Raw genomic sequence first — 56,495 nt, 5'->3', positions numbered from 1 at the left:
TCGGGCCGCGCACCCCTGACGCCGCCCGCGACCTGATGGCCGCCCTCTATCCGGAGGCCAAGATCGCCCAGCTCCCCGCGACGAAATGACCCTCGCCATGAAGCCAGTCACGGCGCCCGGCGCAGCTGCGCTGGCGCGGCTGACCGCCAGCCGCCGGCAGCGCAATCTCGTCGCCGGCGGCGCCCTGCTCGGCCTGTGCCTGCTGCTCATGCTGCTTTCGCTCGGCGCCGGCGCCTTCGCCATAGCGCCCGGACGCGTCGCCGAGATCCTGCTGGCGCGCCTCGGAAGCGGCCCGGCCGAACTGCTCGACAGCCGCGAAGCCCTGGTCGTGCTCAATATCCGCATGCCGCGCCTGCTGCTCGGCGCGCTGGTGGGGGCCGCCCTCGCCATCTCCGGCGCCCTGATGCAGGGCCTGTTCCGCAACCCGCTCGCCGATCCCGGCCTGGTCGGCGTCTCGGCCGGCGCCGGTCTCGCCGCCGCGGCGACGATCGTGCTCGGCGACCGGCTGTTGGCCGGTTTCGGGATGAAGCTGCCCTTCGCCGCATTGCCCTTCGGCGCCTTTTTCGGCGGCCTCGTCTCGACGCTGGCGCTCTATCTGATCGCGACGCGCGAGGGGCGGACCTCCGTCGCGACCATGCTGCTGGCCGGCGTCGCGCTCGGCGCCCTCGCCGGTTCCCTGACCGGCTTGCTCGCCTATGTCTCGGACGACCGGCAATTGCGCGACCTCACCTTCTGGTCGATGGGCAGCCTCGGCGGAGCGAGCTGGAGCAAGCTCTCCGTGGTCGCGCCGATCGTGCTGCCGCTGCTCATCGCCGTGCCCTTCCTGGCGCGCGGGCTCAATGCACTGATGCTCGGCGAGGCCGAGGCCTATCATCTCGGCATCCCCGTGCAGCGCATCAAGGCGCTGGCCGTGCTTCTGGTCGCGCTCGCGGTCGGCGCCAGCGTCGCGGCCGCCGGGGTGATCGGCTTCGTCGGCATCGTCGTGCCGCACCTGATCCGCCTCTTGATCGGCCCCGATCACCGCCTGCTGCTGCCGCTTGCGGCGATCGGCGGCGCCGCGCTCCTCGTCGGGGCCGACATCGTCGCCCGCCTGATCGTCATACCCGCCGAGCTGCCGATCGGCATCGTCACCGCCTTCATCGGCGCGCCCTTCTTCCTCTGGCTGCTGCTCCGCCGCGGCCGGATCGCCGAAAGCTGAACGGCCGGAGCTCGATCATGGCGGCTATCCTCGAAGCCCGGGACCTGCATTTCAGCGTTCGCGGCACCGACTTGGTGCGCAATGCCTCGCTGCAGCTCGATGCCGGCACGACCTCGATCATCGTCGGCCCCAACGGGGCCGGAAAATCGACCCTGCTGAAGCTGCTGACCGGCGAGCTGACCCCGGCCCAGGGCGAAATCCGGCTCGACGGCACGCCGCTCGCCGGCGCGCCGGCCTGGAAGCTCGCCTGCCAGCGCGCCGTGATGGCGCAGAACCAGCGCCTCGCCTTCCCCTTCAGCGTCTACGAGGTCGCGAGACTCGGCCTCGAGGGCGTCGGCCGGGCACAACCCCGCGGCCGCAGCGAGCAGATCGTCGCCGAGGCGCTCGAAACGGCCGGCGTGCTCGGCCTCGCCGGCCGCCAATACCAGACGCTCTCCGGCGGCGAGCAGCAGCGCGTGCAGTTCGCCAGGGCGCTCTGCCAGCTCGAGGCCGGGCGTTCGGTCGCCGAGCGACAGATCCTCTTCCTCGACGAGCCGATCGCCAGCCTCGACCTCTGTCACCAGCTCGCTCTGCTCGATGCCGCCCGCGCCATAGCGACGCAAGGAGCAGCCGTGCTGATCGTGCTGCACGACCTCAACCTCGCCGTGACCTATGCCGACAAGCTGCTGGTGATGCATGAGGGCAGGATCGTCGCGCAAGGCGCTCCGGCCGTCATTCTCGACGATGCCCTGCTGCGCGGCGTCTTCCGGGTCGACCTCGCCTTCAGCCGTCTGCCGCCGACCGGACTGCCCTTCCTGCTGCCGCAACAGCATCTACGCACCGGTGGCGGGTCTGCACTGCACGCGGCGGGCTCCTGACATCCGCAAGAAAGCGTTGGTCAGGCGTCGCCGCGGGTCTATAGCCAAGCGCCCCCCTCGCTTTGCGACCATGCCATGACCGAACAGATCGACCGCCTGTCCTTCCCGAAGGATCGCATCCGCGTCCTGCTGCTGGAAGGCATCAACGACTCCGCCGTCGCGATTCTGCAGAATGCCGGCTACACCAATCTGACTAGGCTGCCCAAGGCGCTCGACGAGGCCCAGCTCGTCGAGGCGATCGCCAAGACGCATATCCTCGGTATCCGCTCGCGCACCCAGCTCACCGGCACGGCGCTGGCGGCTGCGCAGCGGCTCTTCGCCGTCGGCTGCTTCTCGGTCGGCACCAACCAGGTCGATCTCGACGCCGCCCGGCTGCGCGGCATCCCGGTCTTCAACGCGCCCTTCTCGAACACCCGCAGCGTCGCCGAGCTGACCATCGGCGAGATCGTCATGCTGCTGCGCCGGATCCCCGACCGCTCGCGTTCCGCCCATCAGGGCGGCTGGGACAAATCGGCCAACGGCGCCTTCGAGGTCCGCGGCAAGACGCTCGGCATCGTCGGCTACGGCAATATCGGCAGCCAGCTCTCGAACATCGCCGAGGCGATGGGGATGCGGGTGATCTATTACGATCACACCGACCGTTTGCGCCACGGCAACACCGAGCCGGTCGAGAGCCTCGCCGCCCTGCTGTCGGGCAGCGACATCGTCTCCCTGCACGTACCGGAGACGCCGGCGACCCATGGCATGATCGGCGCCGCCGAGATCGCCCTGATGAGGAAGGGCGCCTATCTCATCAACAATTCGCGCGGCACGGTGGTCGATCTCGAGGCGCTCGCCGAGGCCCTGAGCAGCGGGCATCTCGCCGGCGCCGCGGTCGACGTCTTCCCGAAGGAGCCGGCCTCGAACAATGACCGCTTCGTCACGCCGCTCCAGGGCCTGCCCAATGTCATCCTGACCCCGCATATCGGCGGCTCGACAGAGGAGGCGCAGGAGCGCATCGGCGCCGAGGTGGCACGCAAGCTCGTCGATTATTCCGATGTCGGCTCGACCGTCGGCGCCGTCAATTTCCCGCAGGTCCAGCTGCCGACACGTCCGGCCGGCACCCGCTTCATCCAGGTCCAGCGCAATGCGCCGGGCATGCTCCGGCGCCTCAACGACGTCTTCGCCAGCCGCGACATCAACATCGCCGCCCAGAATTTCCAGACCGATGGCGAGATCGGCTATGTCGTGATGGAGGCCGATCCGGTCGGCGAGGTCGCCCGCGAGATCATCGAGGAGATCCGCAGCCTCGACGGCACGATCCGCGCCCGCCTGCTCTACGAGCGCGGCTGAAGACGGAGACGACGCGGCGGCCCGCTGCGATCGCGGGCCGCCGCCTCGCCGTCGTCGAACCCGCTCAGACGACGCCGAGATTCAGCAGGTCGTGCACATGCACGAGGCCGACCGGGCGCTCTTGCGCATCCGCGACGATCAGCGCCGTCACCCGCATCCGGTTGACCATTTCCAGCGCCTCGACGGCCAGGGCATCCGGCGCGATCCGGCGCGGATTCGCCGTCATCACGTCGCGCGCCAACCGCCCGCCCCAGCCGCCGCCGAGCTTGCGGCGCAGGTCGCCATCGGTGACGACCCCGGCGAGCTTGCCGTCGGGGTCGATGACGATGGCGCAACCGAAACTCTTGGCCGAGATCATCTCGACCACATCGGCCATCGCCGCGCTCGCACCGACGATCGGCAGGCGCTCGCCCTGATGCATGATGCTGGCGACGGTCTTGAGCTGCGCCCCGAGCTTGCCGCCGGGGTGATAGACGTAGAAATCCTGGCGCGAGAAGCCGCGCGCCTCGAGCAGGGCGACAGCGAGCGCGTCGCCGAGCGCCATCTGCATGGTCGTCGAGGTCGTCGGCGCGAGCCCGTTCGGGCAGGCTTCCTGCGCCTTGGGCAGGACGAGCGCGATATCGGCCTCGCGCCCGAGCGCGCTCTCGGCATTGGCGGTGATCGCGATCAGCCCGACGCGGAAACGGCGCGTATAGGCGACGATCGCCGAGAGCTCGGCCGCCTCGCCGGACCAGGACAGCGCCACGACCACGTCATCGGGCTGAACCATGCCGAGATCGCCATGGCTCGCCTCGGCCGGATGGACGAAATGCGCGGGCGTGCCGGTGGAGGCCATGGTCGCCGCGATCTTGCGGCCGACATGGCCGGACTTGCCCATGCCGGTGACGACGACGCGGCCGGAAGCGGTGCGGATCATCTCGACGGCTGCGGCGAAGGGCGCGGAAAGCCCGTTGCCGATGGCGGCGTGGAGCGCGTCGAGCCCGGCGCGTTCGGTGGCGATGGTGCGGAGCGCGGAAGCGCCGATGGTCGCGGTCATGCCGCGGCATCTAGCACGGCGACGTGCCGGGTGACCACTGCCCGCTCGCGTTGACGCGGCATTAACCCTCTTCGTTCTAACTCCGTTAACCATGCGCGCCATCCCGGTGCGCCTTGTCCCGTTAACGCCGGAGCCTCGGCCTGCCCGTGACCCGTTTCGCCAAGATCTGCTGGCTGGCCGGCGTCGCGAGCTGTTGCGGCGTGGCCGGACTGCTGGCCTGGCCCCGAACCGGCCTGGCGCAGACGCAGGACGAGCCGGCGCCTCGGGCGCGCGCCTCGGGTCTGCGCACCGGCACGCCACAATATGTCGCACAGCAGCGTGCCCCGGAGAATGCCGAAACCGGTACCGGCCCCACCTCCGCCACCCCCGAGGCGATCAGCGACCCCGCCGCGCTGGTGCAGCGCCAGCAAGGCGCGATCTCGCAGCGCCAGCCGCCGCGCGCCGCGCGGCCGGTCCAGGCGCCATCGCTGCGCGGCGTCACCCAGCGCCAGATCCGCGCACCGCAACCGGTCGTCACCGGGCTGCCGCCCGCGCCGGCCGCGCCCCCCCCTCCGCCGCGCCGCCGCGCCCCGGATGAGGATCCCTATGCCCCGCTCGGCCTGCGTTTCGGCGCCATCACCTTGCGCCCGGCCCTCACCGGCTCGATCGGCTATGACAGCAATCCCTCGCGCATCGCCGGCCCGAGCAAGGGCTCGGCCTTCAGCCGCACCGAGGGCGAGCTCGGCATCCAGTCCGATTGGAACGTGCATGAGCTGACCGGTACGCTACGCGGCGGCTACAGCCATTATTTCCGCGACGACAACGCCTCCCGTCCCGATGCCCAGGGCAACATGTCACTGCGCCTCGACGCGACGCGCGACACCCGCATCCTGCTCGAATCCCGCCTGATGCTCGACACGCAGCGCCCGGGCTCGCCCGATCTCACCGCCTCCGTGCAGGGCCGGCCGATCACCTGGGCCTATGGCGCCTCGGCCGGCGTCACCCACGACATCAACCGCCTGCAGCTCACCCTGCGCGGCTCGATCGACCGCCAGGACTACGAGAACGCCGAATTGACCAACGGCCAGGTGCTGAGCCAGGCCGACCGCAACCAGACGCAATACGGCCTGCGGCTGCGCGCCGCCTATGAGGTGACCCCGGGCTTCAGGCCCTTCGTGCAGGGGGAGGTCGACACCAGGCAGTTCGACCAGAAGGTCGATTCGAGCGGATATATGCGCTCCTCAGACGGCTACACCGCCCGCCTCGGCACGACCTTCGAGATCAGCCGCATGCTCACAGGCGAAGTCTCGGCCGGCTATCAGGACCGCCAATACCAGGATCCACGCCTGAAGCAGCTGCGCGGCATGGTCGGCGACGCCGCGATTCTGTGGACCCCGACGCCGCTGACCACCGTGACGCTGCGCGGCACGGCGGAACTCGGCGACACCACCATCGCCGGCTCGAGCGGCACCACGGCGCGGCGCGTCAGCCTTGAGGTGGCGCATGCGCTCAGGCGGAATCTGACCGTCACCGGCTTCACCACCTTCCAGCGCACCGATTATGAAGGCCAAGGCCTGCGCGAGGATCTCTCCACCATCGGCGCGCGGCTCGACTACAAGCTGACCCGGACCTTCTCGGTCCGCGCCAGCTTCACCCATGAGCGCCTGAACTCGACCCAGCAGGGCTCGGACTACACCGCCAATGTCTCGCTGGTCGGGCTCAGAATGCAGTTCTGACGGCGCGTCATTTCCGGGTGAAGCGCGGCGCAAACCCGGGAAGCTCAGGCCGATAGAGATATTCTAGAACGAGACCATCCTGCCAGAGATGCTCGGGCCAAGCCCGAGCATGACGGCCGGACTTGGCTTTACCGCTTCAGCAGACGCCCGATCTCCTCGCGCAATTGCGGGCCGAGATCCTCGCGGTCCAGCGCATAGGCGAGATTGGCGGCGAGGAAGCCGAGTTTCGAGCCGGTATCGTAGATGTCGCCATCGAAGCGCACCGCGAAGAATTTCTCGCGCTTCGCCAGGGCAATCATCGAATCGGTGAGCTGGATCTCGCCGCCGGCACCCTTCTCCTGCTTGGCCAGCAGGTCGAAGATCGTCGGCTGCAGGATATAGCGCCCGGTGATGTGCAGATTCGACGGCGCCGTGCCCTTGGGCGGCTTCTCGACCATGCCGGTGATCTGCGAGACCTTGGCCTTGGCGTCGTGCACGCCGACGATCCCGTATTGATGGGTCTGGTCGTCGGGCACCGGGGCGACCGCGATATGGTTACCGCCATGCTCGGCATGGGCCTCGATCATCTCGGCGAGGCAGCCCTTGCCGCCGGTATGGTGCAGCATGTCGGGCAGGAGCAGCGCGAAGGGCTCGTCGCCGATGATGTCGCGGGCGCACCAGACGGCATGGCCGAGGCCGAGCGGGCCCTGCTGACGGGTGAAGCTCGCCGCGCCGGCCGCCGGCAGGTCCTGCTTCAGCGCCTCGAGCTCCTTGACCTTGCCGCGCTTGGCGAGCGTGTCGTCGAGCTCATAGGCCATGTCGAAATGGTCCTCGATCACGCCCTTGTTGCGGCCGGTGACGAAGACGAAATGCTCGATGCCCGCCGCGCGCGCCTCGTCGACCACGTGCTGGACCACCGGCCGGTCGACGATGGTCAGCATCTCCTTCGGGATCGCCTTGGTGGCGGGAAGGAAACGCGTGCCCAGCCCTGCGACCGGAAACACCGCCTTGCGGATCTTCTTGCTCATGCGCATCCATCTCGCGCGCCAGGCAGCGCGCGCCTGCTAGATCGGAGGGCTTCTGGGAAACCGGCTTCGCCCCGTTCAATGCCGGCTTCTGGAGGCTGTCGTCCAATTCTGGCGAAAGACGGGCCGCCTCCCGACACCGGAATAGCAGTCAGGCCTTGCCGGAACGTCAATGCCTTCACATGAAATTCTCCGGCAGGCCGCACCGTTCTTGCAGGTACCGCTTCCCGCGCCTTGCCCGGGAGCGCCGGCTGGATGGACTGGCCCAGCCGCGCACAATCGCGTTTGATACGGCTAAGGGCGACAGGGAGACGACGATGGCGATTCTGGTTTCGGGCGGTGCTGGCTATATCGGCAGCCACATGGTGCTGGAGCTGCTCGACCGCGGCGAGAAGGTCGTGGTGCTCGACGATCTCTCGACCGGCTTCTGGTGGGCCGTGCCGCCGGAGGCGACCTTCGTCCAGGGCGACATGGGCGACCAGGCGCTGGTCGAGCGGGTGGTCGCCGAGCACGGCATCACCGAGATCGCCCATTTCGCCGCCAGGATCGTGGTGCCGGATTCGGTCGCCGATCCGCTCGGCTACTATCTCAACAACACCGTCAAGACGCGCGCCCTGCTGGAAAGCGCGGTGCGCGCCGGCGTCAGGCACGTGATCTTCTCCTCGACCGCCGCCGTCTATGGCGAGCCGCCGGTCTCGCCGGTGCCCGAGGAGATCGCGCTCAACCCGATCAACCCCTATGGCCGCTCCAAGCTGATGAGCGAGTGGATGCTCGCCGACACGGCGAAGGCCCATGGCCTGTCCTATATCGCCCTGCGCTATTTCAACGTCGCCGGCGCCGATCCCAGGGGCCGCTCCGGCCAGTCATCGGCCGGTGCCACCCATCTGATCAAGGTCGCGAGCCAGGCCGCGCTCGGCCAGCGTACCGGGCTCGAGGTCTTCGGCACCGATTATCCGACCCCCGACGGCACCTGCGTGCGCGACTACATCCACGTCACCGACCTCGCCCGCGCCCATCTTGCGGCCCTCGATCATCTGCGCGCCGGCGGTGACAGCCTGACGCTGAACTGCGGCTATGGCCGCGGCTATTCGGTGAAGGACGTGGTCGGAGTGGTGAAGAAGGTCTCGGGCGTCGACTTTCCGGTCAAGCTCTCGCCACGTCGCGCCGGCGATCCGGCCTCGCTGATCGCCAAGGCGGACCGGATCCGCAACGAGCTCGGCTGGCGGCCGCAGCATGACGATCTCACCGAGATCGTCACCCAGGCGCTCGCCTGGGAGGAGAGCCTGCGCAAGCGCAATGCGAGCTGAGGCCCGGTCCCCTCAACCCTCATCCCGAGGAGCCGCGAAGCGACGTCATCAGGATGAGGGCTCCGCTGCAGACGGGCCTTGCAGCAAGGCATTTGGCGCCGCATTAACCCATGGTTAACCTCGTTCAGGCGCTGTGTCGGGAAAGCCCGTCCAGCGACCGTGCCAGGGAACCGACATGCGCCGCCTTTCCGCCTTCGTCCTCGCCGCCATGCTCGGCTTCGGCCCCGCCCTCGCGCAGACCACGGGCTCGATCAACCAGGCCCGCGCCCAGGCTCCGAAGCCTGCGCCGCGGCCGACGACGAGCGCCGGCTTCGACGGCTTCCTGAAGACCCTCTGGCCGCTGGCCCAGGCTCGCGGCATCTCGCGCAAGACCTTCGACCTCGCCTTCCAGGGCGTCGTGCCCGATCCCTCGATCGTCGCGCTGACCCGCAAGCAGTCGGAATTCGTCGCGCCGATCTGGAGCTATCTCAACAGCGCCGTCGGCGGCGCCCGCATCTCGCGCGGCCGCGACATGCTCGCCGCCCATGCCGGGGTGCTGGCCCAGGCAGAATCCCGCTATGGCGTGCCCAAGGAGATCATCCTCGGCATCTGGGGCATGGAGACCAATTACGGCTCGTTCAAGGGCGACAAGGACGTCATCCGCTCGCTCGCGACTCTCGCCAATATCCGCTATCGCGGCGACTTCTTCCGCGACGAGCTGCTGACCGCGCTCGAGCTGATCGAGAAGGGCTATGCCGAGCGCGGCGAATTGCGCGGCTCCTGGGCCGGTGCCATGGGCCACACCCAGTTCATGCCGTCGAGCTACATGAAATACGCCGTCGACCAGACCGGCGACGGCCATGCCGACATCTGGACCTCGACCGGCGACGCCATCGCCTCGACCGCCAACTATCTGAAGAGCTTCGGTTGGGTGCCCGGCCTGCCCTGGGGCATCGAGGTCGTGGTGCCCGAGGGCTTCGACCACAATCTCTACCGCGCCGGCTTCGCGAGCTTCCGCTCGGCCGGCTTGCGCCGCGCCGATGGCGGTTCGCTCCCCTCCTCCGGCGAGGCGCGGCTGTTCTATCCGGCCGGGCATACCGGCCCGGCTTTGCTGCTGACCGCGAATTTCGACGTCATCAAGAAGTACAATTCCTCCGACGCCTATGCGCTCGCGGTCGGCCATCTCGGCGACCGGATCGTCGGCCGCCCGGCCCTGCAGGGCGAATGGCCGGTCAAGGCGCCGCGCCTCGACATGAAAGGCGTCACCGATCTCCAGCACCGGCTGAAGCGCCTCGGCCTCTATTCGCATGACGCCGATGGCCGCATCGGCACCGGCACCCGCGACGCCGTGCGCCAGTACCAGCAGCGCGCCGGCCTGCTCGCCGATGGTTGGCCGACGCCGGCACTGCTGGCGCGGATGAAGGCCGCGCGCTGACTTTCGGCCCGGTTTCAGCTATAGAGAAGAGGTGGTCGGACTGACCGACGCCGGGTAGCCGAGCGATGCGCTTACGCTCCTTCGCCATGGCCCTCGCGGCCTCCGCGCTCCTGCTGCTCACCGGCGGCCCCTCGACCTTCGCCCAGGGCGAGCCGCAGCGCCGCAGTCTTTTCAACCTGTTCTGGCAGGTCCCCGAGCGACCAGCAGTCCAGCCGCGGCAGCGTAGCCGGCCGGCGCCGCAGCAGACCCGGCGCCGGCCGCCCCAGATGGTCCGCGACGATCCGGTCATCCCCAAGGTCGACGTCAACCACCATGTCCTCGTCGTCGGCGACACGCTCGCCGACCAGATCGCCATCGGCCTCGCCGACAGCCTGAACGACCGGGCCGATGTCGCGGTTCAGCGCAAGGCCAAGGCCGATAGCGGCCTGGTCCGCACCGATTTCTACGATTGGCCGAAGGCGGTGGTGGAGCTGCTCGCCGCCGATCCCAAGATCATGGTCGGCGTGATCTCGCTGGGACCGAACGATCGCCAGGCGATCCGCGAGGGCGAGGTCACGCTTGAACCGCTGAGCGAGCGCTGGCTGCAGATCTACCGCTCCCGTATCGAGGCGGTGACGGCAGCCTTCGCGGCGCGGCGCATACCGCTGATCTGGGCCGGCGCCCCGCCGATGCAGAACACCAGGCTTTCGACCGACCTCACCGTGCTGAACGACCTCTTCCGCAAGGGCGTCGAGGCGTCCGGCGGGCAGTTCGTCGATCTCTGGACCCCCTATCTCGACGCCGAGAACCGCTACAGCGCGACGGGCCCGGACGTGGACGGCCAGACCACGAGATTGCGCCTCGGCGACGGCGTGCACTTCACCAAGGCGGGCGCCCGCAAGGCCGCCCATTTCGTCGATGTCCTGATCCGCCGCATCCTCGACCGCACGCCGAGCGAGAACGTCATCGCCCTGCCCGCCGAAGCGAGCGCCGGCGCAGCGGCGGCCGCCGAGCAGCAGACCGACGCGATCGAACGGCTGATCGACCGGATGGTCAGCGGCCGGACGGAGGATATTTCCCTCGTCCCTGTCCTTCCGGTCAGGCCGCTCGCCGGTCCGATCCTGCCCTTGACCGGCGCAGCGCCGGCAGCCGGAGAATCCGCGCTCCTGGCCTCGATCCAGGATGCGCGCGGCCGCGGCGATACCGCAACCCAGCTCGACCGCGTCTTCGGAGACGGCGTCGCGCCCGAGCCGAAGCCGGGCCGCGCCGACGATTTCCGCTGGCCGAGGCCGAACTGAGCCCGGCCACCGACGGGTCTAGCCGAGCTGGAAACGCTCGAAACGCTCCATCTCGGCGTCGACCCGCCGGCGCAGCTCCGCCGAGGGCGCCGGTTCCAGCCAGGTCCATTGCTGGATCAGCAGCTTGCGTCCGGCCCGGTCGGTCTTGAGGTCGGCGACGGCGACGATCCGGTCTCCCGCCAGAACCGGCAGGCCGAAATAGCCGAAGACGCGCTTCTCCTTCGGCAGATAGGCCTCGAACAGATGCTCATAGCCGAAGAACAGCTTCAGCCGCTTGCGCTGGATAATCAGCGGGTCGAAGGGCGACAGGATGTGGACGAGTTCTTCACCTCCAGGCGCGGCCGGCTCCAGCATCTCCGGCGCCGCCCAATGCGGCGAGGTCGAGGCGCCCTCGATCGTGACCTCGACCAATTGCCTGCGCTTCACCCTGGCGGCGATCAGCTCGGCCACGGCCTTCTTGCTCGGCGCATCGAGATGGCAGATTGAATCGAGGCTGACGACACCCTGCGCGCGCAAGGCGCGGTCGAGTTTGTAGGCGACGACCTGTCGCTCGGAGGCAGGCGCCGGCCGCTTCTCCCAGCCGAAATGCCGGTCCATCAGCTCATAGGTCTTGAGCATGCCGGAGCGGACCGAGATGACGAGCTCGCCATCGTAGAAGGCCCGTTCGAGCAGCCCTTTCGAGGGCTTCTTGCTCGCCCAGAGATGGGTCTTCTCGACGAGCACGTCGGTGTCGATGTCGCGGATGGTGAGCGCGCCCTCCTTGCGGATGCGGGCGAGCAGCTTGCGGGCCTCCTCCCCGCCCCCGACCGAGGACCAGCGCTTCGGCTCGGCCCGATGTGCCTTCATCGCCGGCAGGAAATAGCGGATATCCGCCGACGGCACATAGGACAGCGCATGCGTCCAGTATTCGAACACCGCCTTGTCGGCCGACTGGGCCTGCACGAGATCGGCCCGCCGATAGGAGGGGATGCGGCTGTACAGGATGTGGTGATGGCAGCGCTCGATCACGTTGATCGTGTCGATCTGGACATAGCCGAGATGGGCGACCGCCGCCGAGGTGGCGGCGGGGCCGGCGCCGAAGGGCTCACGGATGTCGAGCTTCTGGGCCGTTAGCCAGATGCTGCGGGCCTGAGCCTTGCCGAGTTCGGGAATCTTGCGGGGTCGCGTCGCCATTTGCCGCAAACTAGCGAGGCGGCGTGCGAAGGTTAAGGCGCTGCGCCAGGCACTCCTGACAAGCCATGGCGGCGGTGAATTGGGTCAGACGGCCAAAGCCGCCGCCAAGGCCTCCGGCGTCAGCTCGGCCAGGGCGCTCTGCACCTTGTAGGCTCTGGTCTTCTCGCCGGGTTTCATCACCAGGATCACCGTCTCAGTGCCCGGGCAGGCCGGATCGGCGCAGAGGATCTCGTTGACGGCGATCACTGCATTCTCCGGCAGGGCGAGCAGCGCCCGCACCTGCCGCTTCACCGAGGCCGCGGCATCGGCCTCGCCCGCCTCGCGCTTGCCCCTGCCGAACAGGCCGAAGCGCATCGCGCTCAGCCCGGCAGGGTCAGGACGCCGGCCGCCCCGTCCTCGGCGCCGAAGGCGAGCTTCTTGCCGAGCTTGTCCCAGGCGAAGGCGGTGATGCCGCTGCCGCGCTGCGCCGCGCGGACCAGCAGCTCCGAGCCGTCGACCAGGCGGATCATCAGGATGCAGCCATCATCATAGCCGACCGCGAGCACCAGCGCCTTGGGATGGAAGGCGACACGGGTCACCTTGGCATGGCGGGCGCCGCATTCGCGCGGCGCCTTGCCGGTCGGCCCCTCGCCCTGGAAGGGCCAGACGATCGCCGCATCCGCCCCGCTCGAGGCGAGCCAGAGCCCGTCATGCGACCAGGACAGCGACCGCGGCTTCGCCGGGTAGCCGGTCATCCGCATATGCGTCGGCTTCTCGCCGAGCCGCCAGCCATGCAGGGCGTTCTCCTGCATCGAGGTGACGACGAAGCGCCCGTCCGGCGACCAGGTGATGTCGAGATGCGAGCCCTTCCATTCCAGGAATTCCGGCTTCGCCTCGGTGTTCGGATACCAGAGCGATACCCCGTTCATCTGGGCGATGGCGAGCCGGTAGCCCTTCGGCGCGAAGACCACGCCTTGCGGCGTCGAGGCGACGTCGAGCGACTTGACCTTGCCCTTGTCGTCGCGGGCATGGACCGAGCGCCCGAGATTCCAGGCGATGCTACCAGAGCTCGACAGCGTCACCGCATCGACCCAACGCCGCTTCGGATCGGCCGCGATCTCCGTCGGCTCGCCTTCGGCGGCCGTCGCCACGATGCGGCCGTCGTCGCCGCCGCTGATCAGGCGCTCGCCATCCGAGCAGGCGCTGAGGATGCCACCGCGATGCGCGGCGAGGCTCTCGACCGTGCCGTCGCGCCAGCGCAGCAGGCGCCCGTCGGCGAGCGCCAGCGCCAGGGTCTGCTTAAGCCAGGCGACGGCGACGACATGCTCGCCGGCTTCGACGGGAACGACATGCTCGCGCAGCGAGACGGGTTTGCTGATGGTGTCCATGGAGTGGCTTTAGCAAAGAAGACTGAGGCGCGCGACGCCGTCATTCCGGGGCGCGGCGAAGCGGCGAGCCCGGAACCCAGAACCGATCGCGGTGTTCGCAAAGGTTCGGTGTCTGCGAGCATCGCCGGATATGGCATCGGCTCTGGGTTCCGGGCTCAGGCCTGCGGCCTGCCCCGGAATGACGGAGGTGTTCAGGCTGCGCAGGCCAAAAATCCCTCGCGCAAGGCCTTCTCGTCGAGATCGCGGCCGATGAAGACCAGCCGCGACTGGCGCGCTTCGCCTTGCTTCCAGTCGCGCTGCAGATCGCCGTCGAGGATCATGTGCACGCCCTGGAAGACGAAGCGCCGCGGCTCGCCCTTGAAGGCGAGAATGCCCTTGGAGCGCAGGATGTTCGGCCCCTGCGCCTGGCTGAGATCGTTGATCCACGGCATGAACTTGTCGGGGTCGACATCGCCGGGAATGGTGAAGGACATCGAGCGGACATCGTCCGCGTGGTGGTGGTGATGCCCGGCCTCGAGGAAATCCGGCTCGATGTCGAGGATGCGGTCGAGATCGAAGGCGTTGCGGTCGAGCAGATTCTCGATCGGCAGTTCGCAGCGCGTCGTCTTGTGCAGCTTGGCATAGGGGTTGATCGCGCGGATCGCGCTTTCGACCTCGGCCAGCTCCGCCTCGGTGACGAGATCGGTCTTGTTGAGGATGATGACGTCGGCGAAGGCGATCTGGTTCTTCGCCTCCGGCGCGTCCTTGAGGCGGTCCTTCAGCCATTTCGCGTCGGTTACGGTCACGACCGCATCGAGCTTGGTGGCGTCTCCGACATCCTGGTCGACGAAGAAGGTCTGGGCGACCGGCGCGGGATCGGCGAGCCCGGTGGTCTCGACGATGATCGCGTCGAACTTCCCCTTGCGCTTCATCAGCCCGTCGAGAATGCGGATCAGATCGCCGCGCACCGTGCAGCAGATACAACCATTGTTCATCTCGAACACTTCCTCGTCGGCCCCGACGACGAGGTCACCATCGATGCCGGCCTCGCCGAACTCGTTGACGATCACGGCGAACTTCTTGCCGTGGTCCTCGGTGAGGATGCGGTTGAGGAGCGTGGTCTTGCCGGCGCCGAGATAGCCGGTGAGCACCGTGACGGGAATTTTTTCGGACATGGGTCGATCCTGATTCACTTCGCGATTCGGTCGGGCGGCGGCCGGAGTCATGTCAACCACACGTCATCCCGGACGGAGCGAAGCGGAGATCCGGGATCCATCGTAGGGTGCGGAACTCTACGATGGATCCCGGAGCTGCGCTGCCTTGCAGCTTGTCCGGGATGACGCGTGGCTACTGTGAACTTGCCTCTCAGGCCGGGCCGGCGGCGAGCGCCTTTTCGATCTGGCTTATATTGTGTTTCATCATCGCGATGTAAGTCCCGGCCGGCCCATCGCTGCCCGAGAGCGCGTCCGAATAGAGCCGCCCGCCAATCCTGGCGCCGCTTTCGCGGGCGATCTGCTCGGCGAGGCGCGGATTGCTGATGTTTTCGAGGAACACCGCCGGCACCTTCTGCGCCTTCACCTGGCGGATGATCCGCCCGACATCGCGGGCGGAGGCCTCCGCTTCGGTCGAGACGCCCTGCGGCGCGACGAAGGCGATGCCATAGGCTTTGGCGAAATAGGCGAAGGCGTCATGCGAGGTGATCGCCTTGCGCCGGTCGGCCGGGATGCGGGCCACCGCTGCCTTGATTTCGGTTTCGAGCGCGTCGAGCTTCGCCAGATAGGCGGCGGCATTGGCCTCGTAGATCGCCTTGCCGGCCGGATCGGCGGCACTCAGCGCCTTCAGGATGTTGGCGACATAGACCTTGGCGTTCGAGACGCTCTGCCAGGCATGCGGATCCTCGCTGCCATGGCCATGACCGTGGCCGTCGTCCTGCATCTTCAGCGGCGTGATGCCTTCCGTCGCCGTCGCCAGCTTCGCCTTGGTGCCGGAGGATTTGAGCAGCCGGGTCAGCCAGCCCTCGAATTTCAGCCCGTTGACGACAACGAGGCTGGCCGCAGCCATCGCCTTCGCATCAGCCGGGCTCGGCGAATAGACATGGGCGTCGCCATCCGGCCCGACCAGCGTGGTCAGCGCGACGCGCTCGCCGCCGACCTCGCGAACGAAATCGGCCAGGATCGAGAAGCTGGCGACGACCGAAAGCTTGCCTTCCACGGGCTTGTCCTGAGCCGATTTTTCCTGAGCGAGAGCCGGCAGCGACAGCCCGGCCCCGGCGACGAGGCTCGAAAGGAGAAGAAGGCGGCGGTTCAGCATGACGGCTCTCGCGCTATATGAAACACTATAACATTACTAGCGCTGGAGATGGGCCCGAGGCAAGAGCCGCCGCACGAGCCCGCTCTGCGAGCCGAACAGCAGCGAGCCGAGATAAAGCACTCCCGCGGCAAGGATCACCGCTGGCCCCGCCGGAAGATTACTGCCGGCGGCATAGGACGCCACCAGGCCGGCATAGCCGGAGAGCATGCCGAAGCCGCAGGCGGTGAGGATCAGCCGGGTGATGTCGGCGGTCCAGAAACGCGCCGCGGCGGCCGGCAGCATCATCAGGCCGACCGCGAGCAGGGTGCCCAGCGCGTGGAAGCCGGCGACGAGATTGAGCACGACGAGGCCAAGGAAGGTCAGGTGGACGAAACCGCCCGAGCGGCTGACCGAACGCAGGAAGCCGGAATCGACGCATTCCATCACCAGCGGCCGGTAGACCAGCGCCAAAGTCGCGAGCGTGATGCTGGCGACGGAGGCGAGCAGCAGCAGCACCTCGTCGTCGAGCGCCAGAACATTGCCGAACAGCACATGGAAGAGATCGACCGCCGAACCGCGCAGCGAGACCAGGGTGACGCCCAGCGCCAGCGAGATCAGGTAGAAGGCCGCGAGGGAAGCGTCCTCCTTCAGCACCGTCAGGCGCGCCACAGCCCCGGCGGCGAGCGCCACCGCGAATCCGGCCGCGAGCCCGCCCAGCGTCATCGCCGGCAGCGAGAAGCCGGCGACGAGATAGCCCAGCGCCGCGCCCGGCAGGATCGCATGGGCCATGGCATCGCCGGTCAGGCTCATCCGCCGCAGCATCAGGAAGACGCCGACCGGCGCCCCCGCGAGCGAGAGCGCGACGATGCCGACCAGGGCCCGGCGCATGAAGTCGAATTCGGCGAAGGGGCCGATCAGGAGGTCGTAGAGCACGAGCGTGGCTTCTCTCAGCCTATGGCAAATACAGCCCTCATCCCGAGGAGCGATCGCAGATCACGTCTCGAAGGACGGTCCAGTGCGCGCTGGAGCATCCTTCGAGACGCCGCTATCGCGGCTCCTCAGGATGAGGGATTGAGGTTGTCTATTCCGGCATAAGCGGCGTCACGCCGCGCAGGCCGGCGCATGGCTGTCGAAGGCCTCGACCATGTGGCGGGCCTTGAGCAGATTGCCGGCGGTCAGCACCGCGCCGGTCTCGCCCCAGGCGACGGTCTCGCGCGCCAGCAGGAGCGTCTGCGGGAAGGCGCGCTTCACGGTCTCGATATCATGGAGGACGGCGACGACCGTGCGCTTCTCGCCATGCCAGCGCTGGACCAGCTCCAGCAGATCGGCGGTGGTGCGGGCATCGATCGCGGTGAAGGGCTCGTCGAGCAGGATCAGATCGGCATCCTGCAGCAGGAGGCGCGCGAACAGGGCGCGCTGCATCTGCCCGCCCGACAAGGTGCCGATGCTGCGACGCTCGAAGCCGGTCAGGCCGACGGCCGCGATCGCCGCCTCGATCCGGCCGCGCTGGCCGAGGCCGATCCGGCCGAACATGCCGGCGCTGTTCCAGAGCCCCATGGCGACAAGATCATAGACATGGATCGGGAAGGAACGGTCGAGCTCGGCCGATTGCGGCAGATAGGCGAGGCGCTGGCCCTTCTGCAGCGCGATCGCGCCGCCGAGCGGTGAGAGTGCCCCGGCGATACCCTTGAGCAGGGTCGACTTGCCGGCGCCATTGGGGCCGACGATCGCGGTCAGGCTGCCCTGCGCGATCTCGCCGGAGACATGATGCACGGCCGGATGCCGGTCATAGCCGAGCGTCAGATCGGTGAGGCGGATGGCGGGCATGGCGGCGTTACTCTTCACGCGATGACGGCGAGCGTCGCCGCCCAGAGCACCATGATCGCAGCCAGTGCCAGGCCGAGCCGGCCCGCCGCCGACAGCCGCAGCAGCGACCAGCCGGGACTTTCCGAGACGGGGTGGCGATGGGAATGCGCGTGGGCCATAAGGAATGATATAATGTTACGACAGATCGATGGCAAGCGCGCCGAGGGCCGGCCCGCAGCTCATCGACAGGATCTCACGCGAGCGCCTCGGCGGGCTCGCGCTCCGGAGCCATAGCCACCGACGGCGCCAGCCACGCCGCGACCGCGTTGCGCCCTGTCGGCGTCAACGCATAAAGGCCGCGCTCGGCGCGCTCGAACCAGCCATAAACGTTCCGGTGCAGGATCTTCTGTGCATCGGGGCAGGACGGCTTGAGGTCGCGCGGCCGGCGCGGCGCCTCCGTCATCGCCGCGGCGCAGGCCAGCGCCTGCTGGCGATAGGCAGTCATGATAGGCTTGCGCGTGCTGCCGCCGGCAGCCGGGTCGCCCTTGCGGCGCCTGTGCTCGTCGACCAGCCGCGAGCGCCGGCGCGGGTCCTTGCGGGGCGTCGGTGCCACCGGGGAGACCAGCACCTCGACCTCGCCCGTCTTTCCGACACCGAGCAGGCCGAAGCCGAGGCGTCGGCAGAGATTACGGTAGCGGGGGTCGCTCTCGCGCCCCTTGCCCCTGACGGAGAGCTGCGCGGCGAGCCAGATCTCGTCGCCGACGCTCATCCGGTCGACGCCCTGCAGGATCAGCTCGAGATTGAAGCTGAGCTTCAGCTCGCCGATCACCACCACCGGCGGATCCTCGCCATGGAGCGCGACGAGGTCGCAATTGCCGACCTCGCCCTTCACGCAATAGCCCAGCTCTTCCAGGAAGCGTTTGACCGGGAGGTAGAGAGACGTTTCCATGCAGCCTCCTGACCAGCGGATGATCCGATATGCCGCGCGATTGGTTTCTGAGAGGAAAACGCCAACGCGGATCACCGGCCCGAGGTCCTTGCAACCGAACCGGAGTGGGTCAGTGAGCACCGAACGGGTGAGCTTCAGGACGATACGCGACGGCGTCGCGACCGAAATCGCCGCGGACGCCATCGAGATCGCCCTGCCCGGCGGGTTGAGCTTCCGGATCCTGGCCTTTGCTGGTCGCGAGGGCTCCGCGACCCTTCACATGCCGGCCGACGATCCACAGGCACCAAGCTTCGACGTGTTCTGCGTCGAACCCGGCGCTGCCAATACCTTGTTTGTCTCCGTCGAGCGGATCCAGAAGCGCCAGCTCGAGGGCTAGGCGGCGACGGTTCAGCCCGGCAGGTACTGATACATCCAGGTCTCGGTCAGAACCTTGTCGCCGCCGCGCAGGAAGCAGCGCATCTCGACCGGGTCGGTGCCTTCCACCGTCAGATCGAACTGGGCCCGCCAATGGCCGGGGACATCATTCGGCACGGCCTCGGCGAAGATGTAGGAGAAGCTGCCGCGCGAGCTGGAGAGAACGACCTCCGGCTTGACGCCGAAGGGGATCGTCTCCAGCGCCGGGCCCTTGAACTCGACCATGAACTTGCGCACGCCCTTCGGCCTCACCGTGCCCGGCTGGCCGCCATTGCCCATCCGCGTCGCGACGACGCGGCCGAGCGGCGAGGGGAAGGGCTCGTCGGCGAGCCAGTGCAGGCGGTACTGGAAGCTGTAGGCGTTGCCGGCCTTGGCCGGTGCCTGCGGCACCCACATCGCCACGATGTTGTCGTGGATCTCGTCATCGGTCGGGATCTCGATCAGCTGCACCGAGCCCTTGCCCCAATTGCCGATCGTCTCGATCCAGAGGCTCGGCCGGCGCTCATAGAAGACGCCGTCCATGTAGTGGCCGAACTCGCGGTCGCGCTGCATCAGCCCGAAGCCACGCGGATTCTCGTCGACGAAGGCCGAGGCGATCGTCCGCGACGGGTTGTTCAGTGGGCGCCAGGCCCGCTCGCCGCTGCCGGTCCACAGGGCGAGCCCGTCTGAATCGTGCACTTCCGGTCGCCAGTCGACGGCCGTCGCCTTGGCCTTCTCCGAATACCAGTACATCGAGGTCAGCGGTGCGATGCCGAGGCGTTCGACATCCTTGCGCAGATGCAGCTCCTTCTCGATCTCCATCACCACGCCCTTGCCGCGATGCATGCGGAAGCGGAAAGCACCGGCGACGCTGGGGCCGGAGAGCAGAGTGTAGACCACGACCTGTTCGGCGGCGGCCGCAGGCGTCTCCAGCCAGATATGGGTGAAGTCCGGGAACTCCTCCGCCTTGCCGCCTACAGCCGGGTCGATGGCGAGGCCGCGCGCCGAGAGCCCGTACTGGTAGAGCTCGCCGATGGCGCGGAAATAGGAGGCACCGAGAAAGGCGACCCAGTCGTTCTTCTGCCAGTCGAGCTTCTCGCCCTTGCGGCCGGGATGGCCCGAGCGGCTTTCCTGGAAGCGGAAGCCGGCAAAGCCGGCACCCGGCGGCAGCTGCTTGGCCGGGGAATCGGCCGGCATCTCGAAATAGCTCTCGTCATAGACGATCTCGCGCGCCTTGCCGTCTTCGAGGACATGCATGCGGACCGGCTTCTGGAAATAGCGGCCGAGATGGAAGAAGGTCACCGGCCAGGGCGAGGGACCGTTCGCCCAGAGCGCCAGCTCCGGCTTGAACCTGATCTTGCCATGGGCGTCGTAGTCGATCTTCTCGAGCACGTCCGGCTTGGGATTGGGCGGCGCCTGATAGGGCTTGCCGGCGAGGTCGCGGGCCCGCGCCTTCAGCCCTTCGAAGCTGAACGCCTCGGCCTGGCCGAGCTTCAGCCCCTGCTGCGCCAGCGCCCCGGGCGCGAAGCCGAGCGCGGCCAGCACGGCCGTTCCAGCCGCCCCCGACAGGAGCAGGCGACGGTCGATCGAAGGCTGGTTCGGCTTCTGCGAAGGCATCGGGTAAGCGCTCCGTGACGGCGGCGTAGGGCGGATGTGCAGATGGTGTTCCCCGGCTAGCCTGTCCAGCCGGTGAGGGCAATCTCCGCCTCATTCTGTCGGGAGCAGGGCGAAAATCGCGCTGCAAGCGGGCATTCCGCCACTTAGCCCTTTGACCCGGCTTCCCTTTCCGGCGCCAAGCATCCTACAAATGCCGAAGCCCGGCTCTTGGAAGCGCGGGAACCGTTTCGGGAGGAACCATGAAGACGCTGTTCAGCGGCCGCAGCCTGGCCGGCATCGCCACCGCTTTCGCCATCGCCGTCGCGCCGGGCGCCGCCCGCGCCCAGGAGTTCATCAACGTGCTGACGGGCGGCACCTCCGGCGTCTACTATCCGCTCGGTGTCGCCCTCTCGAAGATCTATGGCGAGAAGGTGCCGAATGTCCGCCCGACCGTGCAGGCGACCAAGGCCTCCGTCGAGAATCTGCAGCTGCTCCAGCAGGGCAAGGGCGAGATCGCCTTCACCCTCGGCGATTCCCTCGACGCCGCCTGGAAGGGCGACGAGGAGGCCGGCTTCAAGGCCCCGCTGAAGAAGCTGCGCGGCATCACTGCGATCTATCCGAACTACATCCAGATCGTCGCTTCGAAGGATAGCGGCATCAAGACGCTCGCCGATCTCAAGGGCAAGCGCCTCTCGGTCGGCGCGCCGAAATCCGGCACCGAGCTCAATGCCCGCGCCATCCTCGCCGCGGCCGGCCTGTCCTACAAGGATCTCGGCAAGGTCGAGTACCTGCCCTTCGCCGAATCCGTCGAGCTGATGAAGAACCGCCAGCTCGACGCCACGCTGCAATCGGCCGGCCTCGGCGTCGCCTCGCTGCGCGACCTCGCCACCTCGGTCGAGATCACCGTGGTCGAGGTGCCCGCCGCCGTGGTCGACAAGGCCGGCCCGCCCTTCGTCAAGGTCTCGATCCCGGCCAACACCTATACCGGCCAGACCGCCGCCGTCCCGGCCGCCGCCGTGGTCAACTACCTCGCCACCCATGAGGGCATGAAGGAGGAGACGGTCTACCAGATGACCAAGGCCATCTTCGAGAACCTGCCCGATCTTGCCGCCGCCCATGCGGCCGCGCGCTCGATCAAGCTCGAGAACGCGCTCGACGGCATGCCTCTGCCGCTGCATCCGGGCGCCGCGCGCTACTTCAAGGAAAAGGGCCTGAAGGTCGGCTCCTGAGCCACCGAGGTCCGAACATGACGCGCGAGGCCGGTCCCATCCGGCCTCGCCTTTTTTGATCCGTCGACTTCGACGCCGCAGAGGCGCGGGACACAGGCAACGAACATGAGCAGCGCCGCTGAGAAACCCCTGGCCGTGCCCGACAATGCCGGCGTCCCGTCACAGCATCCCGAGCAATTCGTCGATCCCGAGCACGGGCTCCCGGCCGGCTTCGGACCCGGCTGGCAAGGCCGGTTGCTGTTCTGGATCGCCGTCGCCTTCTCGCTGTTCCAGATCGCGACGGCCTTCAACGTACCGCTCGACCATCGTCTGGCCGGCGTCTCGATCATCGACCTGCTGCGCCTCACCATGGCGCTCTGGCTCGGCTGGATTGTCCTGCGCAAGCTCCAGGGCAAACCCGCCGGCGAGATGCTGCTCGCCTGGCTGCCGATCTTCGTGATCGTCGAATTGCTGGCCCGCTTCGGCGGTTCCGTCCCGAACCAGATCCTGCGCGCCCTGCATGTCGGCTTCCTGTGCCTGGTCGCCGGCGGACTGCTCGCCCAGCACAAGAGCGACAGCCGGATCAAGGCCATGGCCGCCTGGGCGCTGGCCGGCATCGGCTTCGCCATCGGGCTCTACCATTGGTTCCTCTATGAGGAGCTTGTCGCCCGCGCCGGCGAGGTGACGCCGTCGGACCTCGTCGTCGGCATCACCGCGATCGCCGTTCTCTTCGTGATCTGCTGGCGCTTCATGGGCCCCGCCCTGCCGATCGTCTCCGGTCTGTTCCTCGCCTACTGCCTGCTGGGCAACTATCTACCCTCGCCGCTCAACCATCGCGGCTATTCGCTCGATCAGGTCATCGAGCACATGTCCTTCGGCACTGAGGGCATCTATGCGACGCCGACCGGCGTCTCCGCCACCTTCATCTTCCTGTTCATTCTCTTCGGCTCCTTCCTCGAACGGGCCGGCATGATTCAGCTCTTCACCGACATCGCCATGGGCCTGTTCGGTGCGGCCCGCGGCGGGCCTGCGAAGGTCGCCGTCTTCTCTTCGGCCCTGATGGGGACGATCTCCGGCTCCGGCGTCGCCAATGTGGTCTCGACAGGGCAGTTCACCATTCCCCTGATGAAGCGGTTCGGCTACCGGCCGGCCTTCGCCGGCGGCGTCGAGGCCACGGCCTCGATGGGCGGCCAGATCATGCCGCCCGTGATGGGCGCCGTCGCCTTCATCATGGCCGAGACCATCGACGTGCCCTATGCGGCCGTCGTCCAGGCCGCGATCGTGCCGGCCATCCTCTACTACACCGCCGCCTTCCTCGCCGTGCATCTGGAGGCCGGCAAGCGCGGCCTCGTCGGCCTGCCGAAATCGGAGCTGCCGAGCGCCGGCAAGGCGCTGACGTCGAAATGGTATCTCATCCTGCCGCTCGCCGTCCTCGTGTACCTGCTCTTTGCGGGCTATACGCCGCTCTTCTCCGGCTCGGTCGGCCTTGCGCTCACCGTCATGCTGATCCTCGGCGGCTCGATCGCACTCGGGATCGGGGCGTTCGCCCTCAAGGTGATGTTCTGGATCGGCCTCGGCCTGCTCTGCGCCTTCTTCTTCTGGTACGGCATCCTCGTGATCGTCGGCATCGTCGTGGCACTCATCCTGGCGAGCCTCTTCACCAAGGGTGGCCGCGAAACGGTCGCCGCCTGCCGCGAGGCACTTGCGGATGGTGCGCGACAGGCCATTCCGGTCGGCGTCGCCTGCGCCGTCGTCGGCATCGTCATCGGCACGATGACTCTGACCGGCGTGGGCACCATATTCGGCAATGCGGTTGTCGCGGTCGGGCAGAACTCGCTGTTCCTCGCCCTTGTGCTGACCATGATCGTCAGCCTGATCCTCGGCATGGGCATCCCGACGATCCCGAACTACATCATCACCTCTTCGATCGCAGCGCCCATCCTGCTGAAGCTCGAAGTGCCGCTGATCGTCAGCCACATGTTCGTCTTCTACTTCGGCATCATGGCCGACCTGACGCCCCCGGTCGCGCTGGCCGCCTTCGCCGCGGCGCCGATCGCAAAGGAATCCGGCTTCAAGATCGCCGGCCAGGCGGTGAAGATCGCGATGGCCGGCTTCGTCGTGCCGTTCATGGCGGTATACGACCCGGCCTTGATGCTGCAGCCGGTCCAGGGCGTCACTGGCTTGGCCTATGCGTTTGGCGCGGCCTACATCATCGGCAAGGCTCTGCTCGCGATCTGCCTCTGGGGAGCCGCGACGATCGGCTACCTCAAGCGCGAGATGGCAGTGTGGGAGCGCGTGCTGGCCGCCGCAGCCGCCGCCTTTCTCGTGCTCGCCCTGCCGATCACCGACGAGGTCGGCTTCGCGCTCGCAGCCCTGCTCATCGGCCTCCATCTCTGGCGCGCCAAGGCGGCGGAAACACCGGCGGCATGAGCATCTGCCTCGCCGCCGGCGCGCTCCTCGTGCCGCTCGGCGCCGGCGAGATCACCCTCGCCTGGCGCCATTCGGTCGAGAAGACGCTCTGGGAAGAGCTCTGGCGCGAGAGCCCGGACGGGCTCGTCCTCGCCGAGGCCCGGGTCCAGGGCTCAGGCGCCGGCATGGACCCGCCGGAGGGGGCGAAGCTGGCCGACGGCTTCTGGCGCTGGCGGCCGGGCCTGCCGGCGCTGCGCGAGGTCGTGATGCGCCGTTCCGGCGCCACGGCCGACTGGCGTGTCTGCGTCGGGAGTTCCTGCCGTGCGATGGCGGAGCTGGTTCCGGCTGAAGCCGACCCGGTGGTGCTGAAACCCTGCCCGTGACGGCTCAGTGGGGCGGGTGCAGGCGCTCGATCTTCACCACGCGGCGCATGAAGGCAACCATGCCATAGGCGGCGAAGCCGGAGAACAGCGCCATCAGCACATAGGCGACGATATGGCCGAGCTCGAACATGCCGGCGAGCGCCCAGCCCGAAGCCAGGGCGACCCCGAACAACTCGACCCCGATCAGGATCGCCATCGAGATCACCAGGATCACGTTGCGCCAGTTTGTACGCCCTGCGGCCATGCTTCCATTCCTCGGACCCATGCGTAGACCGCCTAGCCTAGGCGGCGGCGGCATGCAACAAAATCGCGCCTGATCGGCAAATGGTCACCGCTACTCCGAATGAAAAGAGCCTGATGTCCGAGTCTCCCGTCTTCGCCAGCGCGGCGGTCGCCGCTCCCCATCATCTCGCTTCGGAGGCCGGCCGGGCGATCCTTACCGAAGGCGGCAACGCCATCGAGGCCATGGTCGCCATGGCTGCGACGATCGCCGTCGTCTACCCGCATATGAACGCGATCGGCGGCGACGGCTTCTGGCTGGTGCACGAGCCCGGCGGCAAGGTCCACGCCATCGAGGCCTGCGGCGCCGCCGGCTCGCTCGCCACGATCGAGCGCTATCGCGAAAAGGGCTACGACACCTTGCCGTCCCGTGGCGCCGATGCGGCGATCACGGTCGCCGGCGCGATCGGCGGCTGGCAGACGGCCCTGGCGCTCGCGCAAAGCCTCGGCGGTCGGATGCCGCTGAAGGATCTCCTGGCCGACGCCATCCGCCATTGCAGCGAGGGCTATGCCATCTCGGATTCCGAGCTGCGCACCTGGCCTCAGGAGATCGAGGCGGTGAAGGCGGCGCCCGGCTTCAGCGAATTCTTCTGGCCGGGCGGCGAGCGCCCCAAGGCCGGCGACCGGCGCAGGCCCCGGGCGCTCGCCGCGACCTTCGAGCAACTCGCCCATGCCGGACTCGACGATTTCTACCGCGGCGATATCGGCCGCGAGCTCGCCGAGGATCTCGGCCGCCTCGACGCGCCGATCAGCCGTTCCGATATCGAGACCTTCCGGGCCCGGGCGGTCCAGCCTCTGTCGCTGAAGCTGCCGGGGCTGACCGCCTACAATTTCCCACCGCCGACACAAGGGCTGGCGGCATTGCTGATCCTCGGCATCTTCGAGAAGCTCGGCGTCGCCCGGGCCGAGAGTTTCGACCATCATCACGGGCTGGTCGAGGCGGTGAAGCGGGCGCTGGCACTGCGCGACCAGGTGATCACCGACCCCGCCTTCATGACCATCGACCCGGCGAGCCTGCTGAGCGAGGCCGTCCTCACCCGCGAGGCGCAGAAGATCGACCGCCGCCGCGCCGCGAGCTGGCCGTTCCGGCCCGGCGAGGGCGACACCGTCTGGATGGGCGCGATCGACGGCTCCGGCCTCGCCGTCTCCTACATCCAGTCGATCTACTGGGAGTACGGCTCGGGCTGCATCCTGCCAAAGACCGGCATCAACTGGCAGAATCGCGGCGTCTCCTTCTCGCTCGACGCCAAGGCGCTGAACCCGCTGGCGCCGGGCCGCAAGCCCTTCCACACGCTCAACCCGCCGCTGGCGCGCTTCGACGACGGCCGGATCGTCTCCTATGGCGCGATGGGCGGCGACGGCCAGCCGCAGTTCCAGGCCCAGATCCTGTCGCGCTACTGCTTCGGCCAGAGCGTCGCGGATGCCGTCGACGCGCCGCGCTGGCTCTTCGGCCGGACCTGGGGCGCCGGCTCGATCTCGCTCAAGCTCGAAAGCCGCTTCGACCCGATGCTGCTGGCCCGGCTGACCGCTGCCGGTCACCCGGTCGAGGAATACAGCGAAGCCTATTCCGACCAGTTCGGCCATGCCGGCCTGCTGGTCAAGCACCAGAAGGGTCATGTCGAGGCGACGCATGACCCGCGCTCCGACGGTGATGCCAGGGGGATCTGACACGCGATGATCGAGGACGATCCGTTCCGCTGTTTCGTGCCCTATCCGCCGGCGAAGGTGAACCACGCCTCCTCCGGAGCGCTCTCGGGCCTGACTCTGGCGGTCAAGGACCTGTTCGACATCAAGGGCTATCCGACCGGAGCGGGCTCACCGACCGTGCTGGCACAGTCCGGCATCAAGACCAGGACGGCGCCGGTGGTGAAGGCGCTGCTCGATACCGGCGCCCGCTTCGTCGGCAAGACCCATACCGACGAGCTCGCCTTCTCGCTCAACGGCAAGAACGCGCATTTCGGCGCGCCGGTGAATCCGGCGGCGCCCGATCGGATCACCGGCGGCTCCTCCTCGGGCTCGATGGCGGCGGTCGCCGGGCGGCTCGCCGACATCGCGCTCGGCTCCGATACCGGCGGCTCGGTGCGCGCACCGGCGAGCTATGGCGGGCTGTTCGGCATCCGCCCGAGCCATGGCCGCCTCTCGCTGAAGCGGGCCTGGCCGCTGGCCGAGAGCTTCGATACCGCCGGCTTCTTCACTCGTGACGGCGAGACCTTCGCCCGCGTCGCCGACGTCCTGTTCGGCAAGGACCGCGTGACCCTTCCGGAACGGCCGCGGCTGCTGCTCGCCGACGACCTCTTCGCCCAGGCGGTGCCGGAAGCCGAGCGGATCCTACGCAACGCCGTGCAGCGCATCGTGCCGCTGCTCGGCCAGCCGCAGAGCGTCCGCGCCGTGCGCGACATGGACGCGCTCTACTGGGCCTTTCGCTGGCTCCAGGGCCGCGAGGCCTGGGAAGCGGACGGGCCGATGATCGAGCGCTTCGCCCCGCCGCTCGGCCCCGGCGTCGCCGAGCGTTTCGCCTTCGGCCGCTCGGTCAGCGACGCCGAGGTCGCGCGTGGCGAGGCCGTCCGTCGCGACTTCCGCGCCAGGCTCGCCAAGCTGCTCGGCCAGGATGGCGTGCTGCTGCTGCCGACCGTACCGGACATCGCGCCTCTGGTCAGCGCCGGCGAGAGCGAGCTCGATGATTTCCGCAACCGGGCCCTGCGCCTGCTCTGCCTTGCGGGGCTTTCGGGTTTCCCGCAGATTTCGATTCCGGTGGCCCATCGCGACGATGCCCCGCTCGGGCTTTCGGTGATCGGGCCGAAGGGCTCGGACAAGTCGCTTACCGCCTTCGCGGTCAGGGTCGAGCGGGCGGCGAGGATCAGGCTGGCCTAGCGATCAGCCGGGCATGAGGAGGAGGCGGCGATGAGCGGCCACGACCACCATCATCACCACGATCATGACCACGACCACGACAACCACTTCACGCCGATCGAGGCGCGGGTGAAGGCGCTGGAATCGCTGCTGGTCGAGAAGGGCTATGTCGACCCGGCCGCGCTCGACGCCATCGTCGAGACCTATGAGACCAGGGTCGGCCCACGCAACGGCGCCCGCGTCGTGGCGAAGGCCTGGAGCGACCCGGCCTATGCGGAGCGGCTGAAGCAGGACGGCACCGCCGCCGTGGCGGAGCTCGGCTATGGCGGGCGCGGCGGCGAACACATTGTCGCCTGCTTCAACACGCCGGAAGAGCACAACCTGATCGTCTGCACGCTCTGCTCCTGCTATCCTTGGCCGGTGCTCGGCCTGCCGCCGGTCTGGTACAAATCCCCGCCCTACCGCGCCAAGGCGGTGATCGACCCGCGCGGCACCCTTGCGGATTTCGGCGTCACCCTGCCCGCGGGCCAGCGCATCCGCGTCTGGGATTCGACCGCCGAGACCCGCTTCATCGTCATCCCGATGCGCCCAGAGGGCACCGAGGGCTGGTCCGAGGACGAGCTGGCGGAGATCGTCACGCGCGATTCGATGATCGGCGTCGGCCTGCCCAGCGCGGTTTCGGCGAGAAAGTGAGTGGTCTTGTGCCCGAAGCGCGCCATGCCGAACTGACTTGGGAGGATACGCCATGAACAGCGCCCATGATCTCGGCGGCCATATGGGCTTTGGCCCTGTGGTTCCGGAGGAGAACGAGCCGATCTTCCATGCCGATTGGGAAAAGAAGGTCCTCGCCATCAATGTCGCGGCCGGCGCGATGGGAGCCTGGACGATCGACGGCATCCGCCATGCCCGCGAGAGCCTGCCGCCGGCGCAGTATCTGTCGTCGAGCTACTACCAGATCTGGCTGGCGGCGCTCGACAAGGTGCTCGTCGGGCACGGTTTCCTGAGCGAGGAGGAGCTGAAATCAGGCATCCCCGGCAGCGCACGCCGGGAGCCCAAGCGCGTGCTCAAGGGCGAGGAGGTGCCCGCCGTGCTGCGCCGCGGCTTCCCCTATGAGCGCAAGGCCACCGCGCCGGCGCGCTTCAAGCTCGGCGACGCGGTCCGTACCATCGTCATGCATCCGCAGCACCATACCCGCCTGCCGCGCTATGCCCGTGGCAAGCAGGGCGTGATCGAGCGCATCACCGGCTGCCATGTCTTCCCGGACACCGGTGCCCATGGCGCGCCGGAGACGGCGCAATGGCTCTATACCGTGGTCTTCACCGGCCCCGAGCTCTGGGGGCGCGACGCCGACCCGGCCTCCAGCGTCAGCATCGAAGCCTGGGAGAGTTATCTTGAGCCGGCCTGATTCCGCCCTCGCCGAGGCGCTCGCCGCCGATACCCCGATCCCGCGCGACGCCGAAGGCCCGGTCTTCGCCGAGCCCTGGCAGGCGCAGGCCTTCGCTCTGGTCGTCGCCCTGCAGAACCGCGGCGTCTTCAGCGCCGATGAATGGGCGCAGGCACTCGGCGCCGAAATCCGCGAGGCGCTCGCCGCCGGCGGCTGCCGCGATGGCTCGGATTATTACGAGCGCTGGTGCGAGGCGCTCGAGCATCTGCTGATCGCGAAGGGCCTGACGAGCCATGAGGGCGTCGACGCCCGCAGCGCCGCCTGGGAACGGGCTGCAGAGGCGACGCCGCATGGCAAGCCGATCCTGCTGGAGAACGACCCGCAACGCTGATGCCCCGGCCGTGCACAAGGCTGGAACTTCGCAGAACCGCTTCGCGCGACGAAGCGAAAACGGGAGGGACGCAGCATGAAGACGGTTCTCACCGGCCTGACCGCCCTGGCCGCGGCGGCTCTGTCCTTTCCGGCTGCGAGTTCGCCGGCCCACGCCGCCGACCCGGCCCTCAACACGCTGATCCCGAAGCTGACGCGCGGCACGCAATGGACGCAGAAGTCGGCGGTCGCGCTGCAGTTCCCGACGCACCACCCCCAGGGCATGGCCAGGATCGGCGACGCTTTCTTCATCTCCTCGGTCGAGATCAAAAAGCCGACGACCCGCTATCCCACCCCGCAGGACGGCTATGACCGCGACACCGGCGAGGGCGTCGGCCATCTCTTCAAGGTCGATGCGCAGGGCAAGCTTCTCGGCAGCGTCCCCCTCGGTGAAGGCTCGATCTACCACCCCGGCGGCATCGACTTCGACGGCAAGGATATCTGGGTCCCGGTCGCAGAATACCGGCCGAACAGCCAGTCGATCGTCTACAGGGTCGATCCCGAGACGCTGAAGGCGACCGAGGTCTTCCGCTTCAAGGACCATGTCGGCGGCATCGTCCACAACACAGACGACAAGTCGCTGCACGGCGTCAGCTGGGGCTCGCGCCGCTTCTACAAATGGCCGCTCGACGGCGCGGGCAGGATCACCAATGCGGCGACGAGCCCCGAGGCGCTGCGCGTCGCCAATCCCGCGCTCTATATCGACTATCAGGACTGCCACTATATCGGCATGAGCCGGATGCTCTGCTCGGGCCTCAATGCCTATAGGACGACGAAGGACGGCCCGGTCTTTCGCCTCGGCGGGCTCGAGATCGTCGACCTCAAGGACAACAGGCCGGTCTATCAGGTGCCGGTCGAGCTCTGGTCGCCGAGCTCGGGACTGCCGATGACGCAGAACCCGTTCTGGGTCGAGCCCACGGCGGAAGGCGTGCGCGCCTATTTCATGCCGGACGACGACAAGTCGACCCTGTTCACCTTCGAGGCGACGGTGAAGTAGGTCTGACGGTGTGATCAGCTGCCCTGCCCGGCCGCCCAGAAGCCGAAGAGCAGGGCGGCGCCGAGCACCGCGACGAAGGCGGCCGCCAGCACTTCGAGCCCGGCGATGATACGCACGCCCGTGAGCGAGCCGCCGCCGGCGAGGCGCAGCGCCGCGAATTTGAAGAACACCGCAAGCGCGGCCAGCGCCCCCGTGGTCAGCGCGGTGCCGAGCGCCATGGCGAAGGTCGCGGCGATGCCGGCCCAGAACAGGCCCTGCGCATTGGCGAAGACCAGGATGATCAGCGCCCCCGCGCAAGGCCGCAGCCCCGCCGCGAAGACGACGCCAGCCATCTCGCGCCAAGAGCGCAGGCGCGAGATCTCGTCGGGGCCGGGCATGTGGACATGGTCGCAGGAGGCCGGGTCGTGCGCCGCGCCGCCGCCGAGCGCGACAAAGCTGCCAGCCTTGCGCCAGAGCACGTAGAGCCCCACCAGCGCGACCAGCGCGAAGCTGCCCTGCTCGATCACCGAGGTGGTCGCCGCCATGGTCTTCGCCGTCGCGTTCAGCGCGAGGGTGAGGGTCCCGACCAGCCCGATCGCGACCAGCGCCTGGACGAGCGCCGCCGCGAAGCTCAGCCCCAGCCCGCGCCGCAGGCTGCGATTATCGGCGACGATATAGCCCGAGATCACTGCCTTGCCGTGGCCGGGGCCGGCGGCATGGAAGACGCCATAGCCGAAGGCCAGGCCGAGCAGCGCCGGCAGCGCGGCCGGCGACCCTGCGATCGCCTTCAGCGTCGCCGTCAGCTCGCGATAGAAGCTCGACTGCCAGGCGAGGATGACCGCGCCGAGGCCAGAGGTCGCCGGCAGTGCCTCGCGCGGCAGCGCCGTACCGAACGGGTTGCGCGGCGGTGGAGGCGGCGGCGGGAAATAGAGGCTGAGCAGCCAGGCGACCAGCCCGAGCGCGCCAGCGACCAGGGCGAGCGCCAGCACGGCGACACATAGCCGGCGCGGCAGGGCGGAGAAGCCCGGGGCGGCGTCGACGCTCAGGGACATGCCACCAAGGCGCGCGTCGTGACCACATAGGCGCTCATGTCGGGCGTCGCGGTGATGTCTTCCTGCGCCAGGCGCTGCTGCGTCGCCGTATCGAGCTTGGGCGGGCGCATCACCCGCACGACGCAGCCCTTCGGGGCATCGCGCGTCGTCACCGCATCGGCCTCCGCGCCGACCTCGAAGGCGACGAAATAAGTGGGGTCGCCGATCTCGATGCCGAAGGAGCGGTTGGCGGCGGCCGGCGTCTTCAACGGCAGGGTGAAGCTCAGGGTCAGCACCTTGTTCTCGTAGACCAGGCCTTCGTCACGCGGTGTGCCGAAGGCCTGCGTCTTGCCGTTCGCCTTGGCGGCGGTGAAGAAATCGACATCCGGCAGCGATTCGATATTGACCTTGGCGAGCTCGGCCAGCTCGTCCGGCGTCAGCTTGCCGTCGCCATTCTTGTCGAGCCCCTGGACCATATAAGCCGAGTAAGCCTCGTCGAAGCTCCAGCGATGGCGCAGCGCCTGCACCATGCCGTCGGGCGCATAGATGATCTCGGTGCGCGAGGTCACGAAGACATGCGGATGCGCCGCGGCCGGCGGAACGAGGCCGAGCCAGGCGATGACGGCGCAGAGCGCGAGCGATCCGGTCTGGCGACGCGGCACGGTGGCATGTCCTCGAATCTGCGACGGAATCGGCTATCCATGCTAGCAAACGCACGCACTTCGCGCCTAGCCCGCAATCGGCTGCGAGGCCTGCCCAGCCTTCCCCCGCAAAGGCGGCCAAATCGCGGCACTGACGGCGCAGTCTGGCATTGGACCAAACTGATTTGACGGCACCCGCGCAGTATGACAGCAATACTGACATAATAACGGGTTGGAGGCCGGCGATACCGTCCCCATAATCCCTGCGGGGTTCGATCTTCGGGAGGTCGCTCATGGCCGAGGCGCAGCAGGACTCCGGGACCGGTGCGCTCCGCGCCGTCTCCCTCGACGACAAATACGACCTCTCGAAGCAGCAGATCTTCCTGACCGGCTCGCAGGCCATCGCCCGCATGCTGCTGGTCCAGCGCGAGCGCGATCGGCAGGCTGGGCTCAGCACCGCCGGCTTCGTCTCCGGCTATCGCGGCTCGCCGCTCGGCGGGCTCGACCAGCAGCTCGCCCGCGCCGGCAAGCAGCTCAAGGCCGCCGACATCGTCTTCCAGCCCGGGCTCAACGAGGACCTCGCAGCGACCGCGATCTGGGGCACGCAGCAGGCCGAGCTTTCCGGCGAGGGCAAGCATGACGGCGTCTTCGCGCTCTGGTACGGCAAGGGCCCGGGCGTCGACCGCAGCGGCGACGTCTTCCGCCATGCCAACATGGCCGGAACCTCGCGCCATGGCGGCGTGATCTGCCTGCTCGGCGACGACCACACCGCCGAATCCTCGACCAACGCCCATCAGACCGAATTCGTCCTCGTCGACCGGATGATGCCGATCCTCAACCCGGCCGGCGTCCAGGAGATCATGGACTACGCCCTGCACGGCTTCGCGCTCTCGCGCTTCGCCTCGGTCTGGGTCGGCATCAAATGCGTCAAGGACAACATCGAATCGACCGCCTCGGTCGACGGCTCGGTTGAGCGCGTCCAGATCGCGCTGCCCGATGATTACGTCATGCCGCCGGGTGGGCTCGGCATCAGGCGCGAACTCGACTTCCTCGACCAGGAGAAGCGGCTTCACGTCCACAAGCGCGAGGCGATCCTCGCCTATCTGCGCGCCAACAGGCTCAACCAGACCGTCCTCTCCGGCGGGCAGGCGCCGCGCATCGGCATCATCACCGTCGGCAAATCCTATCTCGATGTCCGCCAGGCGTTGGAGGAACTGGGCCTCGACGAGTTCAGGGCCAATGATCTCGGCATCCGCCTGTTCAAGGTCGCCTGCCCCTGGCCGCTCGATCCGGCCGAGCTCAAGGCGTTCGCTGCCGGGCTCGACCTCGTCATGGTGGTCGAGGAGAAACGCTCGTTGATCGAGGTCCAGCTGCGCGAGGAGCTTTACGGCTCGGCGCACCAGCCCATGGTGATCGGCAAGAAGGACGAGAAGGGCGACTGGCTCTTCCCGGTCCATGGCGCGCTCGACCCCAATGACGTCGCGATCGCGCTCGGCGCCCGCCTGCTGCAATACCGCGACGATCCGGCGTTGCGCGCCCGGCTGGAGGTGATCGCCACCGCCCAGGACCGACTCGCCGAGGCGATCGAACTGGCGAAGCGCACGCCCTATTTCTGCTCCGGCTGCCCGCACAACACCTCGACCGTGGTGCCCGAGGGCGCGCGTGCCTCGGCCGGGATCGGCTGCCATTTCATGGCGCTCTGGATGGATCGCGATACTGCCGGCTTCACCCAGATGGGCGGCGAGGGCGCGAGCTGGGTCGGCGAGGCGCCGTTCTCGAAGCGCGGCCATATCTTCCAGAATCTCGGCGACGGCACCTACACCCATTCCGGCTCGCTCGCGATCCGCTGGGCCGTCGCCTCGGGCGTCAACATCACCTACAAGCTGCTCTACAACGACGCCGTCGCGATGACCGGCGGCCAGCAGGCCGAAGGCCATCTTTCACCCGACCAGATGGCCCGCCAGGTCGCGGCCGAAGGCGTCGCCCGCATCGCCATCGTCTCGGACGAGCCGACGAAATACCCGCCGGGAACGCTCTGGCCGCCCGGCACGACGCTGCACCATCGCGAGGATCTCGACGCCGTCCAGCGCGAGCTCGCCGCGACGTCCGGCGTCACGCTGCTGCTCTACGACCAGACCTGCGCCACCGAGAAGCGCCGACGGCGCAAGCGCGGCGCCTATCCCGACCCGGACAAGCGCGTCATCGTCAACGAGCTGGTCTGCGAGGGCTGCGGCGATTGCGGCGTGCAGTCGAACTGCGTCTCGGTGCAGCCGCTCGAGACCGAGTTCGGCCGCAAGCGCCAGATCGACCAGTCGAACTGCAACAAGGATTTCTCCTGCGTGAAGGGCTTCTGCCCCTCCTTCGTCACCGTGCATGGCGCCCGGCCGAAGAAGGCGGAGCCGCGCGCAGTGGGCGCCTCGGCGCTCGGCGCCAGCGATCTGCCCGAGCCCGAGGTGCCGGCGCTCGATCGCAATTTCGCGATCGTCGTCACCGGGGTCGGCGGCACCGGCGTCGTCACCATCGGCGCGATCCTCGGCATGGCGGCGCATCTCGAAGGCAAGGGCTGCGGCATGATCGACATGGCCGGCCTTGCCCAGAAGGGCGGCGCCGTCTTCAGCCATGTCCGGCTCGCCCCGACGCCGGACGAGATCCACGCAATCCGCGTCGCCGCCGGCCAGGCCGACCTCGTGCTCGGCTGCGACCTCACCGTCACCGGCTCGAAGAAGGTCTTGGGCGCGATCCGCCCGGGCTCGACGGTGGTGGTCAACACCGCCGAGAGCCTGCCGGGCGACTTCACCCGCAATGCCGATTTCTCGCTACCGACCGAGCGTCTGAAGCGGGCGATCCTGTCAGCGTCGGGCCGCGAGCACACCCATCTCGTCGATGCGACCGCCGCGGCCGTCGCCTTCCTCGGCAATGCCATCGCCGCCAACATGTTCATGCTCGGCTATGCCTGGCAGCATGGCGGGGTGCCGCTCTCGCGCGCATCGCTTCTGCAGGCGATCGCGCTCAACGGCGAGGCCGTGGCGATGAACCAGCAGGCTTTCGAGCTCGGCCGCCGTGCCGCGCACGAGCCGGCCGCCCTCCTCGCCGCGCTCGCAGAGGCGAAGGCCCCGACGCAGGCGCGCCAGCTCTCGCAGACGCTGGACGAGATCATCGCCCGCCGCGTCGACTTCCTCACCGGCTATCAGGACGCCGCCTATGCGGCGCGCTATCGCGACCTCGTCGAGAAGGTCCGTGTCAGGGAGGCGGGCATCCTGCCCGGCCAGAGCGCATTGGCCGAGAGCGTCGCGCGCAATCTCTTCAAGCTGATGGCCTACAAGGACGAATATGAGGTCTCGCGCCTCTACAGCGACGGCGCCTTCCGCAGGCAGCTCGCCGCGACCTTCGAGCCGGACAGCGCCTCCGGCCAGAAGCTGCGCCTCGAATTCCATCTCGCCCCGCCACTGCTCGCCAAGGCCGATCCGAACACCGGCCTGCCGCGCAAGCTGAGCTTCGGCCCCTGGATGATGGGCGCCTTCGGCCTGCTTTCGAAGCTGAAGGGCCTGCGCGGCACCGCCTTCGACGTCTTCGGCTACACGCAGGAGCGCAAGACCGAGCGAAAGCTGGTCGCGGATTACGAGGCGCTTCTGAGCGAGATCCGGACCAAGCTGGCGCCCGAGAACCATGCGCTCTGCGTCGCTCTCGCCGCGATCCCGGAGAAGATCCGCGGCTTCGGCCATGTCAAGGAACGCCATCTGAAGCAGGCCAAGGTCGAAGAAACCGAATTGCTGGTGCGCCTGCGCGACGGTTCGGAGGCGGCGCTCGCCATGCCGAAGGCCGCCGAATAGACTTGGTCGGCCGCCCCTTGTTCCACTCCTCCGGCCGGCACATCCGCTTGAGTTTGCCTGCTGGCTCACCGCATACTCAACCTCAGGTGGGCCGCGAGGCCCGCACCCTGTCTCCGGCGAGCCCGCTTTGATCCCAGCCGAAGAACTGCGCCAGATCGCCTCCTGGTCGCTCGAGCTCACGCCCGAGGAGTTCGATGAGGCTCGGCGCGGGACGACGATCAAGACCTATGGCAAGGGCGCCTATCTCTGCCATGTCGGCGACCGGCTCGAATCCTGGACCGGCGTCGCCGACGGGCTGCTTAAGATGAGCACGACCTCGCGCACCGGCAAATCGGCGACGCTCGCCGGGCTGCGCAGCGGCGCCTGGTTCGGCGAGGGCACGATCATCAAGAACGAGCCGCGACGTTATGATCTCGTCGCCCTGCGCGAGAGCAAGGTGGCGCTGATGCGGCGCCAGACCTTCATCTGGCTGTTCGAGCACTCCGCCGCCTTCAACCGCTTCCTGGTTCACCAGTTCAACGAGCGCCTCGCCCAGTTCATCGGCCTCGCCGAATATGACCGCATGCTCGGCGCGACCGGACGCCTCGCCCGCAATCTCGCCTGGCTGTTCAATCCGATCCTCTATCCGAGCCAGGAGCGGACGCTGGCGATCTCGCAGGAAGAGCTCGGCCTGCTCGCCGGCATCTCCCGGCAGATGGCCAATCAGAGCCTGGCGAAGCTCGCCGAGCTCGGGCTCGTCGAGGTCGGGCACAATGAGGTGACGATCCTCGATCTGGAACGCCTGGCTCGCTACGAGGGCTGAGGCGCGCCGGCGCGGCCGGAGCTCGCCGCCCGGTCGGCCGGTCGGCCGGTCCCCGCATGCACACCACGCAGGGCAGTCAATCCAAGACCGGTATCGACCGCGACGAGCCATTGCAGGAAGACCCGGATCAACGCTGCAGTCTCGCCGGACGATCGAACGGTCGGCCGGAGGGCATGAACAAGCCCGCAGCGAGGCTGGGAGGAACTGGCTTGAAGCTGCCACTATGGGGGAGCGCGCTGAGCGCGACGCTCCTCGTGCAGGTCGTGAGCTCCTTCGCCGCCGCGGCCATTCCTCTCCTGGGTCCGCTTCTCACGCAGCGCTGGAACCTGCCGCCCGAGAGCATCGGCTATGTCTCGGCGACCGTTTCGATCGGCATCTGCTGGTGTCTGGCCTGCGGCGGCCCGATGCTCGATCATCACGGGCCGATCCGGACCCTCCAGCTCGGCCTGGCCTCGATCGGCCTGGGTCTGCTTCTGCTGTCTCAGCCGATCGCGGTGCTCGGATTTTGCGGCGCCCTGTTGATCGGCCTCGGCCTCGCCCCGAACAATCCAGCGGGCAGCACGATGCTGATGCGCACCGCCCCGGCCCGGCATCGCAATCTGATCTTCTCGATCCGGCAGGCCGGCGTCCCCCTCGGCGGCGCCATCGCCGGCATTTCGGTCGCCCCCGCAGTGCTCCTGCTCGGCTTCGGCAAGGCGATCTGGCTGATCGCCGCGATCGTCTTCCTCAGCCTTCTGGCCGTACAGCCCTTTCGGCAACGTCTCGACACGGAGAAGGGGCCGGCGAACCGGGCATGGGCGCGGACCTTCCTGTCACCCTCCGCCTTGCGCAGATCGGCCGCGGTCATCCGCTCCCATCCTTCGCTGCCGCTGCTCACCGCTATCGGCATCGCCTTCTCGATCACGCAGGCGAGCGTCCAGGCCTTCACGGCGACCTATCTGGTCACCAACGGCAAGGATCTCGCCGAAGCCGGCACCTTCGTCGCGGTCCTGCTCGCCGCCAGCACGGTTTCTCGCATCGTCCTCGGCTGGCTGGCGGACAAGCTCGGCCGCAACCTGCTGCTGCTTTGCCTGCTGGCCCTGGCGGCGAGCGCCGCACTGGTACTGCTGGTCTGGTCGGCTGGAGCGCCTGCCTGGACGGTCTATGTCTGTGTTTCCTTCGTCGGCGCGACGTCACTGGGCTGGAACGGCATCTACATGGCCGAGCTGGCACGGCTTGCTCCGCCCGCGCAGATCGGCGAGGTGACTTCGGCCGCCAATCTCTTCGGCTTTCTGGGCTCGGTCTGCGGGCCGCTCGCCTTCGCTGTGATCGCGAGCGCGACGGGCGGCTTCAACTGGCCCTATCTCATCGTGGCCGGCCAGCTGGCCGCCTGCGCCATCCTGGTATTGCGGCTGCGTAACTGGCGGTGACGCTGCGGCCGGACGCGATAATCCGCCGAGGGCGCGCATGAGGCCAGCCTTGGAGCCGGGGCCGTGCCCAGATCCGCGCGCCTCCTGGCGGACAGGAACTGGTGATCCGGCGCTGTGAGAGCATTTCCCAGATCGCCGCGCGTCCACTCACTTGAAGTGACCCTATGAATCCCCACCCGGCGCGAAGAAGCAGAGCAGCTCGCCGGCATCGTTGATGCACAGATGCCAGAGTCCGTCCGGCGACAGGCGGGATTTCTCATAGGGGATTTCGAGGATCAGCAGTTCGCGGCGCTCGCGCGGCCACATCGGATGACGGCCGGGGGCGATCGTCACGACGAAGCCGGGCGGGCCGGCCCGCACGGCGCTCGCATCGATCCGCGCGCAATCGGCTCCCGAGCAGCAGGCGAACGGATATTCCCAGCCGCTGGGCGCCTCATGGGCGCAGATCCCCTTCGCGCCGGCAGCGAGCATGACCGCTATCGTGATCGAGGCAAGAACGCGCATGGGCCGATCCCCGGCTCGAAACTCCTGCCGGAATGCGGTGGATCAAAGGCGTTGCGCGGACCGGTTCACCGATGGGCCAACTTATGGTAGCAGACGCGCATGACCGCATCCATCCGGCTTCGCTGACCGCATCGAGAGCTAAGTCCGCAGCCCGCCTCACCGAGCGCGGGAGCGATCGATTTTGCCTTGATGACGAAAGCGAACCGAAATGCGTACCTTCGAACTGCCTTCCGACCCCGCCTTCTGGCAGGATCCGGCGCCCTTCTTCCAGGATGCCCTCGCCTCCGGCGGCGGACTCTTCACATCCGCCAGCGGCCTTGCGGTGCTGGGCTATGACGCCCTCTTCGAACTCGGCCGCGACCCGCGCCTCGACGGCCACCCCTTCCCCGAGGGCGATTTCGGCCCCGACAAGGCCGACATCCACGCGCTGCTGCGCTGGGGGCTGTTCGCACTGACCGGGCCGCAGCATCGCGCGCTGCGCCAGGCCGTGATCGGCGGCCTCTCGACGCGGCGCGTCGAGGCGCTGCGGGCGACCCTGCGTCTGCAAGCTCGTGAACTGCATGGGGCAATGCTGGAGCAGGCGCGGCCCGACCTGATCGCGAGCTTCGTCGCCCCGCTGGCCGCTCGCGCCTTCTGCGCCCTCACCGGTATAGATCCCGATCACGCCGGCGCGATCGCCGCGGCGATCGCCGAGATCGGCGGCCAGCTTTCCTTCGCTCCGGCTCCCGAACGGCTTCCCGCCGCGAACCAAGCGGCGTGGGGGCTGCTGGAGCTGATGCATACGCTTGAGGCTGATGGTTCATCCGCGTTGATCACCGACATCGCCGCACGGCTGCCGCCGGCCAGCCGGGCCAGCGCTGCCGAACTGGTCGCCGCCTTCGCACTCGACGCTGTCGAAACGACGACCTCCGGCGTGTTCTGCGTGCTCGATTGCCTGATAAGACAGCCACAGCTGCATCGGGAGCTGGCGGAGGGACGCTACACCCTCGCCGCGGCGGTGCAGGAAGCGTTTCGGCTGACTTCGCCAACGATCCTGACCGCAAGGATGACGGCGGGCGAAATCCCCTGGCGGGGCGAGACGATTCCCACCGGGACCACGCTCGTCATGTGGTGGCCGTCCGCCAATCTCGATGGCCGGGCCTTCGCGCGGCCTGCTGCATTCGAGCCGGTACGGCCGGCCAGGCGGCACCTAGCCTTCGGCATCGGCGGCCATGGCTGCCTCGGGCGGCAGCTCGCCTCGCTGCTCGCCGAGGAGGCGGCCCGCGTGCTGCTGCTCAACGGCGGCCCACGGCCGGTCAGAACCGGCGAGACGCGGTTCCTGCCGCGCTTCTCGCGATTGAGTGAAAGCGCGCCGATCCGCTTCGATTGACGACAATGCGGCCTCCTTCACGATTGCAGGAGGTCGCAAATCCTTGAAATCATAGCGGAGACGCCGATTCTAAGGCCAGCAGGCCGAATATCAGCGCGATGATATAGCTCAAAAAGCCTCCTGTCTGTCAAGCGCCTCCTTGCACAGCGCCGAGCCAACTGCAAAGCTTGCATGATCGCACAAGGGGCCGACCGGCCCGGACAAACCCGCGACAGACGGGGCGACAGGGTGGAGACGACGATCGTGGCAAGCGGCCCCGCCGGCCAGGCTGACACCTTTCCCAAGTTGCTGGTGCGCAATGCGCGCGAACGGGGTTCGCGCGTCGCCTTCCGGCACAAAGATCTCGGCATCTGGCAATCCTGGAACTGGGCCGAGGTGGTCGAGCAGATCCGCGCCTTCGCCAAGGGGCTCGAGCAGCTCGGCCTGAAGCGCGGCGAGAAGGTCGCCATCGTCGGCTACAACCGCCCGCGCCTCTATTGGTCGATGGCCGCGGCGCAATGGCTCGGCGCGATCCCAGTCCCGGTCTATGCCGACAGCGTCGCCGACGAGATGGCCTATGTGCTCGACCATGCCGGCGCCGTCTTCGCCTGCGTCCAGGATCAGGAGCAGGTCGACAAGATCCTTTCGGTGGCCGAGCGCCTGCCGAACCTGCGCCACATGCTCTATGACGAGCCGCGCGGCCTGCGCGACTACGACCATGGCAAGCTCCACGATATCGGGGACGTGATCGAGGCCGGGCGCGCCGCCCTCAAGGATCCGGCCGCGAGCGCCGCGCTCGAGGCCGAGATGGCGCAAGGCACGGGCTCCGACCTCGCCATCATCCTCTACACCTCGGGCACGACCGGCCGGCCCAAGGGCGTGATGCTCAGCCATTACAACGTCATCACCGCCGCGGAGATCGGCTGCAGCTTCGACGGGCTGAACGAGACCGACGAGATCATCGCCTATCTGCCGATCGCCTGGGTCGGCGACCATGTCTTCTCCTATGCCCAGGCGATCATCGCCGGCTTCTGCGTCAACTGCCCGGAAGGACCTGACACAGTCGTCGACGATCGCCGCGAGATCGGCACCACCTACGCTTTCGCGCCACCGCGCGTCTTCGAGACCATGCTGACCATCACCATGGTGCGCATGGAGGATGCCGGCCCGCTGATGCGCAAGATGTTCCACTACTTCCTCAGCGTGGCCAAGAAATACGGCGAGAAGCTCCTCAATGGCGAGCCCGTGCCGCTCGGGGGACGCCTGCTCTACAGGCTCGGGGACATCCTGATCTACGCGCCTTTGCGCAACCGCTTCGGCCTGACCAACATCAAGGTCGGCTATACCGCTGGCGAGGCGATCGGCCCCGAACTCTTCCGCTTCTATCGCTCGATCGGCGTCAATCTGAAGCAGCTCTACGGACAGACCGAAGCCGGCGTCTACATCACCATGCAGCCGGACGGCGAGATCAAGGCCGACACGGTCGGCAAGCCGGCGCCGCAGGTCGAGATCCGGATCGCCGAGAATGGCGAGGTGCTCTACCGCTCGCCCTCGATCTTCCGCGGCTACTACAAGGACGAGGAGAAGACCGCCGAGACGATGACGGCGGACGGCTATGTCCGCTCCGGCGATGCCGGCTTCTTCGACGAGAGCGGGCACCTCAAGATCATCGACCGCGCCAAGGATGTCGGCAAGCTCAATTCGGGCGAGCTGTTCCCGCCGAAATACATCGAGAACAAGCTCAAATTCTATCCGAACATCAAGGAGGTCGTCGCCTTCGGCCAGGGCCGCGACTACGCGACCGTCGCGCTGAACATCGACCTCACCGCAGTCGGCAACTGGGCCGAGCGCAACAATGTCGTCTACGCCTCCTATCAGGAACTCGCCGGCCACCCTCAGGTCTACGAGATGATGGCCAGGCATGTCGACGAGGTGAACCGGCAGCTCGCCGCCGAGCCGATGATGGGCGGCGCCCAGATCAAGCGTTTCCTGATCCTGCACAAGGAGCTCGACGCCGACGACGGCGAGCTCACCCGCACCCAGAAGGTCCGCCGCGGCTTCATCGCCGAGCGCTACGCGCCGCTGGTCGAGGCTCTGTATGATGGCTCCACCGAAGCCGACATCTCCACCGAGGTGACCTTCGAGGACGGCCGCAAGGGCACGATCTCGGCCCGCGTCAAGATCCGCGACGCGCAGACCTATCCGGTTCAGGCGCCGGCGGCCGCCCTGGCGCCAAAGGAGGCGGCATGAACGCTCATACCATGGCAGCCGCCGGCGCACCGGTGACGCAGAAGGGCGAGGTCCTGCTCTCGGTCGAGAACGTCTCGCTGCGCTTCGGCGGCGTGAAGGCGATCACCGACGTCTCCTTCGACATCCGCAAGGGCGAAGTCCGCGCCATCATCGGCCCGAACGGCGCCGGCAAGACCTCGATGCTCAATTGCATCAACGGTTTCTACCACCCGCAGGAAGGCCGCATCACCTATAAGGGCGTGCGCCGCAGCAAGGTCCGCCCGCACCAGGCGGCCGCCGCCGGCATCGCCCGCACCTTCCAGAACGTCGCCTTGTTCAAGGGCATGTCGACGCTCGACAACATCATGACCGGGCGCACGCTGAAGATGCGCGGCAACCTGTTCTGGCAGCTTTTCCGCCAGGGGCCGGCGATGGACGAGGAGATCGCGCACCGCAAGGTGGTCGAGGACATCATCGATTTCCTGCAGATCGAGCACATCCGCAAATTGCCGGTCGGCAAGCTGCCCTATGGGCTGCAGAAGCGGGTCGAGCTCGGCCGGGCGCTCGCAATGGAGCCCGAGCTCCTGCTGCTCGACGAGCCGATGGCCGGCATGAATCTCGAGGAGAAGGAGGACATGTGCCGCTTCATCCTCGACGTGAACAATCAGTTCGGCACCACCATCGCCTTGATCGAGCACGATATGGGCGTGGTCATGGACCTCTCCGACCGCGTCGTCGTGCTCGAATACGGCCGCAAGATCGCCGACGGCACGCCCGAGGAGGTCAAGGCCAACCAGAAGGTCATCGATGCCTATCTCGGAGTGGCGCACTGATGACCACCGCATCCAGGAACCCGAGTGCAAAGGGGAAGAGCGCATGAGCGACGTCGCCGCGCAGCCCGCGCCCAGCCTCCTCGCCAATGGCTGGATCAGGACCGGCCTGATCACCGCCGCCGTGATCGCAGCGATCGCGATCGGCGCCCGGATCGATCCGTCGGGCACCATTCACAAGGTCTTCGTCGACCCGTTCCAGCAGATGGTCGAGGCCCCCGATCTGCTCGCCCAGACCGTCTGGGAGGGGCTGGTCTCCGGCGTGCTCTATGCTCTGATCGCGCTCGGCTTTGTGCTGATCTTCAAGGCCTCGGGCGTGTTCAACTTCGCCCAGGGCATCATGGTGGTGTTCGCGGCGCTGACCCTGGTCGGCCTGCACGAGAAGGGCGTTCCGGCCTTCCTCGCGGTTATCCTGACGCTCGGCGTGATGTTCGTGCTGGCGGCCACCATCGAGCGCGTGGTGCTGCGCCCGCTGGTCAACCAGCCCGACATCATCCTGTTCATGGCGACCTTCGGCATCACATATTTCCTGATCGGCTTCGGCGAATCCGTCTTCGGCGGCAATCCCAAGCAGATGATCACCAGCGAACTCTATCTGCCCAAGGGCGCGATCGACGCCAAGATCCTCGGCGGCCTCGTCTCCTTCCAGAAGATCGACATCGCCGCGGCGGTCATCGCCTCGCTGATGATCGCCGCGCTCGCCGTCTTCTTCCAGTATACCCGCATCGGCCGGGCCTTGCGGGCGGTCGCCGACAGCCACAAGGCGGCACTCTCGGTCGGCATCTCGCTCAACCAGATCTGGGTGATCGTCTGGTTCACCGCCGGCATCGTCGCGCTGATCACCGGCATCATGTGGGGCGCGCGCTCCGACGTCTCCTTCGCCCTCGAGATCGTCGCGCTGAAGGCCCTGCCGGTGCTGATCCTCGGCGGCTTCACCTCGATCCCCGGCGCCATCGTCGGCGGGCTGATCATCGGCATCGGCGAGAAGCTCGGCGAGTTCTATTGGGGGCCCCTGATCGGCGGCGGCATCGAGAGCTGGCTCGCCTATTTCATCGCGCTCGGCTTCCTGCTGTTCCGGCCGCAGGGCCTGTTCGGCGACAAGATCATCGAGCGGATCTGATGACCGGCCGCGCGAGCCAGGCCGTCTTTCCGGGGCGATCCGCAGGATCGAGCCCGGAAGCCATAACCGCAGGTGGCGCCGGCAAGGGCGCGACCTCTTCGCAAGCGACAATGTTCATGGTTTCCGGGCTCGGCGCTCAGCGCCGCCCCGGAATGACGAGGTGAGCCCGTGTTCTACCGCGAAGCCGGCCAGTTCAAATCGACCTATTCCGCCGACATGGCGGTGTTCCCGATCCGGCAGGACCGGATCGGCATCGCCGTGATCCTGGGCATCGCCTTCGTCGCGATCCCGATGCTGGGCGACGACTTCTTCATCTCCTCGGTGATGATCCCGTTCCTGGTGTTCTCGCTGGCGGCGATCGGGCTCAACATCCTCACCGGCTATACCGGGCTGATCTCGCTCGGCACCGCCGCCTTCATGGGGGTCGGCGCCTATTCCTGCTACAAGCTGACCACGATCTTCCCGGGCGTGAACATCATCGTGCTCATCCTGGTCTCGGGACTGTTCTCGGCGGCGGTCGGCGTGTTCTTCGGCCTACCCTCTTTGCGCATCAAGGGCTTCTACCTCGCCGTCGCGACGCTGGCCGCGCAGTTCTTCCTGCAATGGGCCTTCGTGCGCGTGCCCTGGCTGTTCAACTACAACGCCTCGGGCGCGATCGAGGTGCCGCAGCGCCTGCTCTTCGGCCTGCCGGTGACGGGTGCCACGGCCTCGCCGGAGACGCGCTATTTCGTCTGCCTCGGGCTCGTCGTCATCCTCACCTGGTTCGCCTCGAACCTCGTCCACGGCAAGATCGGCCGCTCCTGGATGGCGGTACGCGACATGGACATTGCCGCCGAGCTGATGGGCATCAAGCTGCTCAACGCCAAGCTGCTCGCCTTCGCCGTCTCCTCCTTCTATGCCGGCGTCGCCGGAGCGATGATGATCTTCTTCTGGTACGGCACGGCCGAGGCCGCCGACGTGTTCAACATCCGCCTCTCCTTCAACATCCTGTTCATGGTCATCATCGGGGGCCTGGGCTCGCTGATCGGCTCCTTTCTGGGCGCGGCCTTCCTCTCGATCCTGCCGACCGCGCTGAAGTTCGGGCTGCCGGCGCTGGGCGTGCCGCTGACCGGCGCCACGGCCGAGCACGTCACCTTCATGCTGGTCGGCGCGCTGATCATCGTCTTCCTGATCGTCGAGCCGCACGGCCTCGCCCGGCTCTGGCAGATCGGCAAGCAGAAATTGCGGACGTGGCCTTTCCCCTATTGAGGCGGGGACGAGGCCCAAAGGAAACGACCTGCGGCAATACACAAGCCGCAGGCAGAACGACGGAACGGCTCGGCCGCATCCGACGCCACCCACGGAGGAAGCAATGATGAAGAGCAGCATGATCAAGGGCGTCGCGCTCGGCGCGCTTCTGGCGGCGGGTGCCGTCGTCGCGCCTGCTTCGGCGCAGGATACGATCTACTTCTCCAACAACGCCTACCGCACCGGACCGTTCTCGGGCTCCGGCATCCCGATCGGCGACGGCATGCGCGACTACATCTCCATGATCAACGAGCGCGACGGCGGCGTGAACGGCGTCAAGATCGTCTACGAGGAGTGCGAGACCGGCTACGACACCAAGAAGTCGATCGAGTGCTACGAGCAGGTGAAGTCGAAGACGATCGTCTACAGCCCCTGGTCGACCGGCGCGACGCTCGCCGCGATCCCGCGCGCCCATGTCGACAAGCTGCCGATCCTGTCGATGGCCTATGGCCTCTCGGCCTCGGCCGACGGCACGAGCTTCCCCTGGGTCTTCATCCCGCCGCTGACCTATTGGGACGGCGCCTCGGTGATGGTGAAGCACATGGCGGCCGAGCTCGGCGGCATGGACAAGCTCAAGGGCAAGAAGCTCGGCCTGATCCATCTCGACGCGCCCTTCGGCAAGGAGCCGATCCCGGTGCTCGAGAGCCTCGCCAAGAAATACGGCTTCGAGCTCAAGCTCTATCCGGTCGCCGCCGCCGACATGCAGAACCAGGGCTCGCTCTGGCTCTCGATCCGGCGTGACCGGCCCGATTTCCTCTACAACCAGGGCTGGGGCGCGATGAACCCGACCGCGGTCAAGGAGGCGATCAAGAACAACTTCCCGATCAACAAGCTGGTCGGCGTCTGGTGGGCCGGCGGCGATGACGACGCCCGGGCCGGCGGCGCCGAGGCCAAGGGCTACAGGTCGCTGAACTTCAACGCGGCCGGCCAGGATTTCCCGGTGATCCAGGACATCCTCAAGCACGTGGTCGAGAAGGGCAAGAGCACCACGCCGAAGGAGAAGGTTGGCGAGAACCTCTATAATCGCGGCGTCTACAACTCGATGCTGGTCGTCGAGGCGATCCGCACCGCCCAGAAGCTGACCGGCAAGAAGGTGATCACGCCGGAGGACATGCGCCGCGGCCTGGAGAACCTCAATATCGACGAGGCCCGGCTCAGGGAGATCGGCATGGCCGGCTTCGCCTCCCCGGTGAAGGTCAGCTGCACCGACCATTCCGGCCACCACAAGGCCTATGTCGCCGAATGGGACGGCGCCAAATGGACCCGCAAGGGCGACTGGATCGAGCCGATGAAGGAAGAGGTCCGGCCGCTGATCGAGGCCGCCGCCAAGGACTATGTCGAAAAGGCCGGCAATTGGCCCAAGCGCACCGAGTCCTGCGAGAAGTCGTCCTGATCTGACGAGCGCGAATCCTTCTCCCCTCCGGGGGAGAAGGTGTCTGCGAAGCAGACGGATGAGGGAGGTCTTGCACCCGCCCTCATCCGTCCTTCCCTCATCCGACCCGGCTCACGCCGGACTACCTTACTTCCCCAAGGGGAGAAGGGAAGGAGCGCACGATGTCCACCGCCACCCTCGAACAGCCCGCCCCGGTGACCGCGACGGACACGATCCTGTCGCTGAACAACATCGAGGTCATCTACGACCATGTCGTGCTGGTGCTGAAGGGCGTCTCGCTGACCGTGCCGCGCAAGGGCATCGTCGCGATCCTCGGCGCCAACGGCGCCGGCAAGACCACGACGCTCAAGGCGATCTCCAACCTGCTCAAGGCCGAGCGCGGCGAGGTCACCAAGGGCTCGATCGTCTTCGACGGCGAGCGCGTCGACAGGATGTCGCCGAACGAGCTGGTCAGGCGGGGCTGCATCCAGGTCATGGAAGGAAGGCACTGCTTCGGCCATCTCTCGATCGAGGAGAACCTCCTGACCGGCGCCTTCACCCGGCGCGACGGCAATGCCGCGATCAAGCGCGACCTCGAGAAGATCTACGAGCTCTTCCCCCGTCTGAAGCAGCGCCGCAACTCGCAGGCCGGCTACACTTCCGGCGGCGAGCAGCAGATGTGCGCGGTCGGCCGCGCCATGATGTCGAAGCCGAAGATGATCCTGCTCGACGAGCCGTCCATGGGGCTGGCGCCACAGATCGTCGAGGAGATCTTCGAGATCGTGCGCCGGCTCAATGCCGAGGACGGCGTCTCCTTCCTCGTCGCCGAGCAGAACACCAACATGGCGCTGCGCTACGCCACCTATGGCTACATCATGGAGACCGGCCGCGTCGTCATGGACGGCGAGGCGCAGATGCTGCGCGAGAACGAGGACGTCAAGGAATTCTATCTCGGCGTCGCCGAGGGCAACAAGAAGTCGTTCCGCGAGGTCAAGAGCTACAAGCGCCGCAAGCGCTGGCTGTCCTGAGAGCGCCGTCGCGAATCCGCCGCAGGAGGGGTCCAGGACCAGACCCATGCTCTATCTCGTCATCGTTCTCCTGCTCCTCGCGCTGATCTTCGGCCCGCAATTCTGGGTCCGGCACGAAATGGAGAAACATGCGGGAGCGCGGCCCGATCTGCCGGGAACCGGCGGCGAGCTCGCCCGCCATCTGCTCGACCGGTTCCAGCTCGGCACGGTCGCGGTCGAGACCACCGCCGCCGGCGACCATTACGACCCCGATTCGCGCGCGGTGCGGCTCTCGCCGGACAATCATGACGGGCGCTCGATCACCGCTGTGGCGGTCGCGGCCCATGAGGTCGGCCATGCCATCCAGCACGCGCAGGGCAGCACGCTGTTTAGCACCCGGACCGGGCTCGCGCGTCTGCTCCTCCTGGTCGACAAGGTTGCGATGGTCGTGCTGGTCACCGCCCCGCTGGTCGCGATCCTGACCCGCGTGCCGTCAATCGCCCTGATGCAATTCGGCCTTGCCATCGCCCTGCTCGGCATCGGCCTCGTCGTGCATCTGGTGACGCTGCCGCTCGAATTCGACGCCAGCTTCGGCAAGGCGCTGCCGATCCTGACCAATGACGGCTATCTCCATCCCGGCGACGTGCCGGCGGCGCGTGGCGTGCTGCGGGCGGCGGCGCTGACCTATGTCGCGGGCGCGCTGGTCGGGCTGCTGAATTTTCTGCGCCTCCTGCGCTTCATCCGATGATCGACACCATTCCCCGAGGACCCGAGCGATGAGCGAGCATTACGACGATCTCGAAACGCGATCGCCGCCGGCGCGCGAGGCCGCCCTGTTCTCCCGGCTGCCCGCCGTGCTCGCGGCGGCGCTGGCGACGCCGGGCTACCGCGCCCATCTCGGCGAGTTCGACCCCGCCAGCATTGGCGACCGCGCCGCCCTCGCGCGCCTGCCGGTGCTGCGCAAGGCCGACCTGCCGGAACTCCAGCGGGCGGCGCCGCCTTTCGGTGGCTTCACCAGCGCCCCGCTCGGCTCCTTCGGCCGGCTTTTCACCTCGCCCGGGCCGATCTTCGAGCCGGAGGGCACCGGCATCGACCCCTGGGGCACGGCGCGCGGGCTGTTCGCAGCCGGCTTCCGCAAGGACGACATCGTCCTCAACACCTTCGGCTACCACCTGACGCCCGGCGGCTTCATCATGGATTCCGCCGCCCGCGCGATCGGCTGCGCCGTGATCCCGGCCGGCCCCGGCAATACCGAGCAGCAGCTCGAGGTCATCTCGGCGTATAGGCCGAGCGCCTATCTCGGCACGCCCGATTTCCTGAAGATCCTGATCGAGGCCGCCGATGCGCGCGGCACCGACATCTCCTGCATCAGGCGCGCCGTGGTCTCGGGCGCCGCCTTCCCGCCCACGCTGCAGGACTGGGTGCGGGCACGCGGCATCGACGCCTACCAGCTCTACGCCACTGCCGATCTGGGCCTGATCGCCTATGAGACCGCTGCCCGCGACGGCATGGTCCTGAACGAGAACCTGATCGTCGAGATCGTCCGGCCGGGCACCGGCGACCCGGTGGCGGAAGGCGAGGTCGGCGAGATCGTCGTCACCAATCTCGACCCGCACCACCCGCAGATCCGGCTCGCCGTCGGCGATCTCACCGCGATCCTGCCGGGTGCGAGCGCCAGCGGCCGGAGCAATGCCCGCATCAAGGGCTGGATGGGCCGGGCCGACCAGACCGCCAAGGTCAAGGGCATGTTCGTCCGCCCCGAGCAGGTCGCCGAGATCGCGCGTCGCCATGCCGAGATCGCCAAGCTCCGCCTTGTCGTCGGCCGCGCCGGCGAGGTCGATACGATGACGCTCAAGGCCGAGATCTATGCCGAGCCGAAGGGTTTCATCGACGCGGTCTCCTCGACCCTGCAGCAGGTCACGAAGCTGAAAGGCACCGTCGAGGTCCTGCCGCTCGGTGCCCTGCCCAATGACGGCAAGGTCATCGCCGACGAGCGGCCGGTGGGATAAACTCGTCTTCGTCGGAAAAGGCGTGGGGAACCCTCTCCTGGAAGGAGAGGGGATCCCGCGCCTACCACGCGACCGGCTGCTCCCCCTTCTCTTTCAGCCATTCATTCGCGCGCGAAAACGGCTTCGAGCCGAAGAAGCCGCGCCGGGCCGAAAGCGGCGAGGGATGGGGGCTGGCGATGACGAGATGGCGGCTTTCGTCGATCAGGCGGCGCTTGGCCTGCGCCGGCGCGCCCCAGAGCAGGAAGACGACATGCGGCCGGGCGGCCGAGACCGAGGCGATGACCGCATCGGTCACCGCGCCCCAGCCGAGGGAGAGATGCGAGCCGGCCTTGCTGGCGCCCTCGCGCACCGTCAGCGCCGTATTGAGCAGGAGCACGCCCTGACGCGCCCAGGATGAGAGATCACCGCCCGGCGACGGCGCCAGGCCGAGATCATCGGCCCGCTCCCGGTAGATGTTGACGAGCGAGCGCGGCAGCGGCGGAGGGCCGACATAGGAGAAGGCGAGCCCATTGGCATGGCCCGGCGTCGGATAGGGGTCCTGGCCGAGGATCACGGCGCGGATCCGGTCGAGCGGCGTCAAGGCAAGCGCGGCCAGAAAGCGTTCCGGTGCCGGCGCGACGATCTCGCCGGCGGCACGTTCGGCATCGACGGCAGCGCAGGCCTGCGCCACCGTCCCATCGCGAAAGACGGAAAGATCGCGCCAGGAAGCCGAGGCGGGCGAAGCGAGAAAGGCGGCAAGCGCCGCATCGAAGGTCGGCATCGTCAATGTCATAGCGATCGGATCATTCACCGTCATTCCGGACAAGCTGCGGCGCGGAGCAGCTTCGGAAGCCATCATAGAGCGTCGCTCCCTATAATGGATTCCGTCTATCCGCTTCGCTGCCGCCGGAATGACGATCCGGTTCTATGCCCAACGACTTGGTACCGCCGCCTATTTCAGCACCGCCCGGCCTTCGATCTTGGCGTCGACCGTGCCGAGCCGACGGACATAGACCATCACCTCATTGGCCATCAGCTTGCCGTCGGTCAGGCCGATCAGCGTCTTGCCACGGCCGAGCGCGACATAGCCGTCGCCGCCATCGAGCAGGAAGTTGTTCGAGGCCACCGTGTACCTGCCGGCAGGGTCGATCGGCTTGTCGTCCACCGTCACCACGATGACGCGCGAGCCCTGCGGCTGCTTCAGATCGGCTTCGAATTTCATCCCCGAGATCACCGGAAAGCGGCCGGCGCCCTGCGGCGCATCGCGCAACCCGTTCTCGATCGCATCCTGCACGTCCTTGCCGGTGATCTCGACCATCACCGTGGCATTGCCGAAGGGCAGCTCGCTCAGGACGTCGCGCCGTGTCAGCTTGTGGCCGGCCGGATACTGCTTGTTGGCGCGGATGCCGCCGGCATTGCTGATGGCGAGCTGCGCGCCGGTCGCGCTGCGGATCGCATCGGCGATCAGATTGCCGATCGCGGTCTCCTGGGTGCGGATCATGGCGGTGCGCGAATCGAGCGGCGCAGCCAGCGTCGCGATCTCGATGTCGAGCTCCTTGGAGAGCTCGGCCTCATAGCCCTTGACGATGGCGGCGACCTCGGGATCGGGCGTCGCGGCGCGGCTGTCGTTGACGCGGAAGGTCGGCGTCCACTCGACCCGGCGATTGGCGCCTTCGCCGGTCGCCTTGGCGGCGATGTCGATCGCGGTGACGTAATTGCCCTCCTCGTTCGACTCGACCATCACCACCTTGCCGTCATAGGCGATGGCGAGATCGTGGTCGTGACCGGTCAGCAGGATGTCGACGACGCGCGAGCGCACGATCTGCAGGTCCGTAGCGCGGTCGGCATGGACGACGCCGACCAGGATGTCGGCGCCTTGCGCCTTCAGCGCCCGCGCTTCGCGCCGCAGCGCCTCCATGGTCGAGGAGAATTTCAGGTCGCCGGGATTGGAGAGCTGCGGCGTCGGATCATAGGTCGTGCCGATGACGCCGACCTTGAAGCCGCCGAGTTCGAAGATCTGCGAATCCTTGTGTCCGGGCAGGAGATTGCCCGCCGCGTCGCGCAGATTGGCGGCGAAGGTCGGGCAGGTCTGGGCGGCGGTGAGCTTGAGATAGTTTTCCTTGCCGAAGTCGAATTCGTGATTGCCGGGCACGAAGACGTCGAGCCCCATCTTGTTCTGCATGGCGACGATATGCGCGCCCTGGTCGAAACCCGACATCAGCGAGGGCGAATAGCAATCACCGGCATGGCAGAACAGCACCGGTACGCCGCGTGCCCGCTCCGCCTTGGCGATGCCCGAGGCCCGGGCGAAGCCGCCGCGGCCCTTGTCGTCGCTCATTTTGTAGATGTCGTTGACGAGCAGCAGGGTGAAGCTCGGAGCGGGCGCCTGTGCCTTCGCCACCGGTGCGGTCGCCGCCATGGCGGCGGGGGCGGCGAGCACGCTGAGCGCGCGGCGACGGGTCATCTTGGTCATCGGCCAACCCCTCCGGATTTTGATTTTCTCTAGATTAGCAAGAGCCGTGCTGGATTGGCGAGATGCCACACACGGCAAAAGTGTGATTGCCGTCGAAACAGCTTCCGCAGTGTCGCACCCCGGCAGCGAAACCGCTCTGCCGACTGGACGAAAGCCGGAACTCGTCTAAATCACAGGCCATGGACAAGCGCATCAAAATCAACGCCGACGCCGCCATCGGGCGGCCGGCGGACCATCCGCAAATCCGCTACGGCCGGATCGGCGTGCTGTTGATGAATCTCGGCACGCCCGAAGGCACGGGCTATTGGCCGATGCGGGCCTATCTCAAGGAGTTCCTCTCGGACCGACGGGTGATCGAGGAGCCGCGCTGGAAATGGTGGCCGATCCTCAACCTGATCATCCTGTCGACGCGACCGGGCCGGAAGGGCAAGGATTACGCCACGATCTGGAACAAGGAGCGCGACGAGGGCCCGCTCAAGACCATCACCCGCTCGCAGACCGAGCAGCTGGCGCAGCGCCTGAAGGGCTTCGCCGGCGACCGCATCGTCTTCGACTGGGCGATGCGCTACGGTTTTCCCGACGTGAAGAGCCGGATCCAGCATCTGCAGAACGAGGGCTGCGACCGCATCCTGTTCGTGCCGCTCTATCCGCAATACGCCGCCCCGACCACCGCGACCGCCTGCGACCATGCCTTCCGGGCGCTGATGGAGATGCGCTGGCAGCCGGCGGTACGCACCGTGCCGGCCTATCACGACGACCCCGCCTATATCGGCGCGCTCGCCACCTCGATGCGGGCTTCGCTCGCCAAGCTCGACTTCGAGCCCGAGATCATCCTCTGCTCGCTGCACGGCATGCCGAAGGAGAACCTGCTCAAGGGCGACCCCTATTACTGCCAGTGCGTCAAGACCTCGCGGCTGCTGGGCGAGGCGCTCGGCCTTTCGCCCGAGCGCTTCAGGCTGACCTTCCAGTCGCGCTTCGGGCCGGAGGAATGGCTGCAGCCCTATACGGACGAAACGGTGAAGGCTCTGGCGCAGGGCGGCACCAAGTCGCTGGCCATCGTCGCGCCCGGCTTCTCGGCCGACTGCCTGGAGACGCTGGAAGAACTCGACGGCGAGAACCGCGAGATTTTCCTGCACAATGGCGGCGAGAAATTCGCCTATCTGCCCTGCCTCAACGATTCCGCCGAAGGCATCGACGTGATCGAGGCGCTGGTCCGCCGGGAGCTGATGGGCTGGGTCTGAGGCATCCTGACGCCCTTCCCTCTTTGCCGGTCATTCCGGCCGGAGCGAAGCGCAGTGCCCTCCGATGGATCCCGGGCCGACCCTTGGTCGCCCGGGATGACGGGAAGCGCCGAGGCGCATCGTTCAGCCCACCACGAAGCGCGTCACGCTTTCGACCACCGGCTTCGCCTGCAGGATGCGGCGGTGGCCGAGCCCGCCCGTCTCCTGCAACGTCACGAACGGACCCGCCGCCGCCAGCGCCTCGGCATGGTGGAAATCGAGCTCGCGATCCTGCCGGTCGTGGATCACCAGGGTCGGCAGGCCGATCCCGGCCAGTTGCGCGCGGCCCTCGAAGACCTCGACCGGGTTACCGGCGACGCTGTGGATGCGCTGCTCCAGCGCCGCCTGGCCGCGCCGGCCGAGCCCGATCGTCGCGCCGAAATTACGCGTGATCAGCGCGATCGAGGAGGGCGCCGCGACCAGAGCGAGCCGGCGCGCCGCGACCGGCGGCTGGCCCGGCACGCTGCCCGCCAAGGCGGCGAGCGCGATCGCTCCGCCGAAGGAATGCGTCACGATCGCATGGACCGGGGCGAACACCCGGGCGACCGCGGCGAGCGCCGCGACACCGAGCGGGATATTGAGCTCGGCCCCGGTCGAGGCGCCATGGGCCGGCATGTCGAAGGCGACGACCCTGAAGCCTGCGGCGAGCAGCGGCTCGACGAAAGCGGTCATGAACGCCGCCTCGCTGTTCCAGCCATGCAGCAGGATCACCGTCGGCGCCGGAGCATCGCCGTCTTGCAAGCGAGGCTCCGGTTCGAACAGATAGGTGCTGACCGTCCCGCACGGGTAGGATACCGCCTGCCTGATCGCCGGCGCGAGTCGGGCGCGGGCGGCCGCGATCGCCTTGCCGGAGCGGCTCTCGGAAGCGGGGCGGCGCGGCGGGGTACAAAAGAGCTTGAAGGCGGCGCGCCCGGCCGTGCGGGGCGCGATGAAGCTGCCGATGCGGACGAGAGGACGAATGACGCGAAGGGCTGCGCTGGGCATGATCGGGAACCCTGTTTGTTCAGTCTTGAACTACTATGTTCAGCCATGAACAAAATGCAAGAGCCGATTTCCGCACCGGCAGGTGAGCCGGCAGGAGAACCTGGAGGCACCGGCGGGACCGGGCTGCCCTGGGATCTGCCGCGCTTCAAGAACTGGCTCGCCGTCGCGCGCATGCACCAGCTCTGGAAGAAGGTGTTTTCCGAGGCGCTGGTGCCGCTCGGCATCCAGCTCGCCCATTACGACGTGCTCGCCAATGTCTTCCGCACCCCGGGACTGACGCAGCAGGCATTGGCCGAGAAGCTGCTCGTCGGCCGCAGCGCCATGAGCATGCTGCTGCCGGAGCTCGAACGCCGGAACCTGATCGAGCGCCGCAATGACGAGGCCGACAAGCGCGTCCGCCGGCTCTGGCTGACGCCGGAGGGCGAGGCGCTCACCCGCAAGGCCCTGGCGATCCACACCGCCCGGATCGAGGCGATGATGGGCGTCCTCAGCGAGGAGGAATGCAACGCCATCGGTGAGACGATGTGGCGCGTCGTCAAGGCGCTGGAGGGCTGATCCCGACGCGAGCTTGCATCAAAGCTTCGCAATCATCAGCTTGATGGGCACTGGCTGGATTGGAGACTGGTTTCATGGGTCCGTACGGGTTCGACATCGTCGTCGTCGCGCTGGTGGCGCTGGTCATCCTGACCATCGCGCTCGGCGTGCGCACGGTACCGCAAGGCTACAACTACACCGTCGAGCGTTTCGGCCGCTATTCGCGCACGCTCGGCGCCGGTCTCGGCCTGATCGTGCCCTATATCGACCGGGTCGGCCACAAGGTGAACGTCATGGAGCAGGTGCTCGACATTCCCAGCCAGGAGGCGATCACCAAGGACAATGCCGGCGTGCGCATCGACGCCGCCGCCTTCTTCCAGGTGCTCGACGCGGCCAAGGCCCGCTATGAGGTCGCCAGCCTGGACGACGCGCTGATGGTGCTGACCATGACCAATATCCGCACCGTCGTCGGCTCGATGGACCTCGATCAGCTGCTCTCGCATCGCGACGAGATCAACGAGCGGCTGCTGCGCGTCATGGACGCCGCCGCCTCGCCCTGGGGCGTCAAGGTCACCCGCATCGAGATCCGCGACATCCTGCCGCCGGCCGACATCGCCGGCGCGATGAACCGCCAGATGAAGGCCGAACGCGAGAAGCGCGCCGCCGTGCTCGAGGCCGAGGGCCTGCGCCAGGCCGAGATCCTCAAGGCCGAAGGCCAGAAGCAGTCGCAGATCCTCGCCGCCGAGGGCCGCAAGGAGGCCGCCCTGCGCGACGCAGAGGCGCGCGAGCGTCTCGCCCAGGCCGAGGCGAACGCCACCGCCATGGTCAGCGAGGCGATCAGCCGCGGCGACATCCAGGCGGCCAACTTCCTGATCGCCGAGCGCTATACCGACGCCCTCAAGGCGATGGCCAGCGCCAGCAACAGCAAGCTGGTGATCGTTCCCATCGAGGCCGCCGCGCTCGCCGGCACGGTCGGCGGCATCGCTCAGCTCACCAAGGCGGTGTTCGGCGAGGACGCAATCGAGAGCCGCCGCACCGGCTCGGTGCCGGCCGCCGGCCGCAGCCCCGGAGCCTGATATGCTCGACTGGTTCGCCTCCTTCGGCGGCTGGGCCTGGATCGCGCTCGGTCTCGTCCTGATCGGCGGCGAGACGCTGGCGCCGGGTGTTTTCCTGCTCTGGCTCGGCCTCGCCGCCCTCGTCACCGGCGCCGTGGTCG

Annotated in this window: 53 protein-coding genes (2 of these 53 only partly in view); 34 read left to right on the top strand and 19 right to left on the bottom strand. The window is 67.7% G+C overall.

The genetic code is table 11. The features are described 5' to 3' along the window. The 4 genes from J0J10_RS07395 to serA all read left to right on the top strand — a co-directional run. Positions 1-89, top strand: partial view of a heme/hemin ABC transporter substrate-binding protein gene (locus J0J10_RS07395; RefSeq protein WP_291645913.1) — the 3' portion only. It extends 907 nt beyond the left edge of the window; 89 of the gene's 996 nt are visible here — the last part of the coding sequence; its start codon lies beyond the left edge, outside the window; its stop codon occupies positions 87-89. 8 nt (positions 90-97) lie between these two features. Beyond that, positions 98-1,198 (top strand): FecCD family ABC transporter permease, encoded by a 1,101-nt coding sequence (locus tag J0J10_RS07390; RefSeq protein ID WP_291645912.1) that lies wholly within the window; start codon positions 98-100, stop codon positions 1,196-1,198. A gap of 17 nt (positions 1,199-1,215) precedes the next feature. Then, on the top strand, positions 1,216-2,055 hold the full coding sequence (locus J0J10_RS07385) for a heme ABC transporter ATP-binding protein (protein WP_291645911.1): 840 nt from the start codon (positions 1,216-1,218) through the stop codon (positions 2,053-2,055). 75 nt (positions 2,056-2,130) lie between these two features. Continuing rightward, positions 2,131-3,387: a phosphoglycerate dehydrogenase gene (serA, locus tag J0J10_RS07380; RefSeq protein WP_291645910.1), complete on the top strand. Its 1,257-nt coding sequence runs from the start codon at positions 2,131-2,133 to the stop codon at positions 3,385-3,387. Between the two features lie 64 nt (positions 3,388-3,451). Here the strand turns inward: serA and J0J10_RS07375 are convergent, their stop codons facing one another. Then, positions 3,452-4,423 carry a KpsF/GutQ family sugar-phosphate isomerase gene (locus J0J10_RS07375; protein WP_291645909.1) on the bottom strand — a complete coding sequence of 324 codons (972 nt, stop codon included), beginning with the start codon at positions 4,421-4,423 and terminating at the stop codon, positions 3,452-3,454. Positions 4,424-4,569: 146 nt separating this feature from the next. Here J0J10_RS07375 and J0J10_RS07370 point away from each other — a divergent pair, with 146 nt between their 5' ends. Next, the gene (locus tag J0J10_RS07370) at positions 4,570-6,138 is read left to right on the top strand and encodes an outer membrane beta-barrel protein (RefSeq protein WP_291645908.1); all 1,569 of its coding nucleotides are present in this window, start codon (positions 4,570-4,572) and stop codon (positions 6,136-6,138) included. A 128-nt stretch (positions 6,139-6,266) separates the two neighbouring features. Here the strand turns inward: J0J10_RS07370 and J0J10_RS07365 are convergent, their stop codons facing one another. Further along, positions 6,267-7,145: a UTP--glucose-1-phosphate uridylyltransferase gene (locus J0J10_RS07365; protein WP_291645907.1), complete on the bottom strand. Its 879-nt coding sequence runs from the start codon at positions 7,143-7,145 to the stop codon at positions 6,267-6,269. A 314-nt stretch (positions 7,146-7,459) separates the two neighbouring features. On the opposite strand from J0J10_RS07365, the gene galE reads away from it, so the two are divergent. The 3 genes from galE to J0J10_RS07350 all read left to right on the top strand — a co-directional run bounded on the left by galE (position 7,460) and on the right by J0J10_RS07350 (position 11,140). Further along, positions 7,460-8,449, top strand: coding sequence for a UDP-glucose 4-epimerase GalE (gene galE, locus J0J10_RS07360; RefSeq protein ID WP_291635604.1), 990 nt, complete (start codon positions 7,460-7,462; stop codon positions 8,447-8,449). A gap of 175 nt (positions 8,450-8,624) precedes the next feature. After that, positions 8,625-9,863 (top strand): lytic murein transglycosylase, encoded by a 1,239-nt coding sequence (locus tag J0J10_RS07355; RefSeq protein ID WP_291645906.1) that lies wholly within the window; start codon positions 8,625-8,627, stop codon positions 9,861-9,863. Between the two features lie 65 nt (positions 9,864-9,928). After that, the gene (locus J0J10_RS07350) at positions 9,929-11,140 is read left to right on the top strand and encodes an SGNH/GDSL hydrolase family protein (RefSeq protein ID WP_291645905.1); all 1,212 of its coding nucleotides are present in this window, start codon (positions 9,929-9,931) and stop codon (positions 11,138-11,140) included. 18 nt (positions 11,141-11,158) lie between these two features. Here the strand turns inward: J0J10_RS07350 and J0J10_RS07345 are convergent, their stop codons facing one another. From J0J10_RS07345 to J0J10_RS07305, 9 genes are all read right to left on the bottom strand, one after another. After that, positions 11,159-12,313: a winged helix-turn-helix domain-containing protein gene (locus tag J0J10_RS07345; RefSeq protein WP_291645904.1), complete on the bottom strand. Its 1,155-nt coding sequence runs from the start codon at positions 12,311-12,313 to the stop codon at positions 11,159-11,161. 84 nt (positions 12,314-12,397) lie between these two features. Then, positions 12,398-12,667, bottom strand: a complete 270-nt coding sequence (locus J0J10_RS07340; RefSeq protein WP_291645903.1) for a hypothetical protein — start codon at positions 12,665-12,667, stop codon at positions 12,398-12,400. A 5-nt stretch (positions 12,668-12,672) separates the two neighbouring features. Continuing rightward, positions 12,673-13,680, bottom strand: a complete 1,008-nt coding sequence (locus J0J10_RS07335; RefSeq protein ID WP_291645902.1) for a WD40 repeat domain-containing protein — start codon at positions 13,678-13,680, stop codon at positions 12,673-12,675. Positions 13,681-13,871: 191 nt separating this feature from the next. Further along, positions 13,872-14,834, bottom strand: coding sequence for a CobW family GTP-binding protein (locus J0J10_RS07330; RefSeq protein ID WP_291645901.1), 963 nt, complete (start codon positions 14,832-14,834; stop codon positions 13,872-13,874). A 190-nt stretch (positions 14,835-15,024) separates the two neighbouring features. After that, positions 15,025-15,969 (bottom strand): metal ABC transporter substrate-binding protein, encoded by a 945-nt coding sequence (locus J0J10_RS07325; RefSeq protein WP_291645900.1) that lies wholly within the window; start codon positions 15,967-15,969, stop codon positions 15,025-15,027. A 36-nt stretch (positions 15,970-16,005) separates the two neighbouring features. Continuing rightward, positions 16,006-16,836, bottom strand: coding sequence for a metal ABC transporter permease (locus tag J0J10_RS07320; RefSeq protein ID WP_291646026.1), 831 nt, complete (start codon positions 16,834-16,836; stop codon positions 16,006-16,008). Between the two features lie 213 nt (positions 16,837-17,049). After that, positions 17,050-17,775 carry a zinc ABC transporter ATP-binding protein AztA gene (gene aztA / locus J0J10_RS07315; protein ID WP_291645899.1) on the bottom strand — a complete coding sequence of 242 codons (726 nt, stop codon included), beginning with the start codon at positions 17,773-17,775 and terminating at the stop codon, positions 17,050-17,052. 14 nt (positions 17,776-17,789) lie between these two features. Next, positions 17,790-17,933, bottom strand: a complete 144-nt coding sequence (locus J0J10_RS07310; protein WP_291635584.1) for a hypothetical protein — start codon at positions 17,931-17,933, stop codon at positions 17,790-17,792. Positions 17,934-18,007: 74 nt separating this feature from the next. Continuing rightward, positions 18,008-18,703, bottom strand: coding sequence for a DUF2161 domain-containing phosphodiesterase (locus J0J10_RS07305; RefSeq protein ID WP_291645898.1), 696 nt, complete (start codon positions 18,701-18,703; stop codon positions 18,008-18,010). Between the two features lie 112 nt (positions 18,704-18,815). On the opposite strand from J0J10_RS07305, the gene J0J10_RS07300 reads away from it, so the two are divergent. Beyond that, positions 18,816-19,079 (top strand): hypothetical protein, encoded by a 264-nt coding sequence (locus J0J10_RS07300; RefSeq protein WP_291645897.1) that lies wholly within the window; start codon positions 18,816-18,818, stop codon positions 19,077-19,079. 11 nt (positions 19,080-19,090) lie between these two features. Here the strand turns inward: J0J10_RS07300 and J0J10_RS07295 are convergent, their stop codons facing one another. Next, complete coding sequence (locus J0J10_RS07295; protein ID WP_291645896.1) at positions 19,091-20,713, bottom strand: OpgD/OpgG family glucan biosynthesis protein; 1,623 nt, start codon at positions 20,711-20,713, stop codon at positions 19,091-19,093. Positions 20,714-20,952: 239 nt separating this feature from the next. Between J0J10_RS07295 and J0J10_RS07290 the strand changes: the two genes are divergently transcribed. The 3 genes from J0J10_RS07290 (at position 20,953) to J0J10_RS07280 (ending at position 24,692) form a co-directional block, all read left to right on the top strand. Beyond that, positions 20,953-21,921: a TAXI family TRAP transporter solute-binding subunit gene (locus J0J10_RS07290; RefSeq protein WP_291645895.1), complete on the top strand. Its 969-nt coding sequence runs from the start codon at positions 20,953-20,955 to the stop codon at positions 21,919-21,921. A gap of 105 nt (positions 21,922-22,026) precedes the next feature. Further along, on the top strand, positions 22,027-24,330 hold the full coding sequence (locus J0J10_RS07285) for a TRAP transporter permease (protein ID WP_291645894.1): 2,304 nt from the start codon (positions 22,027-22,029) through the stop codon (positions 24,328-24,330). Continuing rightward, positions 24,327-24,692, top strand: a complete 366-nt coding sequence (locus J0J10_RS07280) for a DUF1850 domain-containing protein (protein WP_291645893.1) — start codon at positions 24,327-24,329, stop codon at positions 24,690-24,692. The genes J0J10_RS07285 and J0J10_RS07280 overlap by 4 nt, the downstream gene beginning before the upstream one ends. A gap of 4 nt (positions 24,693-24,696) precedes the next feature. On the opposite strand, the gene J0J10_RS07275 is transcribed toward J0J10_RS07280, so the two are convergent. Next, positions 24,697-24,936 carry a hypothetical protein gene (locus tag J0J10_RS07275; protein WP_291645892.1) on the bottom strand — a complete coding sequence of 80 codons (240 nt, stop codon included), beginning with the start codon at positions 24,934-24,936 and terminating at the stop codon, positions 24,697-24,699. Positions 24,937-25,049: 113 nt separating this feature from the next. Between J0J10_RS07275 and J0J10_RS07270 the strand changes: the two genes are divergently transcribed. The 6 genes from J0J10_RS07270 to J0J10_RS07245 all read left to right on the top strand — a co-directional run bounded on the left by J0J10_RS07270 (position 25,050) and on the right by J0J10_RS07245 (position 30,631). After that, positions 25,050-26,639, top strand: coding sequence for a gamma-glutamyltransferase family protein (locus tag J0J10_RS07270; RefSeq protein WP_291645891.1), 1,590 nt, complete (start codon positions 25,050-25,052; stop codon positions 26,637-26,639). A 6-nt stretch (positions 26,640-26,645) separates the two neighbouring features. After that, on the top strand, positions 26,646-27,842 hold the full coding sequence (locus J0J10_RS07265) for an amidase (protein WP_291645890.1): 1,197 nt from the start codon (positions 26,646-26,648) through the stop codon (positions 27,840-27,842). A gap of 30 nt (positions 27,843-27,872) precedes the next feature. After that, positions 27,873-28,514, top strand: a complete 642-nt coding sequence (gene nthA, locus J0J10_RS07260; RefSeq protein WP_291645889.1) for a nitrile hydratase subunit alpha — start codon at positions 27,873-27,875, stop codon at positions 28,512-28,514. 52 nt (positions 28,515-28,566) lie between these two features. Beyond that, a complete protein-coding gene (nthB, locus tag J0J10_RS07255) occupies positions 28,567-29,226 on the top strand; it encodes a nitrile hydratase subunit beta (RefSeq protein WP_291645888.1) in 660 nt (219 codons plus the stop codon). Then, positions 29,213-29,596 carry a nitrile hydratase accessory protein gene (locus J0J10_RS07250; protein WP_291635560.1) on the top strand — a complete coding sequence of 128 codons (384 nt, stop codon included), beginning with the start codon at positions 29,213-29,215 and terminating at the stop codon, positions 29,594-29,596. Before nthB ends, J0J10_RS07250 begins: the two co-directional genes overlap by 14 nt. Positions 29,597-29,671: 75 nt before the next feature. After that, a complete protein-coding gene (locus J0J10_RS07245; RefSeq protein WP_291645887.1) occupies positions 29,672-30,631 on the top strand; it encodes a DUF6454 family protein in 960 nt (319 codons plus the stop codon). Between the two features lie 14 nt (positions 30,632-30,645). Here J0J10_RS07245 and J0J10_RS07240 read toward each other — a convergent pair whose 3' ends face one another. Continuing rightward, entirely contained in the window at positions 30,646-31,662 is a 1,017-nt protein-coding gene (locus J0J10_RS07240; protein WP_291645886.1) for a nickel/cobalt transporter, read from the bottom strand. Then, positions 31,653-32,303 (bottom strand): DUF1007 family protein, encoded by a 651-nt coding sequence (locus tag J0J10_RS07235; protein WP_291645885.1) that lies wholly within the window; start codon positions 32,301-32,303, stop codon positions 31,653-31,655. The genes J0J10_RS07240 and J0J10_RS07235 overlap by 10 nt, the downstream gene beginning before the upstream one ends. A 272-nt stretch (positions 32,304-32,575) precedes the next feature. Here J0J10_RS07235 and J0J10_RS07230 point away from each other — a divergent pair, with 272 nt between their 5' ends. The 3 genes from J0J10_RS07230 to J0J10_RS07220 all read left to right on the top strand — a co-directional run bounded on the left by J0J10_RS07230 (position 32,576) and on the right by J0J10_RS07220 (position 38,323). Further along, on the top strand, positions 32,576-36,112 hold the full coding sequence (locus J0J10_RS07230) for an indolepyruvate ferredoxin oxidoreductase family protein (protein ID WP_291645884.1): 3,537 nt from the start codon (positions 32,576-32,578) through the stop codon (positions 36,110-36,112). Between the two features lie 127 nt (positions 36,113-36,239). Next, positions 36,240-36,914: a Crp/Fnr family transcriptional regulator gene (locus J0J10_RS07225; protein ID WP_291635550.1), complete on the top strand. Its 675-nt coding sequence runs from the start codon at positions 36,240-36,242 to the stop codon at positions 36,912-36,914. A gap of 209 nt (positions 36,915-37,123) precedes the next feature. Then, the gene (locus tag J0J10_RS07220; protein ID WP_291645883.1) at positions 37,124-38,323 is read left to right on the top strand and encodes an MFS transporter; all 1,200 of its coding nucleotides are present in this window, start codon (positions 37,124-37,126) and stop codon (positions 38,321-38,323) included. A gap of 162 nt (positions 38,324-38,485) precedes the next feature. On the opposite strand, the gene J0J10_RS07215 is transcribed toward J0J10_RS07220, so the two are convergent. Then, positions 38,486-38,827: a hypothetical protein gene (locus tag J0J10_RS07215; protein WP_291645882.1), complete on the bottom strand. Its 342-nt coding sequence runs from the start codon at positions 38,825-38,827 to the stop codon at positions 38,486-38,488. 208 nt (positions 38,828-39,035) lie between these two features. Between J0J10_RS07215 and J0J10_RS07210 the strand changes: the two genes are divergently transcribed. The 9 genes from J0J10_RS07210 to J0J10_RS07170 all read left to right on the top strand — a co-directional run bounded on the left by J0J10_RS07210 (position 39,036) and on the right by J0J10_RS07170 (position 50,029). Next, positions 39,036-40,196: a cytochrome P450 gene (locus J0J10_RS07210; protein ID WP_291645881.1), complete on the top strand. Its 1,161-nt coding sequence runs from the start codon at positions 39,036-39,038 to the stop codon at positions 40,194-40,196. A gap of 240 nt (positions 40,197-40,436) precedes the next feature. Then, entirely contained in the window at positions 40,437-42,425 is a 1,989-nt protein-coding gene (locus tag J0J10_RS07205; protein WP_465247171.1) for an AMP-dependent synthetase/ligase, read from the top strand. Then, complete coding sequence (locus tag J0J10_RS07200) at positions 42,422-43,237, top strand: ABC transporter ATP-binding protein (protein ID WP_291635543.1); 816 nt, start codon at positions 42,422-42,424, stop codon at positions 43,235-43,237. The genes J0J10_RS07205 and J0J10_RS07200 overlap by 4 nt, the downstream gene beginning before the upstream one ends. Positions 43,238-43,439: 202 nt before the next feature. Then, positions 43,440-44,354: a branched-chain amino acid ABC transporter permease gene (locus tag J0J10_RS07195; protein ID WP_291646025.1), complete on the top strand. Its 915-nt coding sequence runs from the start codon at positions 43,440-43,442 to the stop codon at positions 44,352-44,354. A 168-nt stretch (positions 44,355-44,522) separates the two neighbouring features. Continuing rightward, the gene (locus tag J0J10_RS07190) at positions 44,523-45,602 is read left to right on the top strand and encodes a branched-chain amino acid ABC transporter permease (RefSeq protein WP_291645879.1); all 1,080 of its coding nucleotides are present in this window, start codon (positions 44,523-44,525) and stop codon (positions 45,600-45,602) included. Positions 45,603-45,705: 103 nt separating this feature from the next. Next, entirely contained in the window at positions 45,706-47,034 is a 1,329-nt protein-coding gene (locus J0J10_RS07185; protein WP_291645878.1) for an ABC transporter substrate-binding protein, read from the top strand. 161 nt (positions 47,035-47,195) lie between these two features. Next, positions 47,196-48,041: an ABC transporter ATP-binding protein gene (locus tag J0J10_RS07180; RefSeq protein ID WP_291635540.1), complete on the top strand. Its 846-nt coding sequence runs from the start codon at positions 47,196-47,198 to the stop codon at positions 48,039-48,041. A gap of 46 nt (positions 48,042-48,087) precedes the next feature. Beyond that, a complete protein-coding gene (locus J0J10_RS07175; protein WP_291645877.1) occupies positions 48,088-48,768 on the top strand; it encodes a zinc metallopeptidase in 681 nt (226 codons plus the stop codon). Positions 48,769-48,796: 28 nt separating this feature from the next. Further along, the gene (locus tag J0J10_RS07170) at positions 48,797-50,029 is read left to right on the top strand and encodes a phenylacetate--CoA ligase family protein (protein ID WP_291645876.1); all 1,233 of its coding nucleotides are present in this window, start codon (positions 48,797-48,799) and stop codon (positions 50,027-50,029) included. 61 nt (positions 50,030-50,090) lie between these two features. Here J0J10_RS07170 and ung read toward each other — a convergent pair whose 3' ends face one another. Further along, positions 50,091-50,795 carry a uracil-DNA glycosylase gene (gene ung / locus J0J10_RS07165; protein WP_291646024.1) on the bottom strand — a complete coding sequence of 235 codons (705 nt, stop codon included), beginning with the start codon at positions 50,793-50,795 and terminating at the stop codon, positions 50,091-50,093. 165 nt (positions 50,796-50,960) lie between these two features. Further along, positions 50,961-52,481: a bifunctional metallophosphatase/5'-nucleotidase gene (locus tag J0J10_RS07160; RefSeq protein WP_291645875.1), complete on the bottom strand. Its 1,521-nt coding sequence runs from the start codon at positions 52,479-52,481 to the stop codon at positions 50,961-50,963. Between the two features lie 179 nt (positions 52,482-52,660). Between J0J10_RS07160 and hemH the strand changes: the two genes are divergently transcribed. Continuing rightward, positions 52,661-53,722: a ferrochelatase gene (gene hemH / locus J0J10_RS07155; protein ID WP_291645874.1), complete on the top strand. Its 1,062-nt coding sequence runs from the start codon at positions 52,661-52,663 to the stop codon at positions 53,720-53,722. Positions 53,723-53,845: 123 nt separating this feature from the next. Here hemH and J0J10_RS07150 read toward each other — a convergent pair whose 3' ends face one another. Next, a complete protein-coding gene (locus tag J0J10_RS07150; protein WP_291645873.1) occupies positions 53,846-54,745 on the bottom strand; it encodes an alpha/beta hydrolase in 900 nt (299 codons plus the stop codon). A gap of 45 nt (positions 54,746-54,790) precedes the next feature. Here J0J10_RS07150 and J0J10_RS07145 point away from each other — a divergent pair, with 45 nt between their 5' ends. The 3 genes from J0J10_RS07145 to J0J10_RS07135 form a co-directional block, all read left to right on the top strand. Continuing rightward, on the top strand, positions 54,791-55,300 hold the full coding sequence (locus J0J10_RS07145) for a MarR family winged helix-turn-helix transcriptional regulator (RefSeq protein ID WP_291645872.1): 510 nt from the start codon (positions 54,791-54,793) through the stop codon (positions 55,298-55,300). Between the two features lie 74 nt (positions 55,301-55,374). Further along, the gene (locus tag J0J10_RS07140; protein WP_291645871.1) at positions 55,375-56,355 is read left to right on the top strand and encodes an SPFH domain-containing protein; all 981 of its coding nucleotides are present in this window, start codon (positions 55,375-55,377) and stop codon (positions 56,353-56,355) included. A gap of 1 nt (position 56,356) precedes the next feature. Continuing rightward, positions 56,357-56,495, top strand: partial view of an NfeD family protein gene (locus J0J10_RS07135; protein WP_291645870.1) — the start only. Its footprint extends 308 nt past the window's final position; 139 of the gene's 447 nt are visible here — the first part of the coding sequence; it begins with the start codon at positions 56,357-56,359; its stop codon lies off the right edge, out of view.

It is taken from the genome of Allobosea sp. (genome assembly GCF_017308075.1).
Classification (GTDB): Bacteria; Pseudomonadota; Alphaproteobacteria; order Rhizobiales; family Beijerinckiaceae; genus Allobosea.
The sequence above is the reverse complement of the archived record's forward strand: the minus strand, read 5'-3'. Positions and strand labels throughout refer to the sequence as shown.

Bases quoted from the DNA above. Each gene is read 5' to 3' on its own strand.
- J0J10_RS07390 (WP_291645912.1), top strand. From the start codon at position 98: ATGAAGCCAGTCACGGCGCCCGGCGCAGCTGCGCTGGCGCGGCTGACC.
- J0J10_RS07385 (WP_291645911.1), top strand. From the start codon at position 1,216: ATGGCGGCTATCCTCGAAGCCCGGGACCTGCATTTCAGCGTTCGCGGC.
- serA (WP_291645910.1), top strand. From the start codon at position 2,131: ATGACCGAACAGATCGACCGCCTGTCCTTCCCGAAGGATCGCATCCGC.
- J0J10_RS07375 (WP_291645909.1), bottom strand. From the start codon at position 4,423: ATGACCGCGACCATCGGCGCTTCCGCGCTCCGCACCATCGCCACCGAA.
- J0J10_RS07365 (WP_291645907.1), bottom strand. From the start codon at position 7,145: ATGAGCAAGAAGATCCGCAAGGCGGTGTTTCCGGTCGCAGGGCTGGGC.
- galE (WP_291635604.1), top strand. From the start codon at position 7,460: ATGGCGATTCTGGTTTCGGGCGGTGCTGGCTATATCGGCAGCCACATG.
- J0J10_RS07355 (WP_291645906.1), top strand. From the start codon at position 8,625: ATGCGCCGCCTTTCCGCCTTCGTCCTCGCCGCCATGCTCGGCTTCGGC.
- J0J10_RS07350 (WP_291645905.1), top strand. From the start codon at position 9,929: ATGCGCTTACGCTCCTTCGCCATGGCCCTCGCGGCCTCCGCGCTCCTG.
- J0J10_RS07345 (WP_291645904.1), bottom strand. From the start codon at position 12,313: ATGGCGACGCGACCCCGCAAGATTCCCGAACTCGGCAAGGCTCAGGCC.
- J0J10_RS07340 (WP_291645903.1), bottom strand. From the start codon at position 12,667: ATGCGCTTCGGCCTGTTCGGCAGGGGCAAGCGCGAGGCGGGCGAGGCC.
- J0J10_RS07335 (WP_291645902.1), bottom strand. From the start codon at position 13,680: ATGGACACCATCAGCAAACCCGTCTCGCTGCGCGAGCATGTCGTTCCC.
- J0J10_RS07330 (WP_291645901.1), bottom strand. From the start codon at position 14,834: ATGTCCGAAAAAATTCCCGTCACGGTGCTCACCGGCTATCTCGGCGCC.
- J0J10_RS07325 (WP_291645900.1), bottom strand. From the start codon at position 15,969: ATGCTGAACCGCCGCCTTCTTCTCCTTTCGAGCCTCGTCGCCGGGGCC.
- J0J10_RS07320 (WP_291646026.1), bottom strand. From the start codon at position 16,836: ATGCGCCGGGCCCTGGTCGGCATCGTCGCGCTCTCGCTCGCGGGGGCG.
- aztA (WP_291645899.1), bottom strand. From the start codon at position 17,775: ATGCCCGCCATCCGCCTCACCGATCTGACGCTCGGCTATGACCGGCAT.
- J0J10_RS07310 (WP_291635584.1), bottom strand. From the start codon at position 17,933: ATGGCCCACGCGCATTCCCATCGCCACCCCGTCTCGGAAAGTCCCGGC.
- J0J10_RS07305 (WP_291645898.1), bottom strand. From the start codon at position 18,703: ATGGAAACGTCTCTCTACCTCCCGGTCAAACGCTTCCTGGAAGAGCTG.
- J0J10_RS07295 (WP_291645896.1), bottom strand. From the start codon at position 20,713: ATGCCTTCGCAGAAGCCGAACCAGCCTTCGATCGACCGTCGCCTGCTC.
- J0J10_RS07290 (WP_291645895.1), top strand. From the start codon at position 20,953: ATGAAGACGCTGTTCAGCGGCCGCAGCCTGGCCGGCATCGCCACCGCT.
- J0J10_RS07285 (WP_291645894.1), top strand. From the start codon at position 22,027: ATGAGCAGCGCCGCTGAGAAACCCCTGGCCGTGCCCGACAATGCCGGC.
- J0J10_RS07280 (WP_291645893.1), top strand. From the start codon at position 24,327: ATGAGCATCTGCCTCGCCGCCGGCGCGCTCCTCGTGCCGCTCGGCGCC.
- J0J10_RS07275 (WP_291645892.1), bottom strand. From the start codon at position 24,936: ATGGCCGCAGGGCGTACAAACTGGCGCAACGTGATCCTGGTGATCTCG.
- J0J10_RS07270 (WP_291645891.1), top strand. From the start codon at position 25,050: ATGTCCGAGTCTCCCGTCTTCGCCAGCGCGGCGGTCGCCGCTCCCCAT.
- J0J10_RS07265 (WP_291645890.1), top strand. From the start codon at position 26,646: ATGATCGAGGACGATCCGTTCCGCTGTTTCGTGCCCTATCCGCCGGCG.
- nthA (WP_291645889.1), top strand. From the start codon at position 27,873: ATGAGCGGCCACGACCACCATCATCACCACGATCATGACCACGACCAC.
- nthB (WP_291645888.1), top strand. From the start codon at position 28,567: ATGAACAGCGCCCATGATCTCGGCGGCCATATGGGCTTTGGCCCTGTG.
- J0J10_RS07245 (WP_291645887.1), top strand. From the start codon at position 29,672: ATGAAGACGGTTCTCACCGGCCTGACCGCCCTGGCCGCGGCGGCTCTG.
- J0J10_RS07240 (WP_291645886.1), bottom strand. From the start codon at position 31,662: ATGTCCCTGAGCGTCGACGCCGCCCCGGGCTTCTCCGCCCTGCCGCGC.
- J0J10_RS07230 (WP_291645884.1), top strand. From the start codon at position 32,576: ATGGCCGAGGCGCAGCAGGACTCCGGGACCGGTGCGCTCCGCGCCGTC.
- J0J10_RS07215 (WP_291645882.1), bottom strand. From the start codon at position 38,827: ATGCGCGTTCTTGCCTCGATCACGATAGCGGTCATGCTCGCTGCCGGC.
- J0J10_RS07210 (WP_291645881.1), top strand. From the start codon at position 39,036: ATGCGTACCTTCGAACTGCCTTCCGACCCCGCCTTCTGGCAGGATCCG.
- J0J10_RS07200 (WP_291635543.1), top strand. From the start codon at position 42,422: ATGAACGCTCATACCATGGCAGCCGCCGGCGCACCGGTGACGCAGAAG.
- J0J10_RS07195 (WP_291646025.1), top strand. From the start codon at position 43,440: ATGGTCGAGGCCCCCGATCTGCTCGCCCAGACCGTCTGGGAGGGGCTG.
- J0J10_RS07185 (WP_291645878.1), top strand. From the start codon at position 45,706: ATGATGAAGAGCAGCATGATCAAGGGCGTCGCGCTCGGCGCGCTTCTG.
- J0J10_RS07180 (WP_291635540.1), top strand. From the start codon at position 47,196: ATGTCCACCGCCACCCTCGAACAGCCCGCCCCGGTGACCGCGACGGAC.
- J0J10_RS07175 (WP_291645877.1), top strand. From the start codon at position 48,088: ATGCTCTATCTCGTCATCGTTCTCCTGCTCCTCGCGCTGATCTTCGGC.
- J0J10_RS07170 (WP_291645876.1), top strand. From the start codon at position 48,797: ATGAGCGAGCATTACGACGATCTCGAAACGCGATCGCCGCCGGCGCGC.
- J0J10_RS07160 (WP_291645875.1), bottom strand. From the start codon at position 52,481: ATGACCAAGATGACCCGTCGCCGCGCGCTCAGCGTGCTCGCCGCCCCC.
- hemH (WP_291645874.1), top strand. From the start codon at position 52,661: ATGGACAAGCGCATCAAAATCAACGCCGACGCCGCCATCGGGCGGCCG.
- J0J10_RS07150 (WP_291645873.1), bottom strand. From the start codon at position 54,745: ATGCCCAGCGCAGCCCTTCGCGTCATTCGTCCTCTCGTCCGCATCGGC.
- J0J10_RS07145 (WP_291645872.1), top strand. From the start codon at position 54,791: ATGAACAAAATGCAAGAGCCGATTTCCGCACCGGCAGGTGAGCCGGCA.
- J0J10_RS07140 (WP_291645871.1), top strand. From the start codon at position 55,375: ATGGGTCCGTACGGGTTCGACATCGTCGTCGTCGCGCTGGTGGCGCTG.